The organism is Belnapia sp. AC561 (assembly GCF_979252845.1).
On the sequence record NZ_CEEDBP010000023.1, the window covers coordinates 1 to 57,671 of the forward strand.

Here is a 57,671-nt window from a genome sequence, read left to right on the forward strand (position 1 = left end):
CCCCCCCGCCCCCTTCCGCCCCTTTGGCCGGCGATGACTACCTCGCCCGCCTCAATCCCGAACAGCGGGAGGCGGTCGAGACGCTCGACGGCCCGGTGCTGATCCTGGCCGGGGCCGGCACCGGGAAGACCCGGGTGCTGACCACCCGCTTCGCCCATCTGCTGAAGACCGGCCGCGCCTGGCCCGGGCAGGTGCTCGCCGTCACCTTCACCAACAAGGCGGCGCGGGAAATGCGGGAACGCGTCTCCGCCATCCTCGGCCAGCCTGCGGAAGGGCTATGGCTCGGCACCTTCCACTCGCTCTGCGCCCGGATGCTGCGGCGGCATGCCGAGCTGGTGGGGCTGACCAGCGCCTTCACCATCCTCGATACCGACGACCAGATGCGGCTATTGAAGCAGGTGATGGATGCCGCCGGTGTCGACCTGAAGCGCTGGCCGGCGCAGGGGCTGATGGCGCAGATCCAGCGCTGGAAGGACCGCGGCCTGACCGCCGAGCGGGTGACCCCGGCCGAGGATACCGACTATGCCGGCGGCCGGGCCCGACCGCTCTACGCCGCCTACCAGTCGCGGTTGCGGGACCTGAACTGCTGCGACTTCGGCGACCTGATGCTGCACATGACGGAGGTCTTCCGCGGCCACCCGGCCGTGCTGGCCGACTGGAACCGCCGGCTGCGCTACATCCTGGTCGACGAGTACCAGGATACCAACCTGGTGCAATACTACTGGCTGCGGCTGCTGGCGCAGTCGCACCGGAACATCTGCTGCGTCGGCGACGACGACCAGTCGATCTATTCCTGGCGGGGGGCGGAGATCGAGAACATCCTCCGCTTCGAGAAGGACTTCCCCAACGCCAAGGTGGTGCGGCTCGAATCCAACTACCGTTCGACCAAGCCGATCCTGGCCGCCGCCGCCCACCTCATCGCCCATAACAACGGCCGGCTGGGCAAGACCCTGCGCGCCGGGCGGAAGGATGCCGAGGGGGACAAGGTCCGCGTCGTCTCGCTCTGGGACTCGGAAGAGGAAGCCCGCATGGTCGGCGAGCGGATCGAGGCGGCGCGACGCGCCGGCCACAAGCTGGCCGAGATCGCCATCCTGGTCCGCGCCGGTTTCCAGACCCGGGCCTTCGAGGAACGGCTGATCGTGCTCGGCCTGCCCTACCGCGTGGTGGGCGGACTGAAATTCTACGAGCGCGCCGAGATCCGCGATGCCATGGCCTATCTGCGGATCTTGGCGCAGCCGGCCGATGACCTGGCCTTCGAGCGTATCGTCAACACGCCGAAGCGCGGCCTCGGCGATACCGCGATGCGGCGGATGCATGAGCTGGCGCGTGGCGAGGGCATCCCGCTGGTGGTGGCCGCCGAGCGGCTGGTGCCGAGCCTGACCGCCAAGCCGCGGCAGGCGCTGGGCGCGCTGCTGCAGGGGATTGCCCGCTGGCGGGAAGGTCTGGCCAAGGAAGGCCACGTGGTCGTCGCCGCCACCCTGCTCGACGAGAGCGGCTATACCGACATGTGGAAGGCCGACAAGTCGCCGGAGGCGCCGGGGCGGCTGGAGAACCTCAAGGAGCTGATCCGCGCCCTCGGCGAATTCGAGACGCTGGCCGGCTTCCTCGAACACGTCGCGCTGGTGATGGAGAACGACGAGAATTCCGATGGTGACCGGCTGTCCCTGATGACCCTGCATGCCGCCAAGGGGCTGGAATTCGATACCGTCTTCCTGCCGGGCTGGGAGGAAGGGCTCTTCCCGCATTCCCGCGCGATGGAGGAAGGCGGCGACAAGGGGGTCGAGGAGGAGCGCCGCCTCGCCTATGTCGGCATCACCCGGGCGCGGAAATACGCCATCATCTCGACGGCCGCCAATCGCCGCATCTACGGCAATTGGTCCGCCTCCATCCCCAGCCGCTTCCTGGACGAGCTGCCGCCCGACCAGATCCAGCGGGAGGGCAGCGCCAGCATGGCGCGGCAGCGGGTCGCCGAGATGCCGAGCGTCTTCACCGGTGCCTCCGGCCTGATGGCCCGCAAGCCCCGGGTAATCGAGGCGGGAGCCTGGGAAGCCCCGGTGCGGCCGCCCCCGGCCGATCCCTTCAAGGTCGGGGAGCGGGTCTTCCACAAGAAATTCGGCTATGGCGTGGTCACTGCGGTGGACGATAACCGCGTGGATGTAAACTTCGAGAAATCCGACCCGAAGCGGGTGATGGACAGCTTCCTGGAGCGCCCGTGATGCCCGCCGCCCAACCCGGTACCTGGCCCATGCCGCTATCCCGCCGCAGGACGGAGCCGCTGGAGGTCCTCTCGATCGACGGGCTGCCGGAGGATGCGCTGCCGGCCTTCGAAGCTGCCTTCCAGACCGTCTGCGCGACGGTCGGCTACTTCAAGGACGATCCGACCGAGACCTGGCGGATCGAAGGCGTGCGCGAGGCCGGGGCCGGCGACGACGAGCTGACCGGCGCCCTGGCCATTGCCGCGCTGGTCAGCGGGATCGAGCCGCCGGTGCTGACGGCCGGACCGATCGAGGCCGAGGGCTGGCTGGCGCGAACCATCGCGGTCTTCCCCGAGACCCCCATCGGCCGGCGCTTCCTGGTGCGGCCGACGCATGTCGCGGACCCGCCGAGCTATGGCCGGGTGGTGGTACGCCTCGATGCCGGCATGGCCTTCGGCAGCGGCGAGCATGCTTCGACCCAGGGCTGCCTGATGGCCTTCGAGGACGTGGCCCATCGCCGGCCGCGGCGCATCCTCGACCTTGGTATGGGCTCGGCGATCCTGGCGCTGGCGGCCGCGAAATGGCTGAAGCGACCGGTGCTGGGGACGGATATCGACCCCTGGTCGGTGCGGGTGGCGCTGGAGAATGCCGAGCTGAACGGCGTGCAGCAGCTGCTGGCGGCGCGGCTGGCGGATGGCTGGAAAAGCCGGGTGATGCGGGCCGGGCATTACGACCTCATCTTCGCCAATATCCTGGCCCGGCCGCTCTGCGCCATGGCCAAGGACCTGGCGCTGCATCTGGCGCCGGGGGGCACGGCCATCCTCGCCGGGCTGCTTGGGGTGCAGGCACGGATGGTGCTGGCGGCGCATCGGCGGCAGGGGCTAGTGCTGGAACGGCGGATCGATATCGGCCCATGGAGCACCCTGGTGCTGCGCCGGCGCGGCTGACGCGAGCGCATTGCCCGTGCCCCCGCCGCCACGCTAAGCATTCGGCCGATGTCCCAGGATAACACCCGCCGCGATCGCCCGGCCGATACCCTGACGGAAGCGGAGGCAGCGGCGGAGCTGGCTGCGCTCGCCGCCGAGATCGCCCATCACGACCGCGCCTATCACATGCAGGACGCGCCCGAGATCACGGACGCCGCATATGATGCGCTGCGACGGCGCAATGCCGCCATCGAGGCACGTTTCCCGACCTTGAAGCGGGCGGATAGCCCGAGCGACGCCGCGCCGGGTGCCGCCCCTGCGGCAGGCTTCGCCAAATCCCGCCACGGCACGCCGATGCTGAGCCTTGGCAATGCCTTCGCGCCGGAGGATTTCGCCGAATTCGCCCGCAGCATCCGCCGCTTCCTCGGCCTGGCCGAGACCGAGGTGCTGCAATTCATGGCGGAGCCGAAGATCGACGGCCTCTCCGTCAACCTGACCTATGAGCAGGGCCTCTTCCGCCGCGGCGCCACCCGTGGCGACGGCACCGAGGGCGAGGACATCACCCGCAACCTCGAAACCCTGGACGAGCTGCCGCGCCGCCTGCCCGCGCCCTTCCCGGAGCTGATCGAGATCCGCGGCGAGGTCTTCATGACCAAGGCCGACTTCCTTGCCTTCCAGGCCGAGCAGACCCGCCTGCATGCCGAGCGCGAGGCACGGCGCGAAGCCGGGGAGCGCGTGGGGGAGGCGATCCGCATTCCGGTCAACCCACGCAATGCCGCGGCCGGCTCGCTCCGCCAGCTCAATCCCGGGATCACCGCGCGGCGGCCGCTGAAGCTCTTCGCCTATGCCCAGGGCCAGTCGAGCGAGCCGGTGGCGGAAAGCCATTCCGGCTATCTGGCGCGGCTGAAGGACTGGGGCTTCCAGGTCAATCCGCTTTCCGCGCTGCTGCCGGACGAGCACGCCGCCGAGGCCTTCCAGGCCCGTATCGGCGAAGAGCGCGCCGGCCTCGCCTATGACATCGACGGCGTGGTCTACAAGCTCGACCGGCTGGACTGGCAATCCCGCCTCGGCTTCGTCGGCCGGGCGCCGCGCTGGGCCATCGCCTGGAAATTCCCTGCCGAGCAGGCGACCACGGTGCTGCTGCGCATCGAAATCCAGGTCGGCCGCACCGGGGCGCTGACCCCGCGAGCGGTGATGCAGCCGGTCAATGTCGGCGGCGTCATGGTGCAGCACGCGACCCTGCACAACGAGGACGAGATCGCCCGGAAGGACATCCGCGTCGGCGATACGGTGGTGCTGCAGCGGGCCGGCGACGTCATCCCGCAGGTCGTCTCCGTCGTGCTGGACAAGCGCCCGGCCGACAGCGCGCCCTACGAATTCCCGACGGTCTGTCCCGCCTGCGGCAGCCATGCCGTGCGCCCGCCGGGGGAGGTGGTGAAGCGCTGCACCGGCGGCCTCGTCTGCCCGGCCCAGGCCGTGGAACGGCTCAAGCATTTCGTCGCCCGCAACACGATGGATATCGACGGGCTCGGCGAGGAGAATATCCAGAAGCTCTACGACGAAGGCCTGGTCCGCAGCCCCGCCGACATCTTCCGCCTCGCCCCGCATGCCGAGCGGATGCGGGGCTGGGAAGGCTGGGGCGCGCGTTCGAAAAAGACCGAGGAGTCGAAGAAGGTCCCCAACCTGCTGGCCGCCATCGAGGCGCGGCGGACCCCGCCCTTCGACCGCTTCATCTTCGCCCTGGGCATCCGCCGCATCGGCGAGGCCAATGCCAAGCTGCTGGCCCGGCACTACCAGTCCCTGCCGGAATGGCGGGAGAAGATGCTGGCCGCCCGCGTCATCGGCTCCGAGGCGCGGGAGGAACTGGGCTCCATCCAGGGCATCGGCCCGGCCATCGCCACGGAACTGGTCGATTTCTTCGATGAGCCGCGCAATCTGGCGGCGCTGGACGACCTGGCAGGACAGGTGACCCCGGCGCCGGTCGCCAGCACCGCGGCGGCGGATAGCCCCTTCGCCGGCCGGACCCTGGTCTTCACCGGCACGCTCGAGACGATGAGCCGGCCCGAGGCCGAGGCGCGGGCCGAGACCCTCGGCGCCAAGGTGACGAAGAGCGTCTCGAAGAAGACGGATTTCGTCGTGGTCGGCGCCGATGCCGGCAGCAAGGCGGCCAAGGCAACGGAGCTCGGCCTGCGGGTGCTGAGCGAGGCGGAGTGGCGGGAACTGGCGGGCTTAGGCCTTCCCTAACCCAAGGCTGGCAGCCTCGCCCCCGCATGGATCGAGGCTGCGGCGATGCTGACCGCGACGGATGTTTCCTGGCGGGCGACCAATGCCGGCACGCTGGCGCTGCGGCTGCTGCAGGACACGGCCTCCGCCGGCGGGGCGGGCACGGCCGAGGCCGGCACTGGCGATAGCATCACCCTTTCGGATCGGGCGCGGTCGCTGCTGGCATTGCTGGCCCAGGGCGCCTCGGCGGCGGATGCGACGGCGGCCCAGGGGCTGGCGGTCTTCGCCGCGACCGATGCGGCCGATACCGGCTGGATGGCGGCAAGCGCCGGCGATGCGGCGGCCGGCCTTTCCATCCTCACCGCCGCGCCCGAGGCGGTCAGCGCCACCGCCGGGACCGTCGCCGGCACCGACGGAACCGCCCAGGCCCGGGTGGCGGTCGCCAACGGCGGCGGCGATGCGCGCATCCGCGCCTATGCCATCGTCGCCGACCGGCAGGCGGGGCTGGATACGGGACTCCGCATCCTCAGCGGCGACGGCAACGACAGCATCGCCGGCGTCACCACCGGCAGCCTGGCCATCGATGCCGGCGGCGGCGACAACCAGGTGGCAGCCGGCTTCGGCGGGCTCGGCGACGTCGCGCTGGGCGATGGCCGCAACAGCCTCGCCCTGGCCGGCAATCTTGGCACCGTGGCGGCGGGCGACGGCGGCAATGCCGTCGCCGTGGCCGGGCTCGGCGCCCTGGCCACGACCGGGTCGGGCGCGGATACGATCGAAGGTGCCCAATGGGTGAATGCCGGTCAGGGCGATGACCGGATCCTGCTGGGCGATGCCGACCTCAGCACCATCCTCTGGCGCCGCGGCGACGGCAATGATGCGATCACCCTGGCACCATCCGGGGATGGCCTCCGCGCTGGCGCCTCCCGCGCCGTCATCGGCGATGGTTCCAGCACCTGGGAAGCGCAGATGATCGGCATCGCCGGTTCGACGGATCTCCGCATGGCGGTGCCGCAGGACGCGGAGGCGGGGGCGGGGGCGGGCACCCCGCATGCCGCCCTCTACCTCCAGGGCGTGGCGGAGGCCGATGTCACCGCCAGCCTCAGCGGCACCGACCTCACCCTGGCCATGGGGCCTACGGGCGAGACCCTGACCATCCACAACTACAGCGCCGGCCGCGTCACCTTCCTTTTCGACAACCGGGGCGGTGGCGGCGGCCTCAGCGGCACCCGGACCCTGGCGGGGCTAGACTAGGTCAGTGGTGCGCAGGCCGATGCCAGCCAGTCCGCCACCGCCGCATCGCAATGGGGCGCGACGTCCGCCAGGACCCGGGCGTGATAGGCATCCACCCAGGCATGCTCGGCCGGCGACAGCAGCGCCACGTCGATCAGGGCCCGGGCATAAGGCGCCAGGGTCAGCGTCTCGAATTCCAGGAAGGGCTTCACCTGGTCGGGCTGCGCCGCCGCCTCCCGCACCAGCAGCAGGTTCTCGATCCGGATGCCGTAATGCCCAGGCAGGTAGTAGCCCGGCTCATCCGACAGGATCATCCCGGCCGCCAGCGGCACCGGCTTGGCCGCCCGGCTGATCGAGGCCGGCCCCTCATGCACGCTGAGGAAGCTGCCGACGCCATGCCCCGTGCCATGGTCGAAGTCGAGCCCGGCCTCCCAGAGCGCCCGGCGGGCGATGGCATCCACATGCGGGCCGGCGACACCCTTCGGGAAGCGCAGGGTGGCAAGGCCGATGTGCCCCTGCAGCACGCGGGTATAGCGCTGCCGCAAGGCAGCCGGCGCAATCCCCGGCCCGGTCCAGAGCGTGCGGGTGACATCGGTGGTGCCATCGAGGAACTGCCCGCCGCTGTCGACGAGGTAGCACTCGTCGGCATGGATCGGCCGGTCGGTCTCGGGACTCACGCGGTAATGGACGATGGCGCCATTCTCCCCGGCGCCGCTGATGGCGGGGAAGCTCTCGGCCTGGAACAACGGCACCTCGCGCCGGAAGGCCAGCAGGCGATCGGCGGCGCTCATTTCCGTCTCGCCCCCGGCCGGGGCGGCCGTGGCGAACCAGGCGAGGAAGCGCGCCAGGGCCACCGCATCCCGCAGATGCGCCGCGCGGGCCCCGGCCTGTTCCACCGCATTCTTGCAGGCGCGCGGCAGGCGGCAGGGATCGTCGCCAGGGGCGATGGTGGCGCCGGCGGCACGGAGGGTGGCGGCGAACCAGGCCGGCGTCGCTTCCGCATCCAGCCGGACCGTCTTGCCCGCCAGCCCGGCCACCGCCCCGGCCAGCGCGGTGCGGGGCCGCACCACCACGTCGTTGCCGAGGTGCGCCCGGGTCTCCGCCGGCACCTTGCCGGGGTCCATATAGACCTCGGCGCTGGCATCCGCCCGCAGCAGGGCGAAGCCCAGGGCGAGCGGCGTATGATCCAGGTCGCCGCCGCGGATGTTCAGCAGCCAGGCGAGGGAATGCGCATCCGCCAGCACGGCGGCATCCTGGCCTGCTTCCCGCAGCGCGGCGGCGGCAGCAGCCCGCTTCTCCGCCGCGGCGACGCCGGCATAGCGCAGCGGATGAGGCAGGGCGGGAGCCATGGGCGGGGCAGGGCGGTCCGGCCAGACCGCATCCAGCGGATTGGCCGGCAGCGGCACGAAGGCGACGCCCGGCTTTTCCAGCCGGGCCAGCGCCGCTTCGGCATGCAGCCAGGGATCGTAGCCGATGCGGCGGCCGGCGGCATGGCTCGCCAGCCATTCCGCCGCCGGCTGCTCGGTGATGTGGCGCTGCTCCCAGAGCGTGGGATCGGACTGCTGCGCCGCCTGGGTCGTGTAGCGGCCATCGGTGAACAGCGCGGCGCGATCGGACAGGACCACGGCGAGGCCGGCGCTGCCGGTGAAGCCGGTCAGCCAGGCCAGGCGCTCCCCCGAGGGCGGGACGTATTCACCGAGGTATTCATCCGCGCGCGGGACCAGGAAGCCGTCGACGCCGGCACGGGCGAGTTCGGCGCGGAGGGCGGCGAGGCGATCGGCGGGTGTCATCCAAAATCCTTACGAATCTGTAAAACGAAAACGCGCGCATCCACAGAAAGCTACGCGCCCGATGCATGGCTAGGCTGCCACCTTGACACGGGAAACAATACCATCCCGAGCCTATTTCAGTCTCCGAAGCGTGGGGGCACATCCCGCCCCGCGCAGCACCGGAAGCACACCATGGACGCCCGCATGACCAAGGCGGAGGCAGCTCTGCTCCTCCCGCTGCCCCGCAACCCCGCCGCCGACCGCTTGGCCGAGCTGCGCGACGCCGCCGGCCGCGCCAATGAAACGGCGCTGTTCCAGGGCCTGGCGCGCCTTGCCGACAAGCTTTTCGGCTGGCCGGCCCGGGCACGGCTGCGCGCCGAACTGGCCTCGCTCTCCGAGCGCGAGCTGGTGGATATCGGGCTGACCCGCGGCGATATCGACCGGGTTGCCACCGGCCAGCTGACCGGCGGCCGCTGAGGCGCCGACACCACTCCTGAAGCCGGCGTCGCACCCGCTTGGGTGCCGCACCGGTACCGGCTTCGATTTTCCGGCGTCACCAGCACCAAGGCTGACGACCGGGCATCTTGTGAAGCGGAAGGCGAGGGCGATTGATGTCCTGCGCCGGCACACGCCCGGGATCCGCTAGATCAGGCCGCCGGTCAGCAGGCTATCGGCCGCCGCGCGAGCGGCATCGGTCACCCTCTCTCCCGCCAGCATGCGGGCGATCTCCTCCCGCCTTTCCCGCTTGTCCAGGGGCTCGACCACCGTGGTTGCCCTGTCGCCGCGAACCTGCTTGGCGACGCGCAATTGCTGCGCACCGCGGGCGGCCACCTGCGGGCTATGCGTGACCACCAGCACCTGCAGCCGTTCCGCCACCCGCTCCAGCCGCTCCCCCACCGCCGCGGCGGTGGCGCCGCCGATGCCGGCATCCACCTCGTCGAAGACCAGGGTCGGCACCGGCGAGCCGCGGGAAAGCACGACCTTCAGCGCCAGCATCAGCCGGGACAGCTCGCCACCCGAGGCGATCTTCTGCAGGTGCCCGGGCGTCTGGCCGGGATTGGTCGAGACCAGGAAGGCGACCCGGTCCATGCCATCGGCCGCCCAGCCGCTTTCCTCGCGCGCGGCGACCTCGACCACCAGACGGGCGCGGTCCAGCTTCAGCGGCGCCAACTCCTTGCCCAAGGCCTTCTCCAGCCGGCCGGCCGCCTCACGCCTCGCAGCCGACAAGGCCTCGCCGGCGGCGAGATAGGCCCGCTTGGCCGTGGTGGCCGCCTGCTCGAGCTGGGCGACCTTGCCGGTGCCGGCATCCAGCGCGCCGAGCCGGTCCTTCAGGGACACGAGCAGTCCCGGCAGCTCCACCACTGCCACGCCATGCTTGCGGGCGGCGGCACGCAGGCCGAACAGCCGATCCTCCAGTTGCTCCAGCCGGCGGGGGTCGGGGCCATCCTCCTGCAGCAGCCGCTGCAGCAGGGTCTCGGCCTCGGCCACCGCATCCTGCGCGGTGCCGAGCAAGGCGACGATCGCCTGGGCCTCCTCGTTCGGCGGCGGCAGGCGTTCCAGGGCACGGGCGGCGCTGCGCATGGCCTCGGCCGGACCGCCGCGGCGGCGGTCGCGCGGCTGCAACTCGCTCAGCGCATTGGCGATGCTCTCGCCACGCCGCTCCCCCTGCTGGAGGCGCTGGCGCTCCTTGGACAGCTCCTCCTCCTCGCCTTCCTCGGGCGAGAGGCCGGAGAGTTCCTCCACCGCATGGCGCAGGAAGTCCTCGTCGCGGCGGGCCGCGGCAATGGCCTCGCGCGCGGCGGCCAGGGCGCGTTCGGAGTCGCGCCAGGCGCGGAAGGCGGTGGCGGTCGCCAAGCGGCGCGACTCCAGCCCGCCGAAGGCATCCAGCAGCCCGGCATGGGTGGTGGGGTCGGCGAGGCCGACCTGGTCGTGCTGGCCCTGGACCTCGACCAGGGTCGCCGCCAGCCGGCGCAGCAGCCCGACGGAGACCGGCTGGCCATTGACGAAGGCACGGCTGCGGCCATCCGCCTGGACCACGCGGCGGAGCACCAGCGAATCCTCCACCTCCATGTCCTGCTCGGCGAGGATTGCCAGCGCCGGATGGCCCTCCGGGGGCACGAATCCGGCGGCGACGGAGCATTGTGCCTGTCCGGTGCGGACCATGCCGGCTTCCGCCCGCAGGCCGCAGGCCAGGCCGAGGCTATCGAGCAGGATGGACTTGCCCGCGCCGGTCTCGCCGGTCAGCACGGTCAGGCCGGCACCGAAGGACAGGTCCAGCCGTTCGATCAAGACGACATCGCGGATCGCAAGCGACGCGAGCATGCCGGTTCCTGTCCGGCCTAGAAGACCGCGTTCCAGGCCCGGCGGACGAAGCCCGGCCGGTCGCCCGGGGCGGCCGGGGCGCCTTCGACCAGCAGCGCGTAGCTGTCCTGGTACCAGGGGCTGCCGGGGAAGTTGTGGCCGAGCACCGCGGCCGTCTTCTGCGCTTCCTCGGTCAGGCCGAGGGTCAGGTAGATTTCCGTCAGCCGGTGCAGCGCCTCGGGGACGTGGTTGGTGGTCTGGTAGTCCTCCACCACCCGGCGGAAGCGGCCGATGGCGGCGCCGTAGAGCTTCTGCCGCTGGTAGAAGCGGCCGATGTTCATTTCCTTGCCGGCCAGATGATCGCGGCCCAGGTCCAGCTTCAGTCGGGCATCGCGGGCATAGGCGGTATCGGGGAAGCGGTTCACCACATCCTGCAACGCTGCCATGGCCTGCTCGGTGCCACGCTGGTCGCGCTGGGCATCAGCGATCTGCTCGTAGTAGCAGAGCGCCCGCAGGTAATAGGCATAGGCGATGTCGCGATGCGCCGGATGCAGCTGGATGAAGCGGTCCAGCGCGCCGATGGCTTCGGTGTAGCGGTTGCGCTGGTACTCGCCGAAGGCCGCCATGATCTTGGCATTGGTCGCCCAGGTCGAGAAGGGATGGTCGCGCTCGACATTGTCGAACAGATCGACCGCCGCCTGGAAGCGCCTGGCCTGCAGCGCCTCGATGCCGGCGGCGTAGAGGCCTTCCGGCGAACGATCGACGGTATTGTTCACCCGCGCCGTGCGCTCGGTATCCAGCGAGGTCTGCTTGCCATCCCAATTGCCGAACATGGAGCAGCCCGGGAGCACCGCGAGGGTGAGCCAAAGGGCGGCGAGACGGGCAATGGGCTGAGGCGGAGTGCGTCGGATCATAATGGCCCGGTCGTAGGAGAGTCCGGGCTCTATACCACGGCGGCGACCGGGTCCACAGGCCACCGGAAGATCAGGCAACCGCAGCGGCAGCGGCGGCGGGCAGCCGGGCGGAAACGCCTTCGGCCTGCAGGCTGGCGCCGAGGGAGGGGACACCACGCCAATTGGCGCGATCCGCGAACAGCGCCCGCAGCAGCCGGTTGTTCAGCGCATGGCCGGAGCGATAGCCGGTGAAGCGGGCCCGCAGCGGGGCGCCGGCCAGGGCCAGATCGCCGACCACGTCCAGCAGCTTGTGCCGGACGAATTCATCGGCCTGGCGCAGCCCACCCGGATTGAGGATGAGCGGGCCATCCACCACCACGGCATTGGCGAGGCTGCCGCCCTGGGCGAGGCCTGCCGCGCGCAGGCGGGCGACTTCCTCGGCCAGGGTGAAAGTCCGGGCCTCCGCGAGGCCGGCGCGGAAGGACTGCGGCGAAAGCCGCGTGGTCAGCGATTGCCGGCCGATGGCGGTGCCGGGGAAATCGATGGTGAGGGAAGCTTCGAAACGATCACCAGTGGTGGGGGCGAGGGCAGCCCAGGCAGCATCGGGACCGTCGCCATCCTGCACCCGGACCGGACGCAAAACCTCGATCGCTTCCGGCAGCAGACCGGCGCTGGAATAGGCGGCGCCGGCATGGGCAGTGAGGCCGGTGCAGTCGATCAGGAAGACGAAGGGTGCCGCGGAGCCGTCGAGAATCGGAACCTCGGGACCATCCAGCTCGATGATCGCGTCATCCACGCCGCAGCCGGCGAGGGCGGCCATGACATGCTCGACGGTGCCGATGCGGCGCTCCGGCGCCTCCGGCAGGCCGAGGGCGGTGCAGAGCCGGGTATCGACCACGTGGTCGTAACGGGCGGGGATGTCGAGATCGATGTCGGTCCGGCGGAAACGGATGCCGGTGCCGGCCGGCGCCGGGTGCAAGGTGAGACTGGCGCGCTTGCCGCTGTGCAGCCCGATGCCGACGCAGCCGATGGCGGCCTTCAGCGTCAGGCGGCGGCCTGTCTCGAGCGGGAAGTAACCGTCCATGCGCACCCCTGTCTGCCAGACGCCAGAAGCGGCGTCGAAGTCCGGAAGCCCATCCGGGTAACCCGGGCGCGCCTTGCTGGCGTCTGCCCAGCTATTACCTGCCACCGGCCCGTGGCTTGCGCGAGTCAAGGCTTATTACTTCATATTACGCTGCAAGTCTTTGATCTGGATCGGTTTTTGCGTTGCGATATCGAGCCTTGTCGCAAACGCCTCCAGCCCGACGCAACTCGGGCCGCCCCTTGCGGAGGCGGCCCGATGCCGAAATCAAGCCCGGAGGGTGGGTGTCAGTTCGATTGGCGGCGCAGGAAGGTCGGGATCTCGAAATCCACCCGGCCCGGGCCTTCGGCAGCCCGCTGCGGTGCCGCCTGCTCGATCTGCGGCGCAACCGGCGCCGGCTCCGGCATCGGCCGGCGCATCATCGTGCCGGAGGAAGCGGCCCCGGTCACCCGGTTGAACAGGCCGCGCAGGGCACCGCTCGGGGCTGCCGGCGGGGCGACCGCCGCAGCGGTGGCGACCACGGCGGGACGCCGCTGCTCACCGAGCGAGACCGGATGCAGCGCCGTCACCGGCATGGCAACCGGCGGCGGCGCCACCTCCTCGGCCTGGATCATCACCGGTGCGCTGGCAAGCTGCGGCGCCTGGGCGCCGGCCATGCTGGTGGTGGGGTTCACCGCGGAACGCAAGGCACCGCCGCGAACCGTCGCCGCCACGCGCGGCGCACCACCGGGCAGCTGGCCACTGCCGGTGACAGCCGGAGCCATCGCCGGGGCCATGTTCGCCGGGCGGCCCTGGCGACCGCCGGGCAGCATGGTCAGGCCCGGCTGGTTCACCGCGGGTTGGGCCGCCGCGACCGGCGCCACGCCCGGCTGACCGGCGGCCGGGGCTGCGGATTGCGCCTGCACGGCGTCGATGCCGGTGGCGACCACGGAGACCCGCAGCCGGCCATTCAGGTCTTCCTCGACCGAGGTGCCGAAGATGATCTGCGCATCCTCGTCCACTTCCTTGCGGATGCGGTTGGCCGCCTCGTCGACCTCGAACAGGGTCATGTCGTAGCCGCCGGTGATGTTGATGAGCACGCCGCGTGCGCCGCGCAGCGAGGCATCGTCGAGCAGCGGGTTGCTGATGGCACGCTCGGCGGCCTTCACCGCGCGGTCGTCGCCATCGGCCTCGCCGGTGCCCATCACCGCCTTGCCCATCTCCGCCATGACGGTGCGGATATCGGCGAAGTCGAGGTTCACCAGGCCCGGCTTGATCATCAGGTCGGTGACGCCGCGGACGCCGTCATACAGCACCTCGTCGGCCAGCTTGAAGGCCTCGGCGAAAGTCGTCCGCTCCGTCGCCATGCGGAACAGGTTCTGGTTGGGGATGATGATCAGCGTATCGACGAAGCTCTGCAGCTCCTCGATACCGGCATCGGAGGCGCGCTTGCGCTTCGGTCCCTCGAAGTCGAAGGGCTTGGTCACCACGCCCACGGTCAGCACGCCCCGCTCGCGTGCCATCCGGGCGATGACCGGCGCTGCGCCGGTGCCGGTGCCGCCGCCCATGCCGGCGGTGATGAAGACCATGTGGCAGCCGTCGAGGTGACGGGCCAGTTCCTCGGTCGCTTCCTCCGCCGCCGCACGGCCGATTTCCGGCTTGGCGCCGGCGCCGAGGCCCTGCGTCAGATGCGGCCCGAGCTGGACGCGTTTCTCCGCCTTCGAATGCACCAGCGACTGGGCATCGGTATTCGCCACCACGAACTCCACCCCCTGGAGCCCCATGGCGATCATGTTGTTGACCGCGTTGGTGCCGCCGCCGCCGACGCCGATGACGGTGATGCGTGGGCTGAAATCGGTGTGCTGCGCGACAGGCAGGGTCAAATTCAGGGTCATGCGGGGATCTCCTCGCGGGAACGTAAACGATGAAGGCGAGTCCTGTCCCAGGGTTGAAGCGCGTCGAAGCGGTTCATCCCCGTAATCCACAGGCTACCGGATGATTTTCTTGGCGGCGTAACGGCTTTGCTCATGCCTTGTCCCGCAGCCAATTGACGAATCGACGGAAACGTCCACTCGGGCGATCGAGACCCGGCAGCAGATCCAGCAAGGGACGGCCTTCCCCGGCGCCCCAGGCGAGCAGCCCGAGCGGTGCCGCGAAGGCCGGACCGGATGCGGTTTCCGGCATGCCACGCACCGGATGCGGCCGGCCGAGCCGCACCTGCCGTTCCAGCACCCGACCGGCCAATTCCCGTACGCCGACCAATTGGCTGGCGCCGCCGGTAAGCACGACGCGACGTCCGATCTCCGAGCTAAGTCCGGCCGATTCGAGGCGGTCCTTCACCAGCTCGAAGGTTTCCTCGAGCCGCGGGCGGATGATGCCGATGACCATGGCGCGCGGCACCCGGGCGATCTGGTCCTCCTCCTCCCCGACCTGCGGCACGGGAAGCCATTCCTTCTCGTCGTCCGGGGCACCGAGCACGCCGCCATGCAGTGTCTTCAGCCGTTCCGCATGGGCGATCGGCGTGGACAGGCCACGCGCCAGATCATTGGTGACGTTCCAGCCGCCGACCGGGATCTGCGCGGTATGGATCAGGTGGCCCTCGGCGAAGACCGCGATGCTGGTGGTGCCGCCGCCCATGTCGATGACGGTGGCGCCGAGCTGCTTCTCGTCCTCGACCAGCGTGGCGAGGCCGCCGGCGAAGGGGGCGGAAACCAGTTCCTCCACCACCAGGTCGCAGCGCAGCAGCGTGGCGCCGAGGTTGAGCAGCGAGGCCTGGGCCGCATCCAGCATATGCAGCCTGGCGGCGATGGTCTCGCAGATCATGCCGCGCGGATCCTCGGCACCCGGCGTCGCATCGACCGTGAAGCCTAGCGGGAAGGCATGCACCGTCTCGCGGCCATCCTCGGCGCTGCGGCGGCGGCCCTCGCCGAGGATGGCGCGGAGATCGGCCTCGGTCACCGCGCGGCCGCCGATCGGCCACTGGATATTCTGCTGACGCGATTCCGGCTGGCCGCAGGAGAGATTGACGATGGCACCCTTCAATTGGGTATCCGCCATCTCCTCGGCCTGGCCGACCGCGGCGCGGATGGATTTCTCCGCTTCCTCGATGTCGACGATATTGCCGCCCTTGATCCCGCGCGAGCGCTGCCAGCCGAAGCCGAGCACCCGCGGCTCCCCGTCGTTCTCGATCCGGGCGATCACGCAGACCACCTTGGTCGAGCCGATGTCGAGGATGCCGAAGATGCCGCTGCGGGCATTGCGCTTGCGGCGTGCCTGCACGGGCGGACCTTCGAGATTGGCGAGCCGGCTGATCTGGTTCATCCGCGACCGTTCCTCACCCGCTGCATCGTCGGCTCCATCGGCGGCGTGCCGGGCTGTGCCTGGCCCGGCAGCCGCAGCACCAGCTTGTCCGGCAGCCGCAGGTCGATCGCCGCCAGCGGCCGGTCGAGCAAGGCCTGGCTGCCCTGCAGTTCCGCCAGCCGGGCCAGCGCCGCCGCTTCCTGGCCATCCGGCAGCAGCACGTCGGTGCCGTTGCGCAGCCTGAGGTTCCAGCGGCGCTCGGCGACGCGGACCAGCGCATGGGTGCGTTCCTGCACCAGCGGCTGCGCCCGCATCAGCTCCACCATCGGGGCGGCGACGCGGTTGGCACCGGCGCCCACCACCAGCGGAAGGCGGCCGAAGGCGCCGATGTTCTCGCTGGAGACCACCTCGCCCTTGTCGTCGATGACGGAGAAGCGGCCGTCGCGCTGCCAGATGGCGAAGGGCTGGCGCTCGGTGATGCGGACCTTGATGAGGCCATTGAGGTGGCGCTCGACATGCGCCGCGCTGACCCAGGCGATCAGCTCCAGCCGTTCCCGCGCGGCATGCGGGTCGAAGCCCAGGATCGGGTCGCCGCGCCTGACGCCGAGCGCTTCCCGCACCAGCTCCGGCGGGGTATTGCGGCTGCCCTCGAGGACGACTTCCTGCACCGTCAGCCCGGCGCCGCCGGCCAGCTCCGTCGCCCCGTCCCAAAGCGCGGCGAGCCGGCCATAGGGATCCGCCGCCATGGTGGCGAGGGTGGCGACCACCAGCAGCAGGGCGATGCCGAGGCCGAGGCCGGCCGGACGCAGCAGGCCACGCCGGCGGCGCAGCCAGAGCCGGAAGCGGGAGGGCCGCGCCTGCGTCGCCTCGGCGCGATTGCGCCGGGCGGGCTGCGCGGTACGGGAACGTGCCGGGGAAGCGCCCGTGGGGCGGGCCGGAACGCGGGGGGGGTCAAGGGCCATGGCGGGCCTGCTCCACCATCCAGGCGCAAAGCGCGGGGAAAGCCATGCCGACCAATGCCGCCTGTTCCGGCAGCAGCGAGGTCGGCGTCAGGCCGGGTTGGGTATTCACTTCGAGCAGCACGAGGCGGCCGGGTTCGCCCCGCGTATCGTCGTAGCGGAAGTCGGCGCGGGTGGCGCCGCGGCAGCCGAGCGCCTGATGCGCGGCGACGGCGACTTCCATCGCCCGGGCATAGATGCTCGCGTCGATCTTCGCCGGCAGCATGTGACGCGACCCGCCGTTGGCATATTTCGAGTCGTAGTCATAGAACTCGCCGGCATCGGCCAGGATGTCGGTCACCGCCAGCGCCCGGTCCCCCAGCACGCCGACCGTCAGTTCCCGGCCGGGGATGAATTCCTCGACCAGGGCGGTCTCACCGAAGCGCCAGCCGGTGGCGATCTCGGCCCGGCGGTTGTCGCCGCTGCGCAGGATATGCACGCCGACCGACGAGCCCTCGTTCACCGGCTTCACCACATAGGGACGCGGCATCGGGTCCTCGGCCGCGAGTTCCGCGACCGGCACCAGCTTGTGCGGCGCGACGGGCAGGCCGGCGGCGTGGAAGACCGCCTTTGCGGCGACCTTGTCCATCGCCAGGGCGGAAGCCCGCAGGCCGGAATGGGTATAGGGCAGGCCCATCCAGTCGAGCACGCCCTGGATGCAGCCATCCTCGCCGAAGCGGCCATGCAGCGCGTTGAAGACCGCATCGGGCTTCGCGGCGCGCAGCGCGGTGATGGTGGCGGCCAGATCCTGGCCGACGTCGATCGGCGTCACCTCGAAGCCGGCCTCGCGCAGGGCGGCGATGCATTGCGCGCCGGAGGCCAGGCTGACCTCGCGCTCGGCCGAGATGCCGCCATGCAGGACCGCGACATGGGTCATGGCGTCACCCCGATCCGCTTGATTTCCCACTCCAGCGAAATCCCCGCATGCGCCAGGACCTGGGCCCGCACCTGCTCGCCCAGCGCTTCCAGCTCGGCCGCGGTGGCGCCGCCGGTGTTCAGCAGGAAGTTGCAGTGCTTCTCCGAAACCTGCGCCCCGCCGAGCCTGAGGCCGCGGCAGCCGGCGGCATCGATCAGCGCCCAGGCCTTGTGGCCTTCCGGGTTCTTGAAGGTGGAGCCGCCGGTGCGGGCGCGGATCGGCTGGGTCGCCTCGCGCGCGGCGCGGATCTCGGCCATGCGCGGACCGGCATCGCCGGGCTGCGCCCGGAAGCGGGCGCGGGTGACGATGCCGCCGGGCGGCAGCAGGGCATGGCGATAGCCGAGGTGCAGATCGGCGGCGGCGAGCCGCAGCAGCCCCTCGGCGGTCGCCACCTCGGCCCAATCCAGGCGATCACGGACCTCGGTCCCATAGGCGCCGGCATTCATCGCCACGGCGCCGCCGATGCTGCCGGGAATGCCGCTGAGGAATTCGAGGCCGGCGAGTCCGGCGGCCGCGGCATGCTCGGCCACGGTCACATCGAGCGCGGCAGCGCCCGCGACGACGCCATCCGCCTCGACGACGACCTCGGCAAAGCCGCCGCCGAGCCGCAGCGCCACGCCGGGCAGGCCGCCGTCGCGGATGATGAGGTTGGAGGCCGCGCCCAGCACGGTCAGCGGCATCGCCGGCGAGAGCCCGGCCAGCAGCGCGACCAGATCCTCGGCATCGGCCGGGCGCAGCAGCCATTCGGCCGGGCCGCCGACGCGGAACCAAGTGAGGGGCGCCAGCAGCACCCCGGCCCGGATGCGGCCGCGGATATGCGGGATCGCATGCTCCATGGCCCGGGCGCTCATGCGCGCCTCAGCGGGCTGGGGCGAAGGCCGGGCTGCAGCGCCGCCAACTGTTCCGGCAGGGCGGCCGCCCAGCTGGTGATATTGCCGGCGCCGAGGCAGACCACGTAGTCGCCCGGCTTGGCGATGGCATGGACCATCTCGGCCAGGCTTTCCGGTCCCGGCAGAGCGACCACGCTGCGATGGCCGCGGGCGCGCAGGCCCTCGACCAGGCCTTCCTTGTCCATGCCGGGGATCGGCGCCTCGCCGGCCGAATAGACATCGGCGACGATGACCGTGCCGGCATCGTTCATGCACTTCGAGAAATCCTCGAAGAGCGAGGCAAGGCGGGAATAGCGGTGCGGCTGCACCACCGCGATCACGTCGCGCGCCCCGGCCTGGCGCGCCGCCTTCAGCACCGCGGCGATCTCGACCGGATGATGCCCGTAGTCGTCGATGACGGTGATGCCGCCCGCTTCGCCGACCCGGGTGAAGCGGCGCTTGACGCCCTTGAAGCCGGCCAGCGCGGTGCGGATGGTCTCCGGATCGATCTCCATCTCCACGCCGACGGCGATGGCCGCCAGCGCATTCTGCACATTGTGCTGGCCGAGCATCGGCAGGCGGAAGGGCTTCAGGTTGCGGCTGCGCCGCGTCACGCGGTCCTGCACCACCACCTCGAAGGTCGCGCCCATGCGGTCGGTGATGACCTTCTCGGCTCGCACGTCGGCCTGCGGCGAGAAGCCATAGGTGACGATGCGGCGATCGAGCTTCGGGATCATCGCCTGCACTTCCGGGTGATCGAGGCAGAGCACGGCGAAGCCATAGAAGGGGATGTTCGAGACGAATTGCGCGAAGCCGTCCTTCATCGCCTCCGCGGTGCCCCAGTGGTCCAGGTGCTCCGGGTCCATGTTGGTGACGATGGCGACGACCGAGGGCAGCCGCAGGAAGCTGCCGTCGCTCTCATCCGCCTCGACCACCATCCAGTCGCCCTCGCCGAGCCGGGTATTGGTGCCATAGGCATTGACGATGCCGCCGTTGATGACGGTGGGGTCGATCTTCGCCGCCTCCAGCACGCAGGCAACGAGGCTGGTGGTGGTGGTCTTGCCATGGGTGCCGCCGACTGCGACCGACCACTTCAGCCGCATCAGCTCGGCCAGCATCTCCGCCCGCCGCACCACGGGGATGAGGCCGGTGCGGGCGGCCTGGACTTCCGGATTGTCACGGCCGACGGCGGTCGAGACCACCACGACCTGCGCGCCGCCGAGATTCTCCGCCGCATGGCCGACCGCGACCGGGATGCCGGCGGCGCGCAGCCGGGTGACGTTGTAGCCCTCCGCGATGTCGCTGCCCTGCACCTGGTAGCCGAGGTTGTGCAGCACCTCCGCGATGCCGGACATGCCGATGCCGCCGATGCCGACGAAGTGGATGGGGCCGATGGTGAGGGGCAGGGCGCGCATCAGTGGTTTTCCAGGGCGGGAACCGCCCGAACAAGCGAGAGAACGAGATCGGCCAACCGCTTGGCGGCATCCGGCTGGGCCAGGCGCGCGGCGGAGGCGGCGGCGCGGGCCAGGGCCCGCGGGTCGTTGAGCTGGGTGGCAAGCTGTCCGGCCAATGCGGCCGGGGTGAAGCCGCTCTGCGGCATGACGATGGCAGCGCCCGCCTCGGCGATGGCCCGGGCATTGGCCTTCTGATGGTCGTCGATCGCCTGCGGCAACGGCACGAGGAAGGAGGGCCGTCCGGCGCAGGCCAGCTCCGCCACGGTGCCGGCGCCGGCGCGGGCGATGACCAGATGCGCATTGGCCAGCCGCCCCGCGACATCGGGGAAGAAGGGCGAAAGCTCGGCCGGGACATTGGCCGCGGCATAGGCCTCGCGGACGCGGTTGAGGTCCTCCGCCCGGCATTGCTGCGCCACCACCAGACGCTGGCGCAGCGCTTCCGGCAGGGCGGCGACGGCACCGGGCACGACATCGGCGAAGATGCGGGCGCCGAGCGAGCCGCCGAGCACCAGCAGCCGCAGCGCCCCATCGGTGCCCGGATACTCCCGCCCGGCCAGCGCGGCGAGGGCCGGCCGCACCGGATTGCCGACGACCTGCACCTTGGCCCCCGCCGGCACCCGGCCGGTGACGCCATAGGACAGCGCCAGCACATCGGCCCGCGGCGCCAGCAGGCGATTGGCGCGGCCGAGGATGGCGTTCTGCTCATGCAGCACGGTCACCGGGCGGCGGCCGAGCATGGTCAGCGCCGCGATCAAGGGCGGCACGCTGGGATAGCCGCCGAAGCCGACGACGGCGGCGGCATTCAGCCGGCCCAGCAATCCGCGGGCCTGCACCGTCCCGGCCGCCAGCGCCACCGCGCCGCGCGCTGCACTGAGGGCGCCGCGGCCGGACAGGCCGGAGCCGCGCAGGATGAAGCGCTCCGCATTGGCGAAGGCGCTGCTCTCGAAGGCGGCGGAGCGGGCATCGGTCATCAGCGCCACGCGTTCCCCGCGTGCCAGCAACTCGGCGGCCAATGCCTCGGCCGGGAAGAGATGCCCGCCGGTGCCGCCGGCGGCGATGACGATGGGACGCACCGCGGGACCTCTCACTCGTCCCCGCCCCGCGTCGCGCGTTTCCGCGTCAGCGCCAGCAGCATCCCCATGCCGAGCGCGATCGCCAGGACCGAGGAGCCGCCATAGGAGACGAAGGGTAGGGTCATCCCCTTGGTCGGGATGAGGTGCAGCGAGGAGGCCATGTTGACGAAGGCCTGCAGGCCGAACTGTGCCAGCAGCCCGGTCGCCGCCAGCACGACGAAGAGATCGGCCTCGCCCAGCAGCCGGATCAGGCCGCGCAGCACGACGAAGGCAAAGAGCGCCAGGATGACGAGGCAGACGATGAAGCCGAATTCCTCCCCCGCCACGGCGAAGACGAAATCGGCATGGGCATCGGGCAGGGCATTCTTGACCCGGCCCTCGCCGGGCCCGCGGCCGAACAGCCCGCCATTGCCGAAGGCCTCCATCGCCTTGGTGATCTGGAAGGTATCGCCCGAGGCCGGATCGAGGAAGCGGTCCACCCGGCTGCGGACGTGGTCGAGGGTGAAATAGGCACCGACCGCCAGGCCGACGCCGCCGATGCCCAGCGCGCCGACGAAGGCGAGGTTCAGCCCGGCGACGAAGAACTGCGCCAGGAACATGGAAACCACGACCATCAGCATGCCGAAATCCGGCTGCGACTTCAGCACCACGGCCACTACGCCCAGCAGGAGAAAGGCCGCCATGGGCCAGAGCCGCTGCGGATGCAGCAGGCCCCAGCCACGGTCGCCGGAGGCGGCGCGCACCGCGGCGGCGGATTTCCCCTCGGCCAGCAGCCAGGCGATGACCACGGCGAAGCAGGGCTTGAGGAATTCGGAAGGCTGCATGGTGCCGAGCAGCGGGAAGGCCAGCCAGCGACGGGCGCCCTTGGTCTCGAATCCAATCACCAGGGTTGCCGCGGTCAGCACCAGTGCACCTATGCAGCCGATGATTGCCAGATGCTTGATGTTGCGCGGCGTGAGCAGCGACACCATCACCATCAGCGCCGCCGCCATGCCGAGGAAGACGACCTGCTTGACAAACAGCAGGCTGCGCGAGGCATTGCCCATGACGCGCTCGGCGACCGCCGGGCTGGCCGCAAGCATCATGACATAGCCGAAGCCGATGAGGATCAGCAGGGCGCCGAGCGTCCAGCGATCCACCGTCCACCACCAACGGCCGAGTGTCGAGTTATCGGAGCGTGAAATGGCCATCAGGCGGCCCCCCCTAGCGCGGCGACAAGCATGCGGAAACGGTCCCCGCGGGCGTCGTAGCCGGTGAATTGGTCCCAGCTCGCGCAGGCGGGCGATAGCAGCACCACCGGCGCGGCGCCGGCGAAGGCGGCCTCGGCGGCGGCCTGCACCGCGGCATCCAGCGTGCCGGCGATATGATGCTTCACGCCATGCGCGGCCAGCGTCGCCGCGAGGACCGGCGCATCGCGGCCGATCAGCAACGCTTCCGCCACATGCGGGAAGAGGGGCGCCAGGCTCTCGATCCCGCCTTCCTTCGCCGTGCCGCCGGCGATCCAGACGAGGCGCGGATAGCTGGCCAGGGCACGGGCGGTGCTGTCGGCGTTGGTGCCCTTGCTGTCGTTGACGAAGGCGACGCCGCGGATCTCACCCACCTTCTCCTGCCGATGCGGCAGGCCGGGATAGCTGCGCAGGCCCGCGGCGATGGTCGCGCGGTCCAGGCCGAACTCCAGGGCGCAGGCAGCGGCGGCGGCGGCATTCTGCGCATTGTGGCTGCCGGGCAGGGCAGGCGCCTCGGCAAGGTCCAGGATGGTCCCGCTGTCGTCGCGCAATACGCCATCGGTCGCCCACAGGCCGCCGGGCTGCGCCGCCTCGCCGGATACCGGGCACCAGCGGGCCGGGCCGGTGCCGCGCAGGCCGCGGCTCAGGGCGTCGTCCATGCCGATCACCGCGAGGTCGCGCGGCTGCTGATTAGCGAAGATCCTCGCCTTGGCTGCCCGGTAACCCTGCATGTCGCCGTGCCGGTCCAGATGATCCGGCGATAGGTTGAGCATGACCGCCGCATCGAAGCGCACCGTTTGGATCCGCTCCAACATGTAGGACGACATCTCGATGGCGTATACGCCAGCATCTCCCAAAATGTTGAGGGAGAGCGCGGCCGGACCGAGATTTCCTCCGGCGACCGTGGCCATTCCGCCGCAGTGCAGCAGGTGGTGCAGCAGTGCCGTGGTGGTGGACTTCCCGTTGGTGCCGGTGATGCCGGCGAAACGCGCGGCGGACCCCGCGGCCCGCACCGCGCGGTACAGGTATTCGACATCGCAGAGCACCGCCTTGCCGGCCGCCTGGGCCGCGAGCGCGGCGGGATGCGGCTGCGGCAGCCGGTGCGGGATGCCGGGCGACAGCAGCAGCGAATCCCAGCGGAAGGGTTCGGCCGCGGGATCAGCCACCGCCAGGCCGGCCGCCTCGGCCGCGGCGCGGCTTCCGGCGCTGTCGTCCCAGCAGCTGACCTCGGCGCCCCATTCGGCCAGGCGCAGCGCCGCCGGCAGCCCGGCCTTGCCGAGGCCGACCACCGCGATGCGCTCACCGGCGAAGGGACGAAACGGGGTCATCGGATCTTCAGCGTGCTCAGGCCGACCAGCGCCAGCACCATGGCGATGATCCAGAAGCGGATGACGATGGTCGCCTCGGCCCAGCCCTTCTTCTCAAAGTGGTGGTGCAGCGGCGCCATGAGGAAGACCCGGCGGCCGGTGCGCTTGAACCAGAAGACCTGGATGATGACGCTGACCGTCTCCACCACGAACAACCCGCCGACGATGGCCAGCACCACCTCGTGCTTCGTCGCCACCGCCACGGCGCCGAGCGCGCCGCCGAGCGCCAGCGAGCCGGTATCGCCCATGAAGACCGCGGCCGGCGGCGCGTTGAACCAGAGGAAGCCGAGGCCGGCGCCGATCAGCGCGGCGCAGAAGACCGCCAGCTCGTTCGCGCCGGGCACCGAATGGAGCTGCAGGTATTCCGAGAAGACCCGGTTGCCGACAAGGTAGGCGATCAGTGTGAAGACCGCCGCCGCGATCATCGCCGGCACGATGGCGAGGCCATCGAGTCCATCCGTCAGGTTCACCGCATTCGAGGCGCCCATCAGCACCAGCATCCCGACGGCGGGAAAGGCGAAGCTGAGCGGAATGAGAGTTTCCTTGAAGACCGGCAGGGCCAGGCCGGTGGCGATCGGCGCCGGCAGCAGCAGGATGATCCAGCTCGCCCCCACCAGCCCGACCCCGGCCTGCCAGACCAGCTTCATGCGTGCCGAGACGCCCTTGGTATTGCGCTTGGTCACCTTCAGCCAGTCATCGGCGAAGCCCAGCGCGCCGTAGCCCACGGTGACGAACAGCACCGCCCAGACCATGCCGTTGCGGAGATCGACCCAGAGCAGGGTCGAGAGGACCAGCGCCAGCAGGATCAGCACGCCACCCATGGTGGGCGTGCCCTTCTTGGTGATGAGATGGCTCTGCGGCCCATCCTCGCGGATCGGCTGGCCGCCGCGCTGGAAGCCGCGCAGCCAGCGGATGACAGCAGGGCCCAGCGCCAGCGACAGCACCAGCGCCGTCAGGCAGGCGGCGCCCGCCCGGAAGGTCGTGTACCGGACGAGGTTGAAAAGGGCGAATTCCTCGGCATAGGGCGCGAAGAGGTTGAAGATCACGCGCCACACTCCGTCAGCGCCCGGACAATCACCGCCATGCGGCTGCCGAGCGCACCTTTCACCAGAACCGTATCGCCCGGCCGCAGCGCGGCCTGGACCAGGGGCGCCAAGGCGGCGCTATCCGCCGCATGGGCGCCGCGCTTCGCCGCCGGCAGCAGGGCATAGAGCCGGGCCATCTCCGGCCCGCAGCAGAAGACCAGGTCGGCCCGCGCCGCCGCCGGGGCCAGGCCGGCATGCAGCGCCGCGGAGAATTCGCCGAGCTCGCGCATGTCGCCCAGCACCGCGATGCGCCGCGCGCCGGGCCGCTGCGCCAGGGTCTCGAGCGCCGCCCGCATCGCCGGTGGCGCCGCGTTGTAGCTCTCGTCGACCAGCAGGGCGGTGCCGCCCGCGACCGCGATGTCCCGCGGCGCGCCACGGCCGGCGCCCGGGGAATAGCCGGCGAGCGCCGGCGCGGCACGGAGGGCATCGAGTCCGAGCGCGGCGACCACGGCCAGGGCGCAGCAGGCATTCTCGGCATGATGCAGGCCGGGCGCCGGCATCCGCACCTCCACCCGCGTGCCGAGCACCGCATACTCCGCCCGGGTGCGGCCATCCCGCGTGATGCTGGCCTCCAGCAGGCGGATCTCGGCGCCGGCGTCGCGGCCGAAGGTCAGGATGCGGCCGGCACCCGATTCGACGGCCATCTCCCGCAGCCGCCCGAAATAGGCATTGTCGCGCGGCAGCACCGCGGTCCCGCCCGGCAGCAGGCCGCGGGCGATGCTGCCCTTCTCCTCGGCGATGCCCTCCAGCCCGCCGAGATGGCCGATATGCGCCTCCCCGATCGTGGTCACCGCGACCACATGCGGCCGGGCGAGGCGGGCGAGGGGGGCGATCTCGCCCGGGTTGTTCATGCCGATCTCGATGACCGCGAAGGCGCTGGCGGCCGGCATCCGCGCCAGGGTCAGCGGCACGCCCCAGTGGTTGTTGTAGGAGGCGACGGCGGCATGCGTCGCACCGAAGCCGGCCAGCAGCAGCCGCAGCATCTCCTTCGTGCCGGTCTTGCCGACGCTGCCGGTGATGGCGGCGATGCGCGCGCCGGTCCGGGCCCGGCCGGCGGCACCCAGCGCGGTCAGCCCGGCCAGGGTCTCATCGACCATGAGCAGCGGCGCATCGGCGGCAGCCCCCGGCGGGGCATGATCCACCATCGCGGCCGCCGCGCCCCGCGCCAGCGCATCGGCGACGAAGGCATGGCCGTCCCGCGCATCGCGCAGCGCGACGAACAGGTCACCGGGCCCGGCGCTGCGGCTATCGATGGAGACGCCCGTGATGGCGACCTCGGCGCCGAGGCTGCCCCGGGTCGCCGCCCGCAGCTCGGCCGTGGTCCAGAGCGCGCTCATGCCGCGACCCCGGCCAGCTCGCGCACCACGGCGGCATCGTCGAAGGGGGTGGTGACGCCGGCGATGGTCTGGCCGCTCTCGTGTCCCTTGCCCGCCAGCGCCAGCACGTCCCCGGCGCCGAGATCCTCCAGCGCGGCGGCGATGGCCGCGCGACGGTCGCCGGCATCGGTGCCGCCGGGGCAGCCGGCCAGCACGGCGGCGCGGATCGCGGCGGGATCCTCGGAGCGCGGATTGTCGTCGGTCACCCAGCAGACATCGGCATGGCGCGCCGCGGCGGCGCCCATCAGCGGCCGCTTGCCCGGGTCGCGGTCACCGCCGGCGCCGAAGACCACATGCAGCCGCGCGCCCCGGCCGACATGCGGCCGCAGCGAGCCCAGCAGCCGCTCCAGCGCATCCGGCGTATGGGCGTAATCGACATAGACGGCGGCGCCGTTCGGCAGCTTCGCCGCGAGCTCCATCCGTCCCCGCACGCCGGCGAGGCGCGGCAGCAGCGCCGCGGCCCAGCCGGGCTCCATCCCGCTGACCACGGCCAGGGCCAAAGCCAGCAGGGCGTTGTCCGCCTGGAAGCGCCCGGGCAGCGGCAGATGCAACGCGTGACGGGCGCCGAAGGCGGTGAATTCCAGCGCTTGGCCATCCGGCAGCGGCCGCTGCGCGGTCAGGCGGATGCTCTCGCCCACCTCGCCGACCGTCAGCAGGGCGAAGCCGCGCCGAGCGGCCAGGCCTTCCAGCGCGGCCAGGGTCTCCGCATCCATGTCGGCATTGGCGACGGCGGTACCGCCGGCCTCCAGCACCGTGCCGAAGAGCCGGAGCTTGGCGGCGCGATAGGCGGCCATGTCGCCGTGGTAGTCCAGGTGGTCGCGGGTCAGGTTGGTGAAGCCGGCCGCCGCCAGCCGCACGCCATCCAGCCGGCGCTGCTCGATGCCATGCGAGGAGGCCTCGATCGCCGCATGGCCGAAGCCGGCGCGGGCCAGTGCCGCAAGCTGGCCATGCAGCGCGACCGGGTCCGGCGTGGTCAGGCTGGCGCCGCCGGGGAAGCCCGGCGCGATGAGGCCCAGCGTGCCGAGCGAGGCCGCCTTGCGCCCGGCCAGGGCCCAGAGCTGGCGGAGGAAGTCGACGGTGCTGGTCTTGCCATTGGTGCCGGTGACGGCAACCACGGTCGCCGGCTGCGCCCCGGCCATGGCGGCGGCCATCAGCGACAGGCTGCGGCGCGGGTCCGGGCAGGTCACCAGCGGGCGCGCGGGCACGCCCTCGGGCCAGGGCGTGCCCTCCGGCGCCAGCACGGCGGCCGCGCCTTGGGCGACGGCATCGGCGATGAAGGCCCGGCCATCCGAGCGCGACCCGGGTAGGGCGACGAACAGGCTGTTTGCGGCGACGGCGCGGCTATCCGCGGTCAGGCCGCGGATGAAGACTCCGCCGGCCTGCCCGGCGCCCTCGGGCGCAAGGCCGCCGGCGCGCATGAGGTCACCGAGGCGCAAGGCCGGCCTCGCCTGGCGAAGCCGGCCCGGCGGCCAGATACAGGGCCGGTGCCGCATCGGTCCGGCGCAACGCCGGGGCAGGGGGCACCAGGGCAGGCGCCGGCGCGCTGGGCGGCGTGCCGGCCGGGGTCCCGCGCGGCGCCGGGGCGGGTGCGGCCGCGGTCGGCGGTGCCGGCCGGGCCGGGCGGCCGGGCTGCAGCGGAATGGCGATGGTCTGCTGGATCTGCGGGATCCGGTCGGTCTCCGGCACCATGCCAAGGATCGGCGCGATCCGCCGGATCACGCTGCCGGCGGCCGGCGCGGCGACCCAGCCCGCGGTCGCATAGCCATGGCTCTGGGCATTCGGCTTCGGCTCGTCGACCATCACGTATAGCGCGAAGCGTGGCGCATTCATCGGGAAGGCGCCGACGAAGGCCGCGATGCGCTTGTCTTCGAGGTAGCCGCCGCGTGGGCCGGTCTTCTGCGCCGTGCCGGTCTTGCCGCCGACGAAGTAGCCGGCGACCTCGGCGCCCTTGCCGGAGCCATCGGTGACGACCAGCCGCATCAGCCGCCGCAGCGTGTCGGAGGTGCGCTCGGCGATGACGCGGGTGCCTTCGCGCGGCTGCCCGGCCGGCTGCGCCAGCAGGGTCGGCTGGCGCAGGATGCCGCCATTGGCCAGCGCCGAGACGCCGTTGATCACATGCAGCGGGGTGACCGAGATGCCATGGCCGAAGGCGACGGTCATGGTGTTGATGTCGCGCCAGCCCTGCGCCGTCGGCGCCAGCGGCCGCGCGGTCTCCGGCACCTCGACCCCGAGCCGGCCCAGCATGCCCATGCGACCCATGAACTCACGGTGCCGCGCCGGGCCGACGCCCATCGCCATATGCGCGGCGCCGAGGTTGGAGGAATAGGCCAGCACCTCGGGCAGCATCAGGGAGCGATTCTTGCCCTTGTAGTCGCTGATGGTGAAGCGGCCGTAGCGGATCGGATGGGCCGCATCGAAGCTGCTCCAGATATTCGCCGTGCCGGCGTCGAGCGCCATCGCCGCGGTGAACAGCTTGAAGGTCGAGCCCGGCTCATAGAGCCCGACGGTCGCCCGGTTGAAATGCGGGTCCTGGTCGGAACGCGGGGCCGCCGCGGTCGGCTGGCGGGCGATGACCTGGCGTGGGCCGGGAAGCGTCGTCGCATCGGCCCGGCGCTGCAGCCCGCCGGGGTCGGAGGCGTCGTAATCCGGCAGGCTGACCATCGCCAGGATCTCGGCGGTGTTCACGTCCATCACCACGCCGGCGCCGCCGACGCCGTTGTAGTCGGCGATCGCCTTCTGCACCGCCTCGCGCAGCGCGACCTGGACCCGGACATCGAGCGAGAGGCGGATTGGCGCGCGATCCGTCCGCAGCCGCTCATCGAAGCTGCGCTCGACGCCGGCGATGCCGCGGCCGTCCACGTCGACCTGGCCGAGCACATGCGCGGCGGCCGAGCCCTGCGGATAGAAGCGCCGCTCCGCCGGGCGGAAATGGAAGCCGGGCACGCCGAGGTCGTTGATCGCCTGCTGCTGCCGGGGCGGCAGGTTGCGGGCGATATAGGCGAATTCCACGGCCCGCTCGGTGCCCGGCACATTGCGCCGGGTGATGCGGGCGACCAGGCGCTCGCGGTCGAGGTTGGGCAGGACGCGCAGCAGCCGGTCGGCCGCAGCTTCCGGGTCATTGATCTCCTGCGGATTGGCATAGAGCTCCGTCACCTGCAGCGAGACGGCGAGGACCTCGCCGTTGCGGTCGGTGATGGGCGCGCGGCCGACGATGGGATCGCTGGTCGTCGGCATATGCGCGACGGGGCGGAGCCGCGGCAGCATCGGGTCGAAGATGGTGGCGAAGGCCAGCTTCAGGCTGACCGCGCCGAACAGCACCGCGAAGCCGCCGGCGGCGACGACGAGCCGGCCCCGGGTCTTCTCGAGCTGGGCGCGGCGCGCCAGCTCCGGCGCCGCGATGCGGACCAGGGCGCGGGAGCCCGAGGCGGCGGGCCGCACCATGGCCGGGCCATTGAAGCCGCCCGGCAGGTGACGGCCGACCGGCGCCGCATCCGGGGAGGGCGGCAGCCGCAGCGGATCATCCGGCGGCGGGGTATTCATCGGGCCAGTCCGCTGCCCAGGGTGGCGGCGCCGGCGCTGCCGAAGGGCACCGGCGGAGGCAGCATCGGCCGGGCGCCGCCACCGAGGGCGGAGCCGACGGCGAAACCGCCAGGGGCCGCGGCACGTGGCGGCTCGACCAGGGCCGGGCGGCTGGCGACGGCCACCTGGGTCACCGGGGCACGCGGCGCGGCGGCGGCAGGTACCGCGATGGGCGGCAGCGCCGCCAACTCGCTCGGCGCTGGCCGCGGCGCATGGGCCGCCGGGGGGGCCACCGGCGGGGCCACCGGGCGCGCCACCGGCCGGGGCAGGGTGACGCGGGCCAGGTCGACCAGCGCCGGACGCGGCGCGGCATCGCTGGCGCGCGGCTCGGCCGGACGGGCGGCGGCGACCGCGACCGGATGCTCGACGACTCGCGGCGGCGCGGGCGGCAGGGCAAGGCGGATGACCGGCGGCGGTGCCGGGACGGGCGCCGGTGCCACGGGCCGGGCCGCCGGCAGCACCGCGGCCGGGACCACGGCAACCGGCGCGGCCGTGGCAGGGCTGGCCGGCGGCGCAACCGGGGCAGCCGCCGGGGCGACGGCCGGCGCGACAGGAGCAGGCGCGGCGGCAACCGGCGGCGCCGGCACGATGCGCGCCGGGGCCGGGGTCGCGGCAGGGGCCGGATTGACGATGGCGACCTGCACCGGCGCGGCGATGCGCGGCAGCAGGGCGAAGCTGTTGCTGCCGGCCGGGCTGGTCGCCTCGCGCGCGGCAAACAGCGCCGTCGGTCCGGAATAGGCGACGACGGTCGGCAGCCGGCGCTCGGCCTCGCTGGCCCGGATGAACTGGCTGGGCTGCATCGCCTCCAGCGCCGGCAGATGCCGCTGGGCGACGCTCCGTAGCCGCTCCGGCTCGTTCAGCCAAGCCCATTCCGCCTGCAGCGTCTGGGTCCGCGCTTCCGCCTCCTCGACCTTGCGGGCGATGCCGCGCAGCTCGCGGTCGAGCACCGCGGCCTCGTGCTTGGTCTGGTAGACATGCATCCCGGCGCCCAGGAATGCGACGAGGCAGAGCAGGGTGAAGGGGCGGAAGATCATGCTGCGTCCCGGTCTTCTGGCAGGCGTTCGGCGTCAAGGCGTTGGATCGCGCGCAACCGGGCGGACCGGGCGCGGGGATTGGCATCGGTCTCGCTCCGGCCCGGCCGCAGCGCCTTCGGCGTCAGCAGGCGGAACCCGGCCGGTGCGGCGCGCTGGGCCAGCGCGCTGGGATCATGACGGGAGGTGCCGGCGCTGCGTCCGGCCTGTCCGGCCATGAAGCGCTTGACGATCCGGTCCTCGAGCGAATGGAAGGCGACGACGACCAGGCGGCCGCCGGGCGCCAGCAACTGGGCCGCGGCGGCGAGGCCGCGCTCGATCTCGCCGAGCTCGTCGTTCACCGCCAGCCGCAGGGCCTGGAAGCTGCGGGTCGCGCCATCGATGCCGGAGGGGTCGCGGGGAATGCAGCCGCGCACCAGGGCGGCAAGCCGCGCCGTCGTGGTGATCGGGGCCTCCCTCCGGGCGGCGACGATCACGCGCGCGATGCGCCGGGAATAACGTTCCTCGCCCAGTTGAAACAGCACATCCGCAAGCTCCGACTCGTCCAGTGTATTCACGAGGTCTGCAGCGGACTTCCCATGTTTCGACATGCGCATGTCAAGCGGACCATCGCCCCGGAAGGAGAAGCCGCGGTCGATTTCGTCGAGCTGAAACGAGGACACGCCGAGGTCGAGCACGACGCCGTCGAGTTGCCCGATTCCCTCGGCCTCCAGCAGCGCCAGCATGTCGCCGAAACGGCCTTCCAGCAGATGCAGCCGGCCGGCGGATTGCGCCGCGAGGACGGCGCCGCGGGCGATCGCATCCGGGTCGCGGTCGATCGCATAGAGCGTGCAGGCGGCCGCGGCGAGAATCGCGCCGGCATAGCCGCCGCCGCCGAAGGTGCCGTCGAGGTAGCGGGCGCCGTCGCGCGGCGCCAGCGTCTCCAGCACCTCGGCCAGCATCACCGGGACATGGGTGCCGCTCATACGTCGCCCCCCTCGTCCTCGGCATCGAGCAGCGCTTCCGCTTCGGCGAAGGCGGTCGCGGCCCAGATCTCGAAGTAGCCGCCGCGGCCGGCGAACTGCAGCTCGGCCTCGAATCGCGCCTGCTCGGATAATTCCTTGGGCATGACGACGCGGCCTTCGCTATCGGGGTGCAACGTATGAATGCGGCCAACCAGCTTGCGCATGATGGTCTGGTATTCGGCGGAGAGCTTGCTGAGGCCCGCGGTGCGCGCATTCACCTCTGCCATGTAGTCGGGCTTGGGCCAGACTTCGACGCAGGGCTGGTGGCGTGACTTCCGCAGGATGATCTCTTCGGCACCGAGGCGGCTGAGGATGGCGCGGAAGGGAGCCGGCACTGAAATGCGCCCCTTCTTCGCGTCGAACCCCCCGCCATAGGTGCCTGTGAACTCGGACATCGCCCAGCGACCGCCCCCCCAGTGACCGCTTGATGTAACCGCTTATTGACACGTGGCCTTTGGGGGTGTGCCTGTGCATTTCCTGGTGCAGCGGCCGACGGGGCCCCCCGACCCCGCCGGCTCGCCCGACCATCCCGCTCCGAACCCCTCGCCCCCCCGAGCTATTGGATCCGTCACGGGATGACTTGGGATAGCACGGGATTTCCCGGGACTACAAGCCCGAATGCCATTTGGAGCCTTGTGGCACCCCATCCAATTGCCATGGTTATGAATGGGTTATGGTTCATTGGTACCATTGCATGAGAAATGACGCTGCCCTGAGAGCAATAAGTTATACTTACCTGTTTTGTTCTTTTGGCGGGATGTCGCCCCAAGCCGCCAGAAACGCGCCTGGCAAGCCCGGCGCGACTCCTGTTTTGGCATCGTAAAGTATATTGCGTCAGGTGGCCTATAAGCCGGGTTCTGTCCGCCGCCGGCGAACCGGCGACGGGACGACCATTCCTCTGGGACGGGCCTTGCGGCGCGCCTCCTGCAGCCAACCCGGGTGACGGGGCGGAAATGCCCCTGCGTCACGTCGGTCGAAACCGACGCCGCCGGCCACCCCTATTCGGCCTTGCTCCGGATGGGGTTTGCCCTGCCGCCCCCGTTGCCGGGGGCGCGGTGCGCTCTTACCGCACCGTTTCACCCTTGCCGGAAAGCCTCGCGGCTGCCCGGCGGTTTGTTTTCTGTGGCACTTTCCCTGAAGACCACGCCTCGCGGCGCAACCTTCGCCGGCCATTAACCGGCATCCTATTCCCGTGGAGCCCGGACTTTCCTCCAGCACCGCCTTGCGGCGATGCCAGCGGCCGTCCAGCCACCTGACGCAGCGGGGTTTTGCGCGACGCCCCGCGGGGCGTCAATGCGGCCCGGCGAGTCGCGCCACGGCGGCCAGCGCCGCCAGGGTCCCGGCATCGGCCCATCCATCCACCTGCGCCGGCCGCCAGCGCCGCTGGAAGGCGGTGACCAGCAGCGGCAGCGGCAGGTCCCGGCGATAGCCGATGGCCTGCAGCAGCGTGGCCGCATCCGCATCCGGCGGCGCCGGCGGCAGGGCCTTCGGCCAAAGCCCGACTCCATTCGCCGCCAGGCCTTCCCAGTCGAACAGCTCGCCCGGATCCTGCTTGCGGTCTGGCGCGATGTCGCTATGCGCCACCACGTCCCGCTCCGCGATCGGGTGGCGGCCGAGGATGCCGAGGCAGAGGTCGCAGACCGCCGCCATCTGCAGGGCGGGGAAGGGGCGATAGCCCCACTCGTGCCCGGGATTGACGATCTCGATGCCGATGCTGCGGTCGTTCAGCCCGCTCAGCCCGCGCCAATGCGAGACGCCGGCATGCCAGGCGCGGCGGTCCTCCGGCACCAGGCGGAAGACGGCGCCATCCTCCTCGACGAGGTAATGCGAGGAGACGCGGGCGGCGGGGTCGCGCAGCCGGGCCAGCGCCGCGGCGCCGCTCTGCATGCCGGTGTAGTGCAGCACCAGCATGTCCACCGGCAGGCCGGCCGGACGCTCATCCTGGTTGGGGCTGGGGGCGTCGTGGAGTCGCATGCGGCTAGAGCTTGCGGTCCCGCTTCACCCGGTCCCAGGCGGCGTTGATCTCGGCGACCTTGTCGGTGGCGCGCTTGACGAATTCCTGCGGCACGCCGCGCGCGGCCAGGCTGTCCGGATGGTTCTCCCGCATCAGCTTGCGCCAGGCCTGGCGGATGGCCTCGTCCGAGGCATCCTTCGGCACGCCGAGGATGCTGTAAGGGTCCGGCCCGGTCTCGGCCGCCGCCGCGCCGGCGCGCGGGTTGAAGCCGTCCCGCGCCCTTTCCCAGGCATTGGCATCGATCCCGAAGCCGCGCTGGATCCCCTGCAGGAAGCTCACCTCGGCCCGGGTCAGCGGGCCATCGGCGCGGGCGATCTGGAACAGCGCCGCCAGCACATCCTCCAGCATGCCCTTGTTGTCGGCGAAGGCCTCGCCGAGCTTCTCGGCGAAGGGCTCGGCCGGATCGGCGCTGTCGCGCGCCTGGTCGAACAGGGAGGCGACCTCTCGCATGTTCTCCGGCGGGATGCGGAACAGCCGCTTGAAGGTGTCGATCTCCGCCCGCTTCACCGGGCCGTCGCATTTGGCCAGCTTGGCCGCCAGCACCACCACGGTGATGGCGAATAGCTGTTCCTTGCTGCCCAGCAACGCCGCCGCATCCGCCGCCTGGCGCACCGCGGACCGGCCGAAGAGCGCGCCGAAGGGATTGGCCCCGAGGCCCGGCCGGCCGCCCCCTGCCGCCCCTTGGTCCGCCGCATGGCCGAGCGCCGCCCCGACCACGGCGCCGAACGGCCCGCCGGTCATGAAGCCTGTCACCCCACCGATGATCTTGCCCCAGAGGGTCAAGCGCCAAATCCCCTGCCTTGAGGCGCGCAGCCTTACCACGCCGGGGCCGCCGGGGCACCCCTCGGCAAGGGGCCTCGCATGGCCTTGCGTCCCGGGTCTAGGCTGGCAGGCAAAGGGAAAGGAAACCGCAATGACCCTCACGCTTCGCCCCCTGCATCCCATCTTCGCCGCCGAGGCGAGCGGGGTGGACCTGACCCGGCCGCTCGCCCCGGCCGAGGTGGCCGCGGTCAATGCGGCGATGGACGAGCATGCCGTCCTGGTCTTCCGCGACCAGCCGATGGAGCAGGCGCAGCAGGTGGCGATGGCCACCCAGTTCGGCCCGCTGAACCCCGGCCTGAAGCAGATCGGCCGCACGGCGGAGCGGCTCAAGGAAGCGGCGCTGATCGATATCTCCAACCTCGACGCCGAAGGCCGGCCGCTGCCGCGCGACAGCAAGAAGATCGTCAGCGGCCTCGCCAACCAGCTCTGGCATTCGGACAGCAGCTTCCAGGCGCCGGCCGTCTCCTATTCCATGCTCTCGGCCGTGGTGCTGCCGAGCTGGGGCGGGGAGACCGAGTTCGTCGACCTCCGCGCCGCCTGGGATGCCCTGCCGGCGCGGCTGCAGCGCCAGGTGGAGGGGCTGGAGGCGGAGCATTTCGCGCTGCACTCCCGCATGACCCTGCTGGGCGATACCGACTATACGCCGGAACAGCTCGCGGCCCTGCCGGCGGTGGTCTGGCCGCTGGTCCGCACCCATCCCGGCTCCGGCCGCAAGCTGCTGTTCTGCGGCATCCATGCCCGGCGCGTCCTGGGCATGGGCACGGCGGAGGGCAAGATGCTGCTGATGGACCTGCTGGAGCATGCGACCCAGCCGCAATTCCGCTACCGCCACGAATGGCAGGTCGGCGACCTGGTGATGTGGGACAACCGCGCCACCCTGCATCGCGGCCGCCGCTACGACCTGAACGAGCCGCGCGAGCTGCGGCGCACCACCTGCGACCAGGTGCCGGCGGAACGGGCGCGCCACGCGGCCTGACGCAGGCCGGGCGGCGGCTACAGCGTGGCCGCCGCCCGCGCCGCCTGCTCGTAATAGCCGGACAGCGTCCGGAGCAGCGCCGCCACCTCCGAAAGCGATGCGGCGCTCGGCCCGCTGCCGCCGACCGAGCGGGCCAGCAGCTGCTCCCTGACCTCGGCATAGCGGGTGCAGAAGGCGGCACCGGCCTCGGTCGCCGCCACCAGCTTCTCCTTCCCCGCCCGGCTGGTGGCGACCAGCCCCGCCGTCTCCAGCTTGCGGATGGCATAGGTGGCGATATGCGTATCCTCGATTGCCAGGGCGAGCAGGATCTCCGCCTGCCGCTTCGGCCGGCCGCGATGGCGGACCGTGTGCAGGATCAGCACCTCCGTCGCCGAAAGCCCCGGCGCCCCGGCGGCCGCGGCGCAGACCACCATCCAGCGCTGGAAGGCGTGGCCGGCCAGGATCATCCCGTACTCGACCTCCGACAATGCCGGGGAAGCGCCGGCGGCGAGATGGGCGGAGGAGACGACGGGAGCGGCCATGCGGGAACGTTGACAAAATACTGATAAATCGTCAACGAACACCTTGCGGGGACGCGGGCTTGCGCCGATGCCCCCGGCTTGTCATCAGGGCGGCGGAGGGTTCGATGGTGGACGCGGCTTGGCAGTTCTGGATCGATCGCGGCGGCACCTTCACCGATATCGTCGCGCGCGACCCCGCCGGGCGCCTCTCCACCGCCAAGCTGCTGTCGGAGAACCCGGGCCGCTACCGCGACGCCGCCGTCGCCGGCATCCGCCAGATCCTCGGCATCGCCCCCGGCGCGGCCATTCCCGAGGGCACCATCGATGCGGTGAAGATGGGCACCACCGTCGCCACCAATGCGCTGCTCGAGCGCAAGGGCGAGCGGGTGCTGCTGCTGGTCAACCGCGGCTTCGCCGACATGCTCCGCATCGGCAACCAGGCCCGACCCCGGCTCTTCGACCTCAATGTCCATCTGCCCGACCTGCTGCATGAACGGGTGGCCGAGATCGGCGGCCGCATGGCCGTCTCCGGCGAGGAGCTGGAGCCGCTGGACGAGGCCGCCGCCCGCGCTGCGCTGGAAGCCGGCTTCGCCGCCGGCATCCGTGCCGTCGCCATCGTGCTGATGCATGCCTGGGCGCATCCCGCGCATGAACAGCGCCTCGGCGCCATCGCCCGGGAGGTCGGCTTCCCGCAGGTCAGCCTCTCCCACCAGGCCTCGCCGTTGCCGCGGATCGTGCCGCGCGGCGACACCACCGTGGTGGACGCCTATCTCTCGCCGATCCTGCGCCGCTACGTGGAGCAGGTCTCCGGCGAACTGCCTGGCGTCCGGCTGTATTTCATGCAGTCGAACGGCGGCCTGGCCGAGGCCGGCAGCTTCCAGGGCAAGGACGCCATCCTCTCCGGCCCGGCCGGGGGCATCGTCGGCGCCGCGCGCACCGCAGGCATGGCCGGCTTCGAGAAGATCATCGGCTTCGACATGGGCGGCACCAGCACCGATGTCGCGCTCTATGCCGGCGAATTCGAGCGTGCCTTCGAGACCCTGGTCGCCGGCGTCCGGATGCGGGCGCCGATGATGGCGATCAATACCGTCGCCGCCGGCGGTGGCTCGATCCTGCAATTCGACGGCGCCCGCTACCGCGTCGGCCCGGAAAGCGCCGGCGCCGTCCCCGGCCCGGCCTGCTACCGCCGCGGCGGACCGCTGACCGTGACCGATGCCAATGTCATGGTCGGCAAGATCCAGCCGCACCATTTCCCGGCGATCTTCGGCGCGAACGGCGACCAGCCGCTGGATGCCGCGGTCGTGGCGGAGAAATTCGCCACGCTGGCGGCCGAGATCGCCGCCGCCACCGGCACGCCGCAGGACCCGCGCGCGGTGGCCGAGGGCTTCCTCCGCGTCGCCGTCGCCAACATGGCCAATGCGATCAAGCAGGTCTCGATCCAGAAAGGCCACGACGTCACCCGCCATGCCCTGCAATGCTTCGGCGGCGCCGGCGGCCAGCATGCCTGCCTGGTGGCCGACGAGCTCGGCATGGAGACGGTCTTCATCCATCCCTTTGCCGGGGTGCTCTCCGCCTATGGCATGGGCCTCGCCGACCAGACCGTGATCCGCGAGGCCGCTGTCGAGGCACCGCTCTCGCCTGCAAGCATGGACGACCTCGCCACCCGTCTGGATGGCCTGGCGGCAGAGGGCCGTGCCGAGCTGCTCCGTCAGGGGGCCGAGGCCGGCCGCATCGCCGCCGCCCGCCGGCTGCACCTCCGCTATGCCGGCACCGACAGCTTCCTGCCCGTCACCTTCGGCCCGCATGACGCGGTCGTCGCCGCCTTCACCACCGCCCATCGCCAGCGCTTCGGCTTCGCGACCCCCGAACGCGAGCTCGTGGTCGAGGCCTGCATCGCCGAGGTGACCGCCGCCGGCGAGGCGGTCGAGGAAGCCGCCCTCGCCACCCGCCCGGCCGGGGCCGCCCCCGCGGTCATCGATACCGTCGCCCTTTTCGTCGAAGGCGCCGCGTCCGAGGCGCCGGTCTATGACCGCGAGGCCCTGCTCGCCGGCGACACCCTGCGCGGCCCCGCCCTGATCCGCGAGGCCAATGCCACCACGGTGGTCGAGCCGGGCTGGACCGCCGAGGTCACGCCGCTGAACCACCTCGTCCTCCGCCGCACCGAGCAGCGCGCCAGCGCCCGCACCGCCGATACCGGCCGCGTGGACCCGGTGATGCTGGAGCTGTTCAACAACCTCTTCATGTCCATCGCCGAGCAGACCGGCGCCGTCCTGCAGAACACCTCGCTCAGCGTGAACATCAAGGAACGGCTCGACTTCTCCTGCGCCATCTTCGACGCGACGGGCGGGCTGGTCGCCAATGCGCCGCATGTGCCGGTGCATCTCGGCGCCATGGGCGAGAGCGTCCGCACCGTCATCCGCCAGCGCGGTGAGACGCTTCGCCCCGGCGACGTGGTGGCATTGAACAACCCCTACAACGGCGGCACGCACCTGCCGGACGTGACGGTCATCACGCCGGTCTTCGACGCCGCTGGCGCCGAGATCCTGTTCTTCCTGGGCAGCCGCGGCCATCACGCGGATATCGGCGGCCTGACGCCGGGCTCCACCCCGCCGCTGTCCCGCACCCTGGAGGAGGAGGGCGTCGTCATCGACGACTTCCTGCTGGTGGAGCAGGGCCGCTTCCGCGAGGCCGAGTTCCGCGCCCTGCTCGCCGCGGCGAAATACCCGGCCCGCAGCCCGGACGTGAACGTCGCCGACATCAAGGCGCAGATCGCCGCCAACGAGAAGGGCGTGCAGGAACTCCAGCGTGCGGTGCGCGAGCAGGGCCTCGATACCGTCCGCGCCTATATGCGCCACGTCATGGACAATGCCGAGGAAAGCGTCCGCCGGGTGTTGGCGAGGCTCCAGGACGGCGAATTCCACACCACCATCGACGACGGCACGCCCCTCCACGTCGCCGTCCGGGTCGACCGCGCCAATCGCCGCGCCGTCATCGACTTCACCGGCACTGGGCCGCAGCGCCCCTCCAACTTCAACGCCCCGGCCGCGGTCTGCCGCGCCGTGGTGCTCTATTGCTTCCGCGCCCTGGTGGGGGAAGAGATCCCGCTGAACGACGGCTGCCTCAAGCCGCTCGAGATCATCGTCCCCTCCGGCACCTTCCTCAGCCCCTTGCCGGGGGCCGCCGTGGTCGCCGGCAATACCGAGGTCAGCCAGATGACCTGCAACGCCCTGCTGGCCGCGCTCGATGCCTGCGCCTCGGCCCAGGCGACCATGAACAACGTCATTTTCGGCGACGACACCTACCAGTATTATGAAACGGTCTGCGGCGGCGTCGGTGCCGGTCCCGGATTCGACGGCTGGGGGCCGGTGCAGACCCACATGACCAATACCCGGATGACCGACCCGGAAGTGCTGGAGCTCCGCTATCCCGTGCGGCTGGAGGAATTCTCCATCCGCCGCGGCTCGGGCGGCGCGGGCCAATGGCACGGCGGCGACGGCTCCCGCCGGCGCATCAGGTTCCTGCGGCCGATGCAGGCGATCGTCGTCGCCTCCCGCCGCAACGTCGCGCCGCATGGGCTGCACGGCGGCGCCGATGGGCTGCCCGGCCGGCAATGGGTGGAACGGGCCGATGGCGCGATCGAGCCCATCCCCGGCAACAGCGGCAGCGCCGATCTCGCCATCGGCGATGCGCTGGTGGTCGAGACGCCCGGCGGCGGCGGCTGGGGGACCCCGGCTTGAGGGCCACCCGCCCCCCCAGTCCCGGCTGATGCGGCGGCTCGCGGCGATCCTGCTGCCGCTGCTCGCCGTGCTGGGTGCCGCGCTCTGGGTCGGGCCGCGGCTGCTCGACTGGGAACCCTACCGGGAAAGGCTGGCGGATATCGCCAGCACCCGGCTCGGCCGGCCCGTCACCCTCGATGGCCGCATCACCCTCACCCTGCTGCCGCAGCCGCGGGTGGAAGCGGCGGCGGTCTCGATCGGCGCCGATGGCGATGGCCTCGCCATCACCGCCCGCGCCATGCGGCTGCGGCTCGACCTCGGCGCGCTGCTGGCCGGCCGGCTCGAGCCGCGCGAGATCGCCCTGGTCGGCGGCGAGATCGTCCTGCCCTGGCCGCCGGCGGCGCTGCCCAGCCTGCGCCCGCCGCCCTGGCTCACCGCGCTGGATGCGCGGCTGGAGGATTGCCGGCTGATCCTGGGCGGCCTGCGCTTCGAGGCGCTGAACGCCCGGCTGCAGACCGGTGGTCCGGCCGAGTCGCTGGTGGCCGATGGCAGCCTTGCCTGGGGCGGCTTCGCCATCCGCTTCTCCAGCCAGCTCGGCCGCGCCGGCTTCGATGGCGTGGCGCCGCTCGACCTTTCCCTCGCCATGGCGGGCACCACGCTCTCCGCCCGCGGCGTGCTGGCCCCCGGCGGCGGCTTCGAGGGCCGGCTGGAAGCCGCCGGGCCGGACCTCGCGGTGCTGCTGCCGACCCCGGCCGGCGCCTTCCGCGCCACCGGCCGGCTGACCGCGACCGCCGATCTGATCGCGGCCGATGAGCTGGCGCTCGACCTCGCCGGCCAGCCCGCGCGCGGGGCCGCGACCCTGCGGCTGGCGCCCGGGCCCCGGCTGGATGTGGCGCTCGCGGCGGGGCGGCTGGACCTCGATGCCTGGATCGCCGCGCTGCGCCAGCGGCGCACCGCCGGCCGCACCCTGGCGGTGCCGGTCAGCATCGACCTCTCGGCCGAGGCGACCGGCCTCGCGGGCGTGCCCCTGCGCCGGCTGCGCGGAGCCTTCTTCCTCGAGGGGGAGAGGCTGACGCTCTCGGATGTCTCCGCCCTGCTGCCGGGGGAGACGGAGCTGGAGGTCGCCGGCGCCACCGCCGGGCCGCGGCTGGAACTCGCGGTGCGCTTCGCCGGCCAGACCCTGCGGGAGACGCTGGCGGCGCTGGGCCTGCCGCTGGCCGGGACCGACCCCGCCCGGCTGCGCGCCGCCGAGGGACGCTTCCGGCTGGTGCTGGAGGATGGCCAGGCCACCATCTCCGACCTGACGGCCACCATCGACGGCGCCCGGCTCTCCGGCGCCGGGGTGGTGCGGCAAGGGGCAGGGGGGCGGCAGGCGATCGGCCTCGGCGTCACGCTGGACCGGCTGGACCTCAACGGCCTGCTGCCGCAGGCGCCGGACACTGCCGGCCTCGGCCCGCGCCTCGCCGGCTTCGACCTGAACCTGCGGCTGGCGGCCGAGCAGCTCGCCTGGGGCGACCTCGCGGCCGAGCGGGCGACCCTGGATGCGACCCTGGAGGGCGGCCGGCTATCGCTCCGCCGCCTGGGGCTGCGCCTGGGGGAGGTGGACGTGGCCGCCTCCGGTTCCGCACTGCTTGGCGCCTCGCTGCGGGTTCCGGACCTGACCCTGGAGCTCAGCGGCGCCACCGGCGCGGCGCTGGCACCGCTGCTGCCGGAAGGCTGGGCGCGGCTCGGCCCGCTGCTGTCCAATCCGCTCGCGCTGCGGCTTTCAGGCGGCGGCCTGGCGGAAGCGGTGGCCTTGCGGGCGGAGGGCGACCTGAGCGGCCTGCGGCTCGAGGCGGCGGCGACCATCGATGCCAATGCCCGGCGCGGCAGCGGCACGCTGACCCTGCGCCACCCCGGCGCGCCGCGGCTGTTGGCGCCGCTGCTGGGACCGGAGGCCTCGGCCTGGCTGGGGGAGGGGTCCTTCGCCGTGGTCGCCAGCCTGGGCGCCCAGCTCAACGGCGCGGCCCGCGGCATCACCGCCGAGCATTTCGACCTCGTCGCCGGCACCCTGCGGTTGCGCAGCCAGCTCAACCTCGGGCTGGCCGGCTCCAGGCCACGGCTGACCGGACGCATCCTGGCCGAACGCCTGCCGCTGCCGGGGCCGGAGGCGCGCAGCACCGCCTCGCTCGGGCTGGACTGGCTGGGGCTGCTGGATGCCGAGCTGGCGGTGGAGGCCGCCCGGCTCGAGCCGCTCGGCTGGACGCCGCTCGAGGCCTTCAGCGGCACGCTGCGCCTGGCGGACCGCGTGCTGCGGCTCGATGCCACCCAGGCGAAGCTCGGCGGCGGCAGCCTGCAGGGCAGCCTGCTGGTGGATGGCGCCGCCAGCCCGCCGCGGCTCACCCTCGATGCCCGGCTCGCGGATGCGACGGTCAGCGCGCCGCTGTTCGACCTGCCCTTCGACCTCGGCACCGGCCGGGTGGAAGGCCATGCGAAGCTGCGCGCGGATGGCCATAGCATGGCGGCGCTGGCGGCCACGCTGGACGGCAGCCTGGGGCTGGTGGTGCGGGATGGCCTGCTGATCGGGCTGGACCTCGCGGCGCTCCAGGCCGCGGCGCTGGCGGAGCCGGGCCCGGACGAGGCGGCCATGCGCCAGGCCCTGGCCGGCGGCGGTTCCGCCTTCGACCGGCTGGAGGCCGCCGCCCAGGTCAGCGCCGGCCGCGCCCGGCTGACGACCGGCACGATTGCCACCCAGGGCGCGCCCCAGGGCGCCCCCCAGGGCGCCGGCGAGGCCAGCCTTGCCGGCGACATCGACCTTGCACGGGCCACGCTCGACCTGCGGCTGACGGCGCGGCCGGTGGCGGAGGCGCCGGAGATCGGCCTCCGCCTGACCGGTCCGCTGGCCGAACCGCGGCGGCTGCCCGAGCTCGCCCCCTTCCTGCGCTGGCGCGCCGAGCGCTGAGCCCCAGGCTCCGGGCATGGACGGAGCGCCGGTGCCACGGCATGGTGCGCGCCGCGCGCCCGCCCCTTCCATGCGACCCGATCAGGAACCGAGCCATGCCGACACGTGACGGGGCCCTTGCCCGTGCCGCCCAGTTCTTCGATGCGGGCGAGTTCCGGTCCCTGCTGGGGCGGTTGGTCGAGGTTCCCTCCACCTCGCAGGACCCGGGGGCGGAGGCGGCGCTCGATGCCTATCTCGCCGAGGCCATGCGGCCCTGGCTGGAGCGCCTCGGCTTCACCGTCGCCATCCATCCGAATCCGCTGGACGGCTTCGGCCCGATCCTGACCGGCAGCCGGATCGAGGATCCCTCCCGCCCGACCATCCTGCTCTATGGCCACGGCGATACCGTGCGCGGCCTGGAAGACCAGTGGCGCCCCGGCCTGCTGCCCTGGGCGCTGACCGAGGAGGGCGATCGCTGGTACGGCCGCGGCACCGCCGACAACAAGGGCCAGCACGCACTGAACCTCTCGGCGCTGGAGGCGGTGATCGCCGAGCGCGGTGGCCGGCTCGGCTTCAACGTGAAGCTGGTGCTGGAAATGGCCGAGGAACGCGGCAGCAAGGGGTTGCGGGAATTCGTCGCCGCCCATGCCGAGGAACTGGCCGCCGATGCGCTGATCGCCTCCGACGGGCCGCGCGTCGATCCCGCCATCCCCACCATCGCCACCGGCACCCGCGGCACCTACCACTTCGACCTGGTGGTGAAGTTGCGCGACGGCGGCGTGCATTCCGGCCACTGGGGCGGCCTCACCACCGACCCGGCGGTGCTGCTGGCGCATGCCATCTCCACCATGATGGACCGCAACGGCAAGATCCTGGTGCGGGACTGGCTGCCCCGCAACGGCGTGCCGGCCGAGGTTCGCGGCGTCCTCGCCGGCTGCCCGGTCGGCGGCGGGGAGGGGGCCGCGACCATCGACCCGGATTGGGGCGAGCCCGGGCTGACCGCGGCGGAGAAGATCTACGGCTGGAACAGCCTGATCATCCTGGCGATGGTCAGCGGCCGGCCGGAAAACCCGGTGAATGCCGTGGCCCCCGATGCAAGGGCGCATTGCCAGATCCGCTACACCGTCGACAGCGACACCGAGGGCTTCGAGGCGGCGCTGCGCCAGCATCTCGATGCGCATGGGCTGGAAGCGGTCAAGATCGAGAATGCCTTCGTCCGCATGGCCGCCAGCCGCACCGCGCCGGACCATCCCTGGGTGCGCTGGGCCCAGGCCAGCATGGAGCGCTCGCTGGGCAAGGCGGTGCAGATCATCCCGAACAGTTCGGGCGGCCTGCCGGGCGATGTCTTCGTCGATCACCTCGGCGTGCCGCTGGTCTGGGTGCCGCACAGCTACAACGGCTGCAAGCAGCATGGCCCGGACGAGCACCTGCTGGTCGCCCCGGCGCGGGAGGGGCTGCTGGCCTTCACCGGCATGTGGTGGGACCTGGGCGAAACGGGGACGCCTGGCTGAACAGCCGGCCGTTACGCTTCCTCACTGCCAGGGCAGGCTGGCGTCATGCGCCGGTTACACGGGCATCCCACCTTGATGGGGCCAAGATGGCTCCACAAGGAGATTTCCCGATGAGGACGATGCGCCTGGCCCTGTTCGGCACCGCCCTGCTCGCCGCTGCCGTGCCCGCCATGGCCCAGCCGGCCCCGCACCCGGCCCCGAGGGCCGCCGTGGCCCCGCCCAGCGTGGTCCCGCCGCGATCTTCGCCCGCTTCGATGCCAATGGCGACGGCCGGGTGACGATGGACGAGACCTGGACCTATGTGCAGGCCCGCTTCGCCGAGGCCGACCGCAACAAGGACGGCGTGCTGGTGCTGGAGGAAGCGCTGGCCGCGCCGATGATGCCGCGGCCCGAGGGCGGCCCGGCGGCCAACCAGCCCGCCCCCCCCGCCCGTCCCGGCCATGCCCGCATGGTGGCGATGATGTTCCGTGCCGTCGACGCCAACCGCGACGGCAAGGTGACGCCGGAGGAGCTCCGCCCGGCGGTGGAGGCCCGCTTCCGCGCGCTCGACGCCAATGGCGACAATGGCGTGACCCTGGACGAACTGCCGGTGCCGCATCGCCATGGCATGCATCACGGCGGCCCCGGTGGCGGTTCCGGTGCCGGCCCGCATGGCATGCGCGGCCCCGGCGGCCCGGACGCCCCGCCGCCGCCGCCGCCGCGCTGAGCCTTCCCGCGCGTCCCGCCGCCCTGGCAGGATGCGCGGCGATGGATCGGGGGAGGGTGCGATGAGCCTGGCGATGGATCGGTTGCGCCAGGCCATCGCCGGGGCCGGGCCAGACTTCTGGCTGCGGGATGCCCGGGTGCCGGCGGCCCTGCTCGCCGATCCGCCCCCGGCCCCGGCGGATGCCGAGGGCCTGGTCCGGCTGGACCTGCGAATCGCCGCCGGCCGGATCGCCGCCATCGCCCCGCCCGGCACCGCGCCGACGGGCCCCGGCCTCGATGGCGGCCAGCTCTGGCCCGGCTTCGTCGATGGCCATACCCATCTCGACAAGGGCCAGATCTGGCCGCGCAGCCCCAATCCGACCGGCGATTTCCCCGGCGCCCTGGCCGCTGCCGCCGCCGACCGGGCCGGCTGGACCGAGGCCGATATCGAGGCCCGCTTCGATTTCAGCCTGCGCTGCGCCCATGCCCATGGCACGGTCGCCGTCCGCACCCATCTCGAGAGCTTCGGGCCGCTGTCCTGGCAGGTCTTCCGCCGCCTGCGGGCCGCCTGGGCAGGCCGGATCACCCTGCAGGCCAGCTCGATCCGCCCGCTCGAGGATTTCGCCGGCGAGGACGGGACGGCGCTGGCCGATCTGGTCGCGGCTTCGGGCGGCGCATTGGGGATGGTGACGCGGCTGGCCGGCGGGGCAGGGGCGCCGCTGCCGCAGGGCTTCCAGGCCCGGCTCGACTGCTTCTTCTCCCTGGCCGAGGAGCGTGGCCTCGACCTCGACCTGCACGTGGACGAAAGCGGCGAGGCCGGCGCCCGTGCGCTGCGCGAGATCGCCCTGACCGCCCTGCGCCGCCGCTTCCCCGGCCGCATCCAGGCCGGCCACTGCTGCTCCCTGGCCTTGCAGCCGGAGACCGAGGCGCGGGAGACCATCCGGCTCTGCGCCGAGGCCGGCCTCGCCGTCGTCGTGCTGCCGATGTGCAACCTCTATCTCCAGGACCGCGTCGCCGGCCGCACCCCGCGCTGGCGCGGGGTGACCCTGGTGCATGAGCTGCGGGCGGCGGGCATCCCCGTCTCGGTCGCCTCGGACAATGCCCGCGATCCCTTCTTCGCCTATGGCGACCTCGACATGGTGGAGGTCTTCCGGGAAGCGACGCGCATCCTGCACCTCGACCATCCCGTCGCGGATTGGCCCCGCGCGGCAACGTCCACCCCGGCCGGGGTGATGCGGCTGGCTGACGCCGGCTGGCTGCGCCCCGGCGCCCCCGCCGACCTGGTGCTGTTCCGCGCCCGCGGCTGGTCCGAATTCCTGGCCAGGCCGCAAGCCGACCGCATCGTGCTGCGCGCCGGCCGGGTGCTGGAGGCGGAGCCGCCCGACTGGCGCGAGTTGGACGCCCTGCTGGGCAAAGCCTCGGCCTAGCCGCCCAGCGAAGCGGCAATCGGCGCCTGGGGCGGCCATCCCGCGGGTTGCGCCCTGGCCGGGCCGATGGGACGCTGCCCCTGACCATCAGGGGTGACGAGGCATGGCCTGGCGCGTGGGCGTGGATTCCGGCGGGACCTTCACCGATGTCTGCCTCTTCGAGGAAGCCACCGGGCGGATCGAGGTCTGGAAGGTTTCCTCCACTCCCGACGATCCCTCCCGCGCCATCGCCCAGGGCGTGGCCGAGGGCATGGACCGGCTCGGCCAGCCGCCCGGCGCCATTGCCTATTTCGGCCATGGCACCACCGTCGCCACCAATGCGCTGATCCAGCATCGCGGGGTGAAGACCGGGCTGATCGTGACGCAGGGCTTCAGGGATCTGCTGGAGATCGGTCGGCAGAAGCGGCCGGACCTCTATGACCTGCAGGTCGAGAAGCCGCCGGTGCTGGTCGCCCGCGACCTGCGGCTGGAGGTGCCGGAGCGCATCCGCCACGACGGCAGCATCGAGACCGCGCTCGACGAGCAGGCGGTGCGCGAGGCGGCCCGGGCGTTGAAGGCCGCCGACGTCAGGGCGGTGGCGATCTGCTTCCTCTACAGCTTCATCGCACCGGCGCACGAAGCCACCGCCCGCCGCATCCTGGCCGAGGAATTCCCCGAGGCCTTCGTCACCGCCAGCCACGCCATCGCGCCCGAGTTCCGCGAATACGAACGGCTCTCGACCGCGGTGGTGAATGCCTATCTCGGCCCGGTCATGCAGGGCTATATCCGCCGCCTAGCGGAGCGGCTGGAGACGCTCGGCGTCACCGCGACGCCGCACCTGACCCAATCCAACGGCGGGGTCATCGGATTCGAGGCGGCGGCCGCCATGCCGGTGCGGATGGTGCTCTCGGGCCCCTCCACCGGCGTCATCGGTGCCCAGGCGGTGGGGCGGCTGGCCGGGCTGCCGGACCTCATCACCTTCGACATGGGCGGCACCAGCACCGACGTGGCGCTGCTGCCGGACGGCGAGCCGCGGCTCTCGGGCGAGGCCATCGTGCATGGCTACCCGATCAAGGCGCCGATGCTCGATATCCACACCGTCGGCGCCGGTGGCGGCTCGATCGCCTTCGTCGACAGCGGCGGGTTGCTGAAGGTCGGCCCGCGCAGCGCCGGGGCCGCGCCGGGGCCGGTCTGCTACGGCCTCGGCAATGCCGAGCCGACGGTGACCGATGCCAATATCATGCTCGGCACCCTGCATCCGACGCATCTGCTGGGCGGCCGGCTGCCGGTGCGGCGGGACCTCTCGGTCGCGGCGATCGAGCGGCTGGCGGCGCAGCTCGGCATGGAGCCCTATGCGACCGCGCAGGGCATCCTCTCCGTCGTCACCGCCAACATGGCCAAGGCGATCCGCGTCATCAGCGTGCAGCGCGGGCATGACCCGCGCGACTATACGCTGATGGCCTTCGGCGGTGCCGGGCCGCTGCACGCGGCGCGGCTGGCAAAGGAGCTGGAGATGAAGCGCGTGCTGGTGCCGCGCAACCCCGGCATCCTCTGCGCCATGGGCCTGCTGCTGACCGACCTCCGCGCCGACTTCGCCAGCACCCGCCTCACGCCGCTGGCCGCCGGGCTGGCGCCGATGACGGAAGCCTTCCAGGGTCTCGCCGCCCAGGCCGAGGCCTGGTTCGCCCAGGAACACATCGCCCCCAGGGCGCGCCAGCTCCGCCGCACGGTGGACATGCGCTACGCCGGGCAGAACTACGAGCTGGCGATTCCGCTGCCGCCCGGCGACTTCACCCCGGCGACCCTCGCGGCGCTGGCCGAAGGCTTCGCCGCCGCGCATCACCGCATGTACGGCTTCATCGCCGAGGAGGAGCCGGTCCAGCTCGTCACCTTCCGCGCCGAGGCGACCGGGACGGTGCGGAAGGCCGTGCTCCGCCCCCGCCCGCTGTCCGGGCCGGATGCGAATGCCGCCATCGCCGGCGAACGGGCGCTCTGGCTGCCCGAGATCGGCGGCACCGCGACGGTGCCGGTCTATGACCGGGACAGGCTGCTGCCCGGCAACACCTTCCCCGGCCCCGCCATCGTCGAGCAGATGGACAGCACCACCGTGGTCCTGCCCGGCATGACCGCCAGGGTCGATGCCTATGACAACCTGGTCCTGGAGGCGGCATGATCCACACCGTCGATCCGATCACTGTCGAGGTCATCGGCAGCGCGCTCTCCTCCATCACCGAGGAGATGGGCGAGGCGCTGGTCCGCGCCTCCCATTCCACCAACATCAAGGAACGGCGGGACTGCTCCACCGCGCTGTTCGACCCGGCCGGGCGCACGCTCTGCCAGGCCGAGCATATCCCGATCCACCTCGGCAGCTTCATCGGCATCATCGCCCATATCCTGAAGCGCCACCCGGTGGAGGCGATGCGCCCCGGCGACGTCTTCTGCGGCAACGATGCCTATGAGGGCGGCGGCACCCATCTGCCGGACATCGTCCTCGCCGAGCCGATCTTCATCGGCGAGCGCATCGCCGCCTGGGCGGTGAACCTGGCGCATCACTCGGATTTCGCCGATCGCGGCCATGCGCATATCTACCAGGAAGGCCTCCGTATCCCGCCGATCCGGCTCTACCGCGCCGGGGAGCTGCAGCGGGACGTGCAGGAGCTGATCCTGCTGAATTGCCAGGTGCCGCGCGAGCGCCTGTCCGACCTGCGCGCCCAGATGGCCGCCAACCGGCTCGGCGTGCAGCGCTTCCAGGCGCTCTGCGCCAAATACGGCGAGGCGACGGTCGAGGCCGCCGGCGAGGCGCTGATGGACTATGCCGAGCGCAAGATGCGCGCCGGGATCGCCGCCATCCCGGACGGCACCTACCGCTTCGCCGACCGCCACGACAGCCCGGAGATCGACGGCGAGCTCGCCCTCTCGCTGGAGCTCACCGTCGCCGGTGACGAGATGCGGCTGCATTTCGACGGTCCGCCGCAGGTCCGCGCCGGCATCAACATGGTCATGACCGCGCTGCTGGCGACGGTCTACTACGCGGTGAAGACCGTGGTGGACCCGACCCTGCTGCCCAATGCCGGCCTCGCCCGGCCGCTGACCGTGACGGCGACCGAGGGCAGCGTGCTGAACTGCGTCCTGCCCGCCGCGGTCAACGCCCGCCTCTCGACCTGCCAGCGCGTGGTGGACCTCATCCACGGCGCCCTGGCCCAGGCGGTGCCGGATCGCGTCACCGCCGCCCATAACGGCGCCTGCTTCGTCGCCAGCTTCATCGGCCGCCAGCCCGGCACCGGCGAGCCCTGGGTCTATCTCGAGACCATCGGCGGCGGCTACGGCGCCCGCGCGACCAGGGACGGGCTCGACGGCGTCCATGTCCACACGACGAATACCTCCAACCTGCCGGTCGAGGCGCTGGAGATCGAATACCCGCTGACCCTGATGCGCTACGAGCTGGTCGAAGGCTCTGGTGGTGCCGGCCGCCAGCGCGGCGGCATGGCGATCCGCCGGGTCTATCGGGCCGAGGCCGATTGCCGCCTGCGGATGGACGGCTCCCGCTTCCGCTCCGCCCCCTGGGGTCTGCTGGGCGGCGAGGCCGGCGCCAGCGGCCGCTTCGTCTTCGGCCCCGGCGTCGGCGCCTTCGAGCTCGGCAACGGCGACCTCAAGGCCGGGCAGTGGGTGGAGATCATCACCCCCGGCGCCGGTGGCTATGGCCCACCCGCCGAACGCGCCCCCGAAGCAATCGCCCGCGATATCGCCGAGGGCCGCATCACCGCCGCCGAGGCCGGCCGGGCCTATGGGAGCCGCAGCGCATGATCCTCACCCGCCGCGCGGCGCTGGCCGCCACCCTGATCGCCGGCACCGCCCGCGCCCAGCCGCAACCCGGCGTGGTCCGCTTCGGCCTCTCGGTCTTCCCGCCGACCATCCTGCCCTGGGCCAATAGCGGCACCGCCGCGGCGACGGTGAAGCTGTTGATCCACCGTGGCCTGCTCTCCTACGACCAGGCCGGCAAGCTGCGCGGCGAGCTGGCCGAGAGCTGGAGCAACGAGAACCCCACCACCTGGGTCTTCCGCCTGCGCGGCAACGCGCTGTTCCACAACGGCGACAGGGTCACCGCCGCCGATGTGAAGTGGAACATCGAGCAGATCGCCGCTGAACGCTCCACCGCCTATTACCGGGCGGAGATGCAGGGCGTCGCCCGGGTCGAGACGCCGGACGACCGCACGATCCGCATCGTCACCAAGGAGCCGGTGGCGACCCTGCCGAACTGGCTCGCCAGCTACCACATGATGATCGTCTCGCCGAAGTCGCCGACCGGCCCGGGCCTGCTGCCGATCGGCGCCGGGCCCTTCCTGCTGCGCGGCCAGGAACGCGGCGTCTCGCTCGACCTCACCGCCTTCGACCGCTACTACAAGCTAGGCCTGCCGAAGCTGCGCGGCCTGCGGCTGATCGCCTATGGCGACGAGAACCTGCGCGTCGCGGCGCTGCAGGCCGGCGACCTCGACCTCATCGAATACGTCCCCTGGCAATCCATGGCGACGGTCGAGGCCGATCCGCGCCTCAGGCTGGACAGCACCGACGGCCCCTTCATGTACCTGTCCTTCAATACGACGAAGGCGCCGCTGAACGACCCGCGGGTGCGCCGCGCCATCGCCCATGCGATCAACCGGGAGGAGATCGTCAAGGCCGCCTTCTTCGGCCGTGGCGCCGCGCTGGAGGGCCTGCCGATCCAGCCGACCAGCGAGTTCTTCGATCCCGCGCTCGCCAAGGGATGGGCCTATGACCCCGCCCGCGCCAAGGCGCTGCTGGCCGAGGCCGGCATCCCCGCCGGCTTCCAGACCACGCTGCTCTCCACGGCGCAGTACGGCATGCACAAGGACACCGCCGAGGTCGTCCAGCAGAACCTCGCCGCCATCGGCATCCAGGCCGAACTCCGCCTGCCGGATTGGGCGACGCGGCTGACCCTCGGCAACCGCGGGCAATACGACATCGCGCTGATGGGGACGGCCACCGACAACAACGACCCGGACGGGCTGAACAACCTGATGGATGGCTCGCTCTCGCCCTCCTATGTCCGCTCCGCCGGCCTCCGCATCCCCGAGCTCGAGCGGCTGATGGCCGCCGGCCGCGCCGAATTCGACCTGGCGAAGCGCCAGGCGATCTACCGCGAGGCGCAGAAGGTGGCGTTGAAGCAGGTGCCGATCATCGGCCTCGCCTGGCGCAGCCAGGGCTACGGGATGCGGCGCGAGCTCACCGGCTTCAAGGCCATGCCGGGGGCGCTGAATTTCTTCTCCGGCATCACGCTCGAGGAGGCGGCGCTCGCCTGATGCGGTGGGCTGCCCAACGCATCGCCACCAGCCTGCTGCTGGTCCTGCTGGTCGCCAGCATCGTCTTCACCGTCATCCACCTGGTGCCCGGCGACCCGGCGGAGCTGCTGCTCAGCGCCGGCGGCATGGCGCCCGACCCGGCGACGGTCGCGGAGCTGCGCGAGCGGCTCGGCCTCGACCGGCCGCTGCTGGCGCAATACCTCGGCTTCCTCGGTGGGCTGCTGCGCGGCGACCTCGGCACCTCGGTGGTGGACGACTACCCGGTGCTGACCGAGATCCTGTTACGCCTGCCCCGCACCTTGGAGCTGATCGCCGCCGGCACCCTCCTCGGCATCCTGGTCGGGCTGCCGGCCGGGACCTTCGCCGCGCTGCGCCGGGGCGGGCTGTTCGACCGCATCGCCTCCGGCCTCGCCGCGCTGCTGCTGGCGGTGCCGGTCTTCGTCGTCGGGACGCTGCTGGTGCTGGCTTTCGCCCAGGCGCTGCGCTGGATGCCGGCCGGCGGCTATGTGCCGCTGGCGCAGGACCCGGCGCGGCACCTCACCCTGCTGGCGCTGCCGGCGCTCGCCATCGGCAAGGGGCTCATCGCCGTGGTCTTCCGCATGACCCGCGCCGCGGTGCTGGACGTGCTCGCGCGCGAGCATGTCCGCACCGCCCGCGCCAAGGGCCTGACCCCCTGGCGGGTGCTGCTGCGCCATGTGGTGCGCAATGCGCTGGTCCCGGTCGTCACCGTGCTCGGGTTGCAGATGGGCGGGCTGCTCGGTGGCACGGTGCTGGTCGAATACGTCTTCAACTGGCCCGGCCTCTCGACGCCGCTGCTGAAGGCGGTGGAGGCGCGGGACTATCCGATGGTCGTCGGCATCGTCCTCACCATCTCCATCCTCTTCGTGCTGCTGAACCTGGCGATGGACCTGCTGCACGCCGCGCTCGACCCGCGGATCCGCCGGGCATGAGGCGCCTGTTCTGGCCCGGCGCCGCCGTCGCCGTGATCATCCTGCTCGCCGTCGCCGCGCCCTGGCTGCCGCTGCCCGACCCGGTCCGCCAGGACATCGCCCAGCGGCTGTCCGGCAGCATGGCCGGCAGCCCGCTCGGCCGCGACGAGTTCGGCCGGGACGTGCTCTCCCGCCTCATCTGGGGCGCCCGTGCCTCGCTCGGCGTCGCCTTCGCCGCGGCCGGCATCGCCTGCATCCTCGGCACGCTGCTCGGCCTTGTCGGCGGCTGGGTGCGGGGCATCGGCGAATTCCTCGCGGTGCGCTCGATGGATATCGTGCTCTGCTTTCCGCCGGTGCTGCTGGCGCTGCTGGTCGTCACCCTACTCGGCCCCGGGGCCGGCACGCTGATCCTGGTGCTGTCGGTGCTCTTCCTGCCCGGTTTCGTCCGCGTCACCCATGCCGAGGTCCAGGCCGCCCGGTCGCAGGACTACGTGGAGGCGGTGCGGGCGCTGGGCGCCTCGCCGCTGCGGATCCTCGGCCGCACCATCCTGCCGAATATCGCCGGGCCGATCCTGGTGCAGCTCTCGCTGGCCGTCGCCGCCGCCATCGTGCTGGAAAGCGGCCTCAGCTTCCTCGGCCTCGGCGTGGTGCCGCCGGCGCCGTCCTGGGGGCAGATGATCCGCGGGGCGCGGGCGACCATGGCCCAGGCGCCGGCCATGCTGCTCTGGCCCTGCCTGGCGCTGACCGGCACCATCCTGGCGATGAACCTGCTGTGCGATGCGCTGCGGGATGCGGTGGACCCGCGCACCCCGGCGCCGCGCCGCCGCTTCCTGGACCGGCTGCTGCCCGGATTGCTGCCGCCACCGCCGCCCGAGGTGCTGCTGGACCTGCGCGGCCTCACCATCGGCATCGGCCCCTTCCGCCCGGTGGAGGACGTCTCCTTCACCCTGCCCGCCGGCGAGACCCTGGCGATCGTCGGCGAGAGCGGCTCCGGCAAGTCGCTCACCGCCGCCGCCATCATGGGCCTGCTGCCCCCCGCCGCCCGCGTCCTGGGCGGCGAGGCCTGGCTCGGCGACCGGGACCTGCTGCGGCTGCCGGAGCCGGCGCTGCGACGGCTCCGCGGCGGCGTCATGGCCATGGTCTTCCAGGACCCGATGAGCAGCCTCAACCCGGTCCACCGCATCGGCGACCAGGTGGAGGAAGCGATCCGCGCCCATCGCCGGCCGAAGCCGGGGGAGGCGGTGGCGCTGCTGCGGCGCGTCGGCATCGCCGACCCGGCGCGCCGCGCCCGCGCCTTCCCGCATGAGCTCTCGGGCGGCATGCGCCAGCGGGTCGTCATCGCCATGGCCATCGCCAACCGCCCCCGCCTGCTGATCGCGGATGAGCCAACTACTGCGCTCGACGTGACGGTGCAGGCGCAGATCCTGGACCTGCTGGCGGCGCTGCGGCGGGAGGCGGGTATGGGCATGGTCTTCATCACCCATAGCCTCGCGGTGGTGGCCGAAATCGCCGACCGCGTGGTGGTGATGTATGCCGGGCAGGTGGTCGAACAGGGCAGCGTCGCCACCGTCTTCGCCGCACCGCGCCACCCCTATACGCGGGCCTTGCTGGCGGCCGTCCCGGAAGGCGCCTCGCCGGGTGCCTCTCCCCCGGCCGGCATCCCCGGCGTGGTGCCGCCGCCGCAGGACCTGCCGCCCGGCTGCCGCTTCGCCCCGCGCTGCGCCCGGGCCGCCCCCGGCTGCGACCTGCCGCAGGCGCTGGAGGAGATCGCCCCCGGCCATGCCGTGCGCTGCTTCCGCTGGGCCGCGGCATGAGCGCCCTGGTGGAGGCCGAGGGGCTCGGCCGCAGCTTCGCCGCCTCCGGCTTCCTGCGTCGTGGCCGGCCGGTCCAGGCGGTGCGGGACGTCAGCCTCTCCCTCGCACGCGGGGAAGCGGTGGGCGTCGTCGGCGAATCCGGTTCCGGCAAGAGCACGCTGGGCCGGCTGCTGCTCGGCCTGCTGCCGCCCACGACCGGCCGTGTCCGCTTCGCCGGGCATCCTCTGGACCAGGCCAGCCGCGCCGAATGCCGCGCCCTGCGGGCCCGCATGCAGATCGTCTTCCAGGACCCCTTCGGCAGCCTCGATGCCCGGCGGCGAATCGGGGCGCAGATCGCCGATGGGCTGGCCATCCATCGCCTGGCGCCCGCCGCCGAGCATCCCGGCCGCGTCGCCGCCCTGCTGGCCGAGGTCGGGCTGGACCCGGCCCAGGCCAGCCGCTTCCCGCACGAGTTCAGCGGCGGCCAGCGTCAGCGCATCGGCATCGCCCGCGCCCTGGCGACGGCGCCGGAATTCCTGGTGGCGGATGAGCCGGTCTCGGCCCTCGACGTCTCCATCCAGGCCCAGGTCGTCGGCCTGCTGGACGGGCTGCGGCGGCAGCGCGGCCTGGCCCTGCTGTTCATCAGCCACGATTTGCCGGTGGTGCGCCACCTCTGCGACCGCGTGATGGTGATGTACCTCGGGCGGGTCATGGAACAGGGGCCGGCCGAGGCGATCTTCCGCGCCCCGGCGCATCCCTATACCCGGGCGCTGCTCTCGGCCACGCCGCGGCTGGACCCGGCCCGCCGCGCCACCCGCATCCTGCTGCCCGGGGACCCGCCGAGCCCGGCCGACCCGCCGAGCGGCTGCGTCTTCCGCACCCGCTGCGCCCATGCCGCGCCCGGCTGCGCGGCGGCGGTCCCGCCCTTGGCCGCGGTTGCCGATGGCCGCCAGGCCGCCTGCCTGCGGCTGGCCGAGATCGGTTGAACCGGCTGGAACATCAGTGACCGCATCATTAACGAAACCCAGTAATTCCGCTCTCGAATGGTGACACAAGCTGGCGATCAGCCGCTTCCTTGCTTGACCTTCGGGGTGCCCAGCCCGCAGCGTCCGCCGCGCCGTCTGTCCGGTGACTCGTCACCGGGCTGCGGCACGGGATGACCGGCCCCTCGGTCGTCCCGCGTCACGCCGCCACCCGGAGAGGTCGTCTTTGCACCCAGATGAATCCAGCCGTGGTGCCATTCCTCCGGTACCCTCCGCCGCGCAGCCGATGCCGCCGAAGCTGCTGGACTACTGGCCGGTCTTCGACGCGGCGCTGTCTCCGGATTGGCAACTGCTCGGCCGCAGCCGTGGCGGCAGCGGGGAGCCCGAGGGCGGCTGCTTCGTGCTGGCCCATCCCGAGGTGGGCGTGGCGCTGGTGGACCTGCTGCCGGACCATACCCCCAATGCCGAGGCGCTGTTCCGCCGCCTGCTGAATGCGGTCGATTTCTCGCTCCGCTGCCGCGGCTACCTGCCGGTGGTGCATTGCGCCATCGGCCCGGATGAGCTGTCGTCGCTGCGCGGGCGGATCGAGGAGGCCTTCGGCTATGATTCGATCCTGGCCATCGCCGACCGCGGCCAATGGGTTTCCGAGCTTTGGCGCGTCCTGCAGGCCGGGGTGACCTGGGAAGCGCTGGGCCGGCCGCCGAATGGCCACAACGCCGGCACGGCCACCGCCGAGACCACGGCATCCCGCTTCACCGCGCGCGGCCGGCTGACCCGCCCCTTGGCCAGCCTGGCCCGGGCCGGGCTGCTCGCCTGTGGGCTGATGGGCCTCTTCGGCCTCGGCTTCGCCGCCGCCCTGCTGCTGCCGCCGCCCGAGGCGCCGCCGCAGCCGCCGCCCTCCGGCCCGATCGCGTTGGCCGAGGCCCCGCCGGCGCCGCAGCACGTCGGCCTGCCCACGAACCAGCCTGCCGGCCTGCCGGGACCGGTCCTGCCGCTGACCCCCGTGGCCCAGGCCGAGGCGCCGGCCGACACGGCGCCGCTGCCGTCCGGGCGGGAGGAAGCCCCGGCCGAGGCCGCCGAAGCGCCGACCGCCAGCGACACCCGGACCGCGGCCCTGCTGCCCGGGGTGCGCCGCGCCAGCCGGCAGCCCCTGCCGATCGACCGCCGCTGCAGCGAGGCGTTGTTCCGCTTCCAGCAGGGGGCCAGCCTGTCGAGCCAGGACATGGCGCATGTCCGCCAGGGCTGCGCCTCCTGGCGCTAGGCTTGGGTGCCTGGGGCGCCCGGCCGTTGGCCTTGCGGAAGATCAATTCAGCTTTTGCCCTGTAAGCTCTATGCTGCGTTGCAGCATCGACTGAAGGGTTCACGCATGTCTGGCATTCCGGCGTCCAAGCATACCGTCACCGCCATAGCGGGCGATGGCATCGGGCCGGAGGTGATGCGGGCGGTGCAGCAGGTGCTGGCGGCCGCCGGCGCGCAGGTCACCTGGGAAGATGCCGTCGCCGGCGGCGCGGCCTTTGCGAAGGGCATCAGCACCGGCGCCCCGCAGGAGACATTGGACAGCATCGCCCGCAACGGCGTCGCGCTGAAGGGCCCGCTGGCGACGCCGGTCGGCCATGGCGAGAAATCCGCCAATGTCACGCTCCGCACCGTCTTCGAGATGTACGGCAATGTCCGCCCGGTGCGCGAGCTGCCCGGCATCCGCACGCCCTTCTCCGGGCGCGGCATCGACTTCGTCGTGGTGCGGGAGAATGTCGAGGATCTCTACGCCGGGATCGAGCACATGCAGACCCCGGGCGTGGCCCAGGCGCTGAAGCTGGTGACGGAAGCCGGCTGCGCCCGCATCACCGAGCTCGCCGCGGCCCTGGCCGAGGCGGAGGGCCGGAAGAAGGTCACCATCGCCACCAAGGCGAATATCCTGAAGCTGACCGAGGGCATGCTGAAGCGCGTCGGCGAGACGGTGCTCGCCGGCCATCCCGGCCTGCTGCATGAGCACATGATCGTCGACAACTGCGCCCACCAGATGGTCATCCGGCCCGAGCAGTTCGACGTCGTCGTCATGACCAACATGAACGGCGACATCCTGTCGGACCTCGCCGCCGGGCTGGTCGGCGGCCTCGGCGTCGCGCCCTCGGCCAATCTCGGCGATGCGGTGGCGATGTTCGAGGCGGTGCACGGCTCGGCACCGCAGATCGCCGGCCAGAACCTCGCCAATCCGACCGCGCTGCTG

43 protein-coding genes and 1 other RNA gene (1 of these 44 running past the window's edge) are annotated in these 57,671 nt (G+C 72.0%); 20 read left to right on the forward strand and 24 right to left on the reverse strand.

What is annotated here, in order from left to right; translation table 11 throughout:
- The 4 genes from AC0IW9_RS18320 to AC0IW9_RS18335 all read left to right on the forward strand — a co-directional run.
- Positions 1-2,216: ATP-dependent helicase (locus tag AC0IW9_RS18320; protein ID WP_471649727.1), on the forward strand; the 2,216-nt coding region annotated here is incomplete at its 5' end.
- Entirely contained in the window at positions 2,216-3,142 is a 927-nt protein-coding gene (locus AC0IW9_RS18325; RefSeq protein WP_471649728.1) for a 50S ribosomal protein L11 methyltransferase, read from the forward strand. The genes AC0IW9_RS18320 and AC0IW9_RS18325, both read left to right, overlap by 1 nt.
- Before the next feature lie 48 nt (positions 3,143-3,190).
- Positions 3,191-5,365: an NAD-dependent DNA ligase LigA gene (gene ligA, locus AC0IW9_RS18330; protein ID WP_471649729.1), complete on the forward strand. Its 2,175-nt coding sequence runs from the start codon at positions 3,191-3,193 to the stop codon at positions 5,363-5,365.
- Between the two features lie 45 nt (positions 5,366-5,410).
- A complete protein-coding gene (locus AC0IW9_RS18335) occupies positions 5,411-6,595 on the forward strand; it encodes a hypothetical protein (RefSeq protein WP_471649730.1) in 1,185 nt (394 codons plus the stop codon).
- On the opposite strand, the gene AC0IW9_RS18340 is transcribed toward AC0IW9_RS18335, so the two are convergent.
- Positions 6,592-8,364 (reverse strand): aminopeptidase P family protein, encoded by a 1,773-nt coding sequence (locus tag AC0IW9_RS18340; protein WP_471649731.1) that lies wholly within the window; start codon positions 8,362-8,364, stop codon positions 6,592-6,594. The genes AC0IW9_RS18335 and AC0IW9_RS18340 overlap by 4 nt on opposite strands.
- 171 nt (positions 8,365-8,535) lie before the next feature.
- Between AC0IW9_RS18340 and AC0IW9_RS18345 the strand changes: the two genes are divergently transcribed.
- Positions 8,536-8,820: a DUF1127 domain-containing protein gene (locus AC0IW9_RS18345; protein WP_471649732.1), complete on the forward strand. Its 285-nt coding sequence runs from the start codon at positions 8,536-8,538 to the stop codon at positions 8,818-8,820.
- A 165-nt stretch (positions 8,821-8,985) separates the two neighbouring features.
- Here the strand turns inward: AC0IW9_RS18345 and recN are convergent, their stop codons facing one another.
- The 22 genes from recN to AC0IW9_RS18455 all read right to left on the reverse strand — a co-directional run bounded on the left by recN (position 8,986) and on the right by AC0IW9_RS18455 (position 34,672).
- The gene (gene recN / locus AC0IW9_RS18350; RefSeq protein ID WP_471649733.1) at positions 8,986-10,665 is read right to left on the reverse strand and encodes a DNA repair protein RecN; all 1,680 of its coding nucleotides are present in this window, start codon (positions 10,663-10,665) and stop codon (positions 8,986-8,988) included.
- Between the two features lie 17 nt (positions 10,666-10,682).
- Positions 10,683-11,558 carry an outer membrane protein assembly factor BamD gene (locus tag AC0IW9_RS18355; protein WP_471649734.1) on the reverse strand — a complete coding sequence of 292 codons (876 nt, stop codon included), beginning with the start codon at positions 11,556-11,558 and terminating at the stop codon, positions 10,683-10,685.
- A gap of 70 nt (positions 11,559-11,628) precedes the next feature.
- Positions 11,629-12,621 (reverse strand): UDP-3-O-acyl-N-acetylglucosamine deacetylase, encoded by a 993-nt coding sequence (gene lpxC, locus AC0IW9_RS18360; RefSeq protein ID WP_471649735.1) that lies wholly within the window; start codon positions 12,619-12,621, stop codon positions 11,629-11,631.
- Between the two features lie 284 nt (positions 12,622-12,905).
- A complete protein-coding gene (gene ftsZ / locus AC0IW9_RS18365; RefSeq protein ID WP_471649736.1) occupies positions 12,906-14,492 on the reverse strand; it encodes a cell division protein FtsZ in 1,587 nt (528 codons plus the stop codon).
- Positions 14,493-14,622: 130 nt separating this feature from the next.
- A complete protein-coding gene (gene ftsA / locus AC0IW9_RS18370) occupies positions 14,623-15,918 on the reverse strand; it encodes a cell division protein FtsA (RefSeq protein ID WP_471649737.1) in 1,296 nt (431 codons plus the stop codon).
- Entirely contained in the window at positions 15,915-16,859 is a 945-nt protein-coding gene (locus AC0IW9_RS18375) for a cell division protein FtsQ/DivIB (RefSeq protein ID WP_471649738.1), read from the reverse strand. The genes ftsA and AC0IW9_RS18375 overlap by 4 nt, the downstream gene beginning before the upstream one ends.
- Positions 16,849-17,772 carry a D-alanine--D-alanine ligase gene (locus AC0IW9_RS18380; RefSeq protein ID WP_471649739.1) on the reverse strand — a complete coding sequence of 308 codons (924 nt, stop codon included), beginning with the start codon at positions 17,770-17,772 and terminating at the stop codon, positions 16,849-16,851. The genes AC0IW9_RS18375 and AC0IW9_RS18380 overlap by 11 nt, the downstream gene beginning before the upstream one ends.
- Complete coding sequence (gene murB / locus AC0IW9_RS18385) at positions 17,769-18,662, reverse strand: UDP-N-acetylmuramate dehydrogenase (protein ID WP_471649740.1); 894 nt, start codon at positions 18,660-18,662, stop codon at positions 17,769-17,771. Before murB ends, AC0IW9_RS18380 begins: the two co-directional genes overlap by 4 nt.
- Complete coding sequence (gene murC / locus AC0IW9_RS18390; protein ID WP_471649741.1) at positions 18,659-20,095, reverse strand: UDP-N-acetylmuramate--L-alanine ligase; 1,437 nt, start codon at positions 20,093-20,095, stop codon at positions 18,659-18,661. The genes murB and murC overlap by 4 nt, the downstream gene beginning before the upstream one ends.
- On the reverse strand, positions 20,095-21,207 hold the full coding sequence (gene murG / locus AC0IW9_RS18395; protein WP_471649742.1) for an undecaprenyldiphospho-muramoylpentapeptide beta-N-acetylglucosaminyltransferase: 1,113 nt from the start codon (positions 21,205-21,207) through the stop codon (positions 20,095-20,097). The genes murC and murG overlap by 1 nt, the downstream gene beginning before the upstream one ends.
- Before the next feature lie 11 nt (positions 21,208-21,218).
- Complete coding sequence (locus AC0IW9_RS18400) at positions 21,219-22,400, reverse strand: FtsW/RodA/SpoVE family cell cycle protein (protein ID WP_471649811.1); 1,182 nt, start codon at positions 22,398-22,400, stop codon at positions 21,219-21,221.
- Positions 22,397-23,761 (reverse strand): UDP-N-acetylmuramoyl-L-alanine--D-glutamate ligase, encoded by a 1,365-nt coding sequence (murD, locus tag AC0IW9_RS18405; RefSeq protein ID WP_471649743.1) that lies wholly within the window; start codon positions 23,759-23,761, stop codon positions 22,397-22,399. Before murD ends, AC0IW9_RS18400 begins: the two co-directional genes overlap by 4 nt.
- Positions 23,758-24,846, reverse strand: a complete 1,089-nt coding sequence (mraY, locus tag AC0IW9_RS18410) for a phospho-N-acetylmuramoyl-pentapeptide-transferase (protein WP_471649744.1) — start codon at positions 24,844-24,846, stop codon at positions 23,758-23,760. The genes murD and mraY overlap by 4 nt, the downstream gene beginning before the upstream one ends.
- Positions 24,843-26,222, reverse strand: coding sequence for a UDP-N-acetylmuramoyl-tripeptide--D-alanyl-D-alanine ligase (locus AC0IW9_RS18415; protein ID WP_471649745.1), 1,380 nt, complete (start codon positions 26,220-26,222; stop codon positions 24,843-24,845). The genes mraY and AC0IW9_RS18415 overlap by 4 nt, the downstream gene beginning before the upstream one ends.
- Positions 26,219-27,679: a UDP-N-acetylmuramoyl-L-alanyl-D-glutamate--2,6-diaminopimelate ligase gene (locus AC0IW9_RS18420; protein WP_471649812.1), complete on the reverse strand. Its 1,461-nt coding sequence runs from the start codon at positions 27,677-27,679 to the stop codon at positions 26,219-26,221. Before AC0IW9_RS18420 ends, AC0IW9_RS18415 begins: the two co-directional genes overlap by 4 nt.
- Before the next feature lie 4 nt (positions 27,680-27,683).
- Entirely contained in the window at positions 27,684-29,801 is a 2,118-nt protein-coding gene (locus tag AC0IW9_RS18425) for a peptidoglycan D,D-transpeptidase FtsI family protein (protein WP_471649746.1), read from the reverse strand.
- The gene (gene ftsL / locus AC0IW9_RS18430) at positions 29,798-30,874 is read right to left on the reverse strand and encodes a cell division protein FtsL (RefSeq protein ID WP_471649747.1); all 1,077 of its coding nucleotides are present in this window, start codon (positions 30,872-30,874) and stop codon (positions 29,798-29,800) included. Before ftsL ends, AC0IW9_RS18425 begins: the two co-directional genes overlap by 4 nt.
- Positions 30,871-31,836, reverse strand: a complete 966-nt coding sequence (gene rsmH / locus AC0IW9_RS18435; RefSeq protein WP_471649748.1) for a 16S rRNA (cytosine(1402)-N(4))-methyltransferase RsmH — start codon at positions 31,834-31,836, stop codon at positions 30,871-30,873. Before rsmH ends, ftsL begins: the two co-directional genes overlap by 4 nt.
- A complete protein-coding gene (locus AC0IW9_RS18440; RefSeq protein ID WP_471649749.1) occupies positions 31,833-32,270 on the reverse strand; it encodes a division/cell wall cluster transcriptional repressor MraZ in 438 nt (145 codons plus the stop codon). The genes rsmH and AC0IW9_RS18440 overlap by 4 nt, the downstream gene beginning before the upstream one ends.
- Before the next feature lie 435 nt (positions 32,271-32,705).
- An RNA gene (gene rnpB / locus AC0IW9_RS18445) (RNase P RNA component class A) lies at positions 32,706-33,131 on the reverse strand.
- Positions 33,132-33,165: 34 nt separating this feature from the next.
- Positions 33,166-33,849 (reverse strand): N-acetylmuramoyl-L-alanine amidase, encoded by a 684-nt coding sequence (locus tag AC0IW9_RS18450; protein WP_471649750.1) that lies wholly within the window; start codon positions 33,847-33,849, stop codon positions 33,166-33,168.
- A gap of 4 nt (positions 33,850-33,853) precedes the next feature.
- On the reverse strand, positions 33,854-34,672 hold the full coding sequence (locus AC0IW9_RS18455) for a TerB family tellurite resistance protein (protein WP_471649751.1): 819 nt from the start codon (positions 34,670-34,672) through the stop codon (positions 33,854-33,856).
- Positions 34,673-34,802: 130 nt separating this feature from the next.
- On the opposite strand from AC0IW9_RS18455, the gene AC0IW9_RS18460 reads away from it, so the two are divergent.
- Entirely contained in the window at positions 34,803-35,687 is an 885-nt protein-coding gene (locus AC0IW9_RS18460; RefSeq protein WP_471649752.1) for a TauD/TfdA dioxygenase family protein, read from the forward strand.
- A gap of 17 nt (positions 35,688-35,704) precedes the next feature.
- Here the strand turns inward: AC0IW9_RS18460 and AC0IW9_RS18465 are convergent, their stop codons facing one another.
- Entirely contained in the window at positions 35,705-36,208 is a 504-nt protein-coding gene (locus tag AC0IW9_RS18465; RefSeq protein ID WP_471649753.1) for a winged helix DNA-binding protein, read from the reverse strand.
- A 104-nt stretch (positions 36,209-36,312) separates the two neighbouring features.
- Here AC0IW9_RS18465 and AC0IW9_RS18470 point away from each other — a divergent pair, with 104 nt between their 5' ends.
- The 14 genes from AC0IW9_RS18470 to AC0IW9_RS18535 form a co-directional block, all read left to right on the forward strand.
- Complete coding sequence (locus tag AC0IW9_RS18470) at positions 36,313-39,924, forward strand: hydantoinase B/oxoprolinase family protein (protein WP_471649754.1); 3,612 nt, start codon at positions 36,313-36,315, stop codon at positions 39,922-39,924.
- A 28-nt stretch (positions 39,925-39,952) separates the two neighbouring features.
- On the forward strand, positions 39,953-42,844 hold the full coding sequence (locus tag AC0IW9_RS18475; RefSeq protein WP_471649755.1) for an AsmA family protein: 2,892 nt from the start codon (positions 39,953-39,955) through the stop codon (positions 42,842-42,844).
- A gap of 95 nt (positions 42,845-42,939) precedes the next feature.
- Positions 42,940-44,334 (forward strand): M20 family metallopeptidase, encoded by a 1,395-nt coding sequence (locus AC0IW9_RS18480; protein WP_471649756.1) that lies wholly within the window; start codon positions 42,940-42,942, stop codon positions 44,332-44,334.
- 110 nt (positions 44,335-44,444) lie between these two features.
- Positions 44,445-44,612: a hypothetical protein gene (locus AC0IW9_RS18485; protein ID WP_471649757.1), complete on the forward strand. Its 168-nt coding sequence runs from the start codon at positions 44,445-44,447 to the stop codon at positions 44,610-44,612.
- On the forward strand, positions 44,573-45,040 hold the full coding sequence (locus tag AC0IW9_RS18490; RefSeq protein WP_471649813.1) for an EF-hand domain-containing protein: 468 nt from the start codon (positions 44,573-44,575) through the stop codon (positions 45,038-45,040). The genes AC0IW9_RS18485 and AC0IW9_RS18490 overlap by 40 nt, the downstream gene beginning before the upstream one ends.
- A gap of 61 nt (positions 45,041-45,101) precedes the next feature.
- Positions 45,102-46,445, forward strand: a complete 1,344-nt coding sequence (locus AC0IW9_RS18495; RefSeq protein WP_471649758.1) for a cytosine deaminase — start codon at positions 45,102-45,104, stop codon at positions 46,443-46,445.
- 103 nt (positions 46,446-46,548) lie between these two features.
- On the forward strand, positions 46,549-48,597 hold the full coding sequence (locus AC0IW9_RS18500; RefSeq protein WP_471649759.1) for a hydantoinase/oxoprolinase family protein: 2,049 nt from the start codon (positions 46,549-46,551) through the stop codon (positions 48,595-48,597).
- Positions 48,594-50,228, forward strand: a complete 1,635-nt coding sequence (locus tag AC0IW9_RS18505; RefSeq protein ID WP_471649760.1) for a hydantoinase B/oxoprolinase family protein — start codon at positions 48,594-48,596, stop codon at positions 50,226-50,228. The genes AC0IW9_RS18500 and AC0IW9_RS18505 overlap by 4 nt, the downstream gene beginning before the upstream one ends.
- Positions 50,225-51,739 (forward strand): ABC transporter substrate-binding protein, encoded by a 1,515-nt coding sequence (locus tag AC0IW9_RS18510; RefSeq protein ID WP_471649761.1) that lies wholly within the window; start codon positions 50,225-50,227, stop codon positions 51,737-51,739. Before AC0IW9_RS18505 ends, AC0IW9_RS18510 begins: the two co-directional genes overlap by 4 nt.
- The gene (locus AC0IW9_RS18515; protein ID WP_471649762.1) at positions 51,739-52,689 is read left to right on the forward strand and encodes an ABC transporter permease; all 951 of its coding nucleotides are present in this window, start codon (positions 51,739-51,741) and stop codon (positions 52,687-52,689) included. Before AC0IW9_RS18510 ends, AC0IW9_RS18515 begins: the two co-directional genes overlap by 1 nt.
- Complete coding sequence (locus AC0IW9_RS18520; protein WP_471649763.1) at positions 52,686-54,482, forward strand: dipeptide/oligopeptide/nickel ABC transporter permease/ATP-binding protein; 1,797 nt, start codon at positions 52,686-52,688, stop codon at positions 54,480-54,482. Before AC0IW9_RS18515 ends, AC0IW9_RS18520 begins: the two co-directional genes overlap by 4 nt.
- Positions 54,479-55,447, forward strand: coding sequence for an oligopeptide/dipeptide ABC transporter ATP-binding protein (locus tag AC0IW9_RS18525; protein WP_471649764.1), 969 nt, complete (start codon positions 54,479-54,481; stop codon positions 55,445-55,447). The genes AC0IW9_RS18520 and AC0IW9_RS18525 overlap by 4 nt, the downstream gene beginning before the upstream one ends.
- 283 nt (positions 55,448-55,730) lie before the next feature.
- Complete coding sequence (locus AC0IW9_RS18530; protein WP_471649765.1) at positions 55,731-56,705, forward strand: hypothetical protein; 975 nt, start codon at positions 55,731-55,733, stop codon at positions 56,703-56,705.
- 105 nt (positions 56,706-56,810) lie between these two features.
- A protein-coding gene (locus AC0IW9_RS18535) for an NADP-dependent isocitrate dehydrogenase (RefSeq protein ID WP_471649766.1) crosses the window boundary here: on the forward strand, positions 56,811-57,671 show its 5' portion. Its footprint extends 594 nt past the window's final position; only the first 861 of its 1,455 coding nucleotides appear in the window; the start codon lies at positions 56,811-56,813; the stop codon falls past the right edge of the window.

Coding starts and splice junctions, on each gene's coding strand:
- AC0IW9_RS18325 (WP_471649728.1), top strand. CDS start 2,216: ATGCCCGCCGCCCAACCCGGTACCTGGCCCATGCCGCTATCCCGCCGC.
- ligA (WP_471649729.1), top strand. CDS start 3,191: ATGTCCCAGGATAACACCCGCCGCGATCGCCCGGCCGATACCCTGACG.
- AC0IW9_RS18335 (WP_471649730.1), top strand. CDS start 5,411: ATGCTGACCGCGACGGATGTTTCCTGGCGGGCGACCAATGCCGGCACG.
- AC0IW9_RS18340 (WP_471649731.1), bottom strand. CDS start 8,364: ATGACACCCGCCGATCGCCTCGCCGCCCTCCGCGCCGAACTCGCCCGT.
- AC0IW9_RS18345 (WP_471649732.1), top strand. CDS start 8,536: ATGGACGCCCGCATGACCAAGGCGGAGGCAGCTCTGCTCCTCCCGCTG.
- recN (WP_471649733.1), bottom strand. CDS start 10,665: ATGCTCGCGTCGCTTGCGATCCGCGATGTCGTCTTGATCGAACGGCTG.
- AC0IW9_RS18355 (WP_471649734.1), bottom strand. CDS start 11,558: ATGATCCGACGCACTCCGCCTCAGCCCATTGCCCGTCTCGCCGCCCTT.
- lpxC (WP_471649735.1), bottom strand. CDS start 12,621: ATGGACGGTTACTTCCCGCTCGAGACAGGCCGCCGCCTGACGCTGAAG.
- ftsZ (WP_471649736.1), bottom strand. CDS start 14,492: ATGACCCTGAATTTGACCCTGCCTGTCGCGCAGCACACCGATTTCAGC.
- ftsA (WP_471649737.1), bottom strand. CDS start 15,918: ATGAACCAGATCAGCCGGCTCGCCAATCTCGAAGGTCCGCCCGTGCAG.
- AC0IW9_RS18375 (WP_471649738.1), bottom strand. CDS start 16,859: ATGGCCCTTGACCCCCCCCGCGTTCCGGCCCGCCCCACGGGCGCTTCC.
- AC0IW9_RS18380 (WP_471649739.1), bottom strand. CDS start 17,772: ATGACCCATGTCGCGGTCCTGCATGGCGGCATCTCGGCCGAGCGCGAG.
- murB (WP_471649740.1), bottom strand. CDS start 18,662: ATGAGCGCCCGGGCCATGGAGCATGCGATCCCGCATATCCGCGGCCGC.
- murC (WP_471649741.1), bottom strand. CDS start 20,095: ATGCGCGCCCTGCCCCTCACCATCGGCCCCATCCACTTCGTCGGCATC.
- murD (WP_471649743.1), bottom strand. CDS start 23,761: ATGACCCCGTTTCGTCCCTTCGCCGGTGAGCGCATCGCGGTGGTCGGC.
- AC0IW9_RS18415 (WP_471649745.1), bottom strand. CDS start 26,222: ATGAGCGCGCTCTGGACCACGGCCGAGCTGCGGGCGGCGACCCGGGGC.
- AC0IW9_RS18420 (WP_471649812.1), bottom strand. CDS start 27,679: ATGCGCGCCGGCGGCCTTGCGCCCGAGGGCGCCGGGCAGGCCGGCGGA.
- AC0IW9_RS18425 (WP_471649746.1), bottom strand. CDS start 29,801: ATGAATACCCCGCCGCCGGATGATCCGCTGCGGCTGCCGCCCTCCCCG.
- ftsL (WP_471649747.1), bottom strand. CDS start 30,874: ATGATCTTCCGCCCCTTCACCCTGCTCTGCCTCGTCGCATTCCTGGGC.
- rsmH (WP_471649748.1), bottom strand. CDS start 31,836: ATGAGCGGCACCCATGTCCCGGTGATGCTGGCCGAGGTGCTGGAGACG.
- AC0IW9_RS18440 (WP_471649749.1), bottom strand. CDS start 32,270: ATGTCCGAGTTCACAGGCACCTATGGCGGGGGGTTCGACGCGAAGAAG.
- AC0IW9_RS18450 (WP_471649750.1), bottom strand. CDS start 33,849: ATGCGACTCCACGACGCCCCCAGCCCCAACCAGGATGAGCGTCCGGCC.
- AC0IW9_RS18460 (WP_471649752.1), top strand. CDS start 34,803: ATGACCCTCACGCTTCGCCCCCTGCATCCCATCTTCGCCGCCGAGGCG.
- AC0IW9_RS18465 (WP_471649753.1), bottom strand. CDS start 36,208: ATGGCCGCTCCCGTCGTCTCCTCCGCCCATCTCGCCGCCGGCGCTTCC.
- AC0IW9_RS18470 (WP_471649754.1), top strand. CDS start 36,313: ATGGTGGACGCGGCTTGGCAGTTCTGGATCGATCGCGGCGGCACCTTC.
- AC0IW9_RS18475 (WP_471649755.1), top strand. CDS start 39,953: ATGCGGCGGCTCGCGGCGATCCTGCTGCCGCTGCTCGCCGTGCTGGGT.
- AC0IW9_RS18480 (WP_471649756.1), top strand. CDS start 42,940: ATGCCGACACGTGACGGGGCCCTTGCCCGTGCCGCCCAGTTCTTCGAT.
- AC0IW9_RS18485 (WP_471649757.1), top strand. CDS start 44,445: ATGAGGACGATGCGCCTGGCCCTGTTCGGCACCGCCCTGCTCGCCGCT.
- AC0IW9_RS18495 (WP_471649758.1), top strand. CDS start 45,102: ATGAGCCTGGCGATGGATCGGTTGCGCCAGGCCATCGCCGGGGCCGGG.
- AC0IW9_RS18500 (WP_471649759.1), top strand. CDS start 46,549: ATGGCCTGGCGCGTGGGCGTGGATTCCGGCGGGACCTTCACCGATGTC.
- AC0IW9_RS18505 (WP_471649760.1), top strand. CDS start 48,594: ATGATCCACACCGTCGATCCGATCACTGTCGAGGTCATCGGCAGCGCG.
- AC0IW9_RS18510 (WP_471649761.1), top strand. CDS start 50,225: ATGATCCTCACCCGCCGCGCGGCGCTGGCCGCCACCCTGATCGCCGGC.
- AC0IW9_RS18515 (WP_471649762.1), top strand. CDS start 51,739: ATGCGGTGGGCTGCCCAACGCATCGCCACCAGCCTGCTGCTGGTCCTG.
- AC0IW9_RS18520 (WP_471649763.1), top strand. CDS start 52,686: ATGAGGCGCCTGTTCTGGCCCGGCGCCGCCGTCGCCGTGATCATCCTG.
- AC0IW9_RS18525 (WP_471649764.1), top strand. CDS start 54,479: ATGAGCGCCCTGGTGGAGGCCGAGGGGCTCGGCCGCAGCTTCGCCGCC.
- AC0IW9_RS18530 (WP_471649765.1), top strand. CDS start 55,731: ATGCCGCCGAAGCTGCTGGACTACTGGCCGGTCTTCGACGCGGCGCTG.